Source organism: Stenotrophomonas maltophilia group sp. msm4 (genome assembly GCF_032025605.1).
Taxonomy (GTDB): Bacteria; Pseudomonadota; Gammaproteobacteria; order Xanthomonadales; family Xanthomonadaceae; genus Stenotrophomonas; species Stenotrophomonas sepilia.
On sequence record NZ_JAVSKK010000004.1, the window covers coordinates 1 to 56,607 of the forward strand.

The following is a 56,607-nucleotide window of genomic DNA, read 5'->3' on the forward strand; positions in this document are numbered from 1 at the left end:
TCTACAGGTCGGTGCGGTCCCGCGGTCCGCACCCACCGCATCAACGGCTCAGGTGCAGGAACTGCAGGTGCCGTTCGTACTGGCTGATGATGTCGTTGATGATCTGCTTGCGGCTGTAGCCCACCAGATCGTAATCCTGGCTGCCTTCGAACAGATGTACCTCAGCGCGGTAGTAGCGCTGATTGCGCAGCTGCTGGGCGGCGAACGACGGGGTCAGGTAGCCGCTGAGGATCACCCGGTACAGGAAGTCCTGCTGCTCGCCGTGGTTCACCGTCAGCTCCATATCGCCGGCCTCGAAGCGGGTGGATACATCCCAACCCTGCCCGCGCAGCTGCTCGGCCACCGCCTCCATCGCCGGCTTCACCGTGTCATCCATGAAACGGTAGACCTGGTCGCGTACCGGGAAGTGCATGGCCTGGCTCAGGCGCTGGCGCCAGCCCTGATGATGGCGATCGTCTCCGATCAAGGGCGATGGCCGGTATTGCAGCGCGCGCTTGCGGTGCGACTCGTCACTGAACGCGCGGGTCAGGCCCCACATCATCAGCAACAGGATCGCCGAGAACGGCAGCGATGCCAGCACCACCGCCGATTTCAATGCATCGATGCTGCCGGCCAGCAACAACCCGGCGGTCAGCACCGCGATCACCGTGCCCCAGAACACGCGCAGCCAGCGCGGACCATCGTCTTCGGGTGATCCACCATGCGACGACAGCGTGGACAACACCACCGCCCCTGAATCAGCGGAGGTCACGAAGAAGATGAAGCTCACCAGCACCGTCACCGCGATCACCGTGCGGCTCCACGGGTAGCCGTCCAGCAGCGCGTACAGCACCGTCGGTGGATCATCCACCGCCAGCTGCGCCAGTTGCTGCTGGCCGTGGTGGAGCACCTGGTCCAGCGCGCTGTTGCCGAAGATCGACAGCCAGGCCAGGGTGAAGCCGAGCGGGATCAGCAGCACCCCGAATACGAATTCGCGGATGGTGCGGCCACGTGAGATGCGCGCGATGAAAAGGCCGACGAACGGTGCCCAGCCGATCCACCAGGCCCAGTAGAACACCGTCCAGCCGCCCAGCCATTCCGGTCGGCCGCCATAGGCGTACACATCGAAACTCTTGCCGACCACGCTGCCCAGGTAGTCGCCCAGGTTCTGCATCAGCGTGCTGAACAGGTACTGCGTCGGCCCGGCGAACAGCATGAACAGCACCAGCGCGATCGCCAGCAGCATGTTGATGTTGGCCATCCAGCGCACGCCCTTCTCGACGCCGGACACGGCCACGGCCACCGCCGCGCCCATCATGCTGACCACCAGGATGATCTGCACCAGGTTGGAGTGCGGAATGTCGAACAGGTGCGACAGACCGGCATTGAGGTGCAGCACGCCGAAGCCCATGTCGGCACCGATGCCGAATACGGTGGCGACGATGCCCAGCGCGTCCACGGTGTATCCGATCGGGCCGTTGATGCGCTTGCCGATCAGCGGGTACAGCGCCGAGCGCAGGGCCAGTGGCAGGTTGTGGCGATAGGCGAAGTAGGCCATCGCCATCGCCGCCAGCGCGAACACGCCCCAGCCGTGCAGGCCCCAGTGCAGGAACAGCAGCTGCATGGCCTGGCGCGCGCCAGCCTCGCCTGCGGCCGGATCGCCCTGCGGCGGCTGCAGGTAGTGGGTCAGCGGTTCGGACACGCAGAAGAAGAACAGGGTGATGCTGATGCCGGCGGCGAACAGCATGCCGGCCCACGAGAGGTAACTGAACTCCGGCTCGTCATGGTCGGCACCCAGCTTGATGCCACCGTACTTGGACAGCGCCACGCCCACCACGAACACCAGGTACAGGGTCATGGCCAGCAGGTAGTACCAGCCGACGTTGAGGGCGGCCCAATCCTGTGCCTTGAGCAGAAGGCGGCCCGCGCCGAGCGGGAACAGGCTGACGAACAGCGCGAACGCCACGACAATGATCGCCGCGAAGGCGAACACAGGCCGAAGGGTGCGCACCGGGGATTGTTGCGGCTCCAGTACTTCCATGGGGCGGCGTTCTCCGGTAGATCAAAGGGTTAGCCGACCGATTCTGGCTGAACCGCAGTGGACAGAGCATGAAGTTGCGGCCTGCGGTCGCAGGCCCGTCCGCTCATTCCGTGGTATCACGCGCGCGCCGGAGTGCCACCTTGCCCGCGCGGGCTGCGGCGCGGCCACGCACATCCTGTCCGATCACGACATTACGTGCACCGCACACAGCTTGTTGCCGTCCGGGTCACGCAGATAGGCCAGGAACACCTGGCGACCGGACATGTTGCGGACGCCGGGCGGATCTTCGATGGCGGTGCCACCGTGAGCCACTCCAGCCTCCTGCCAGGCACGCACGGCCTCTGCACTGCCCAGACTGAAACCGATGGTGCCACCGTTGGCATGGCACGCTGGCTGCCCATCGATCGGCGCGGTTACACCGAACATCCGCCCATCCTTGAAGTACAGCAGCCGTCCCTTCTCGTCCAATACGCCCGCCCGCGCGTCCATCGCGGCGAACAGGGCGTCGTAGAAGCGACGTGCGGCATCCATGTCGTTCGTTCCTACGGTGATGTGGCTGAACATGCGGGCACTCCATGTGGAAAACCGCAGTGTCGATGAGCATGGGCGACTTCGCAAATCGCTGCATCATCGCCGCCCCGCTCGCGACCGGACGTGCTGCTACTTGGCGGTGCTTAGCAGCAGTACCGCCGCCGTGACCAGGGCGATGCCAATCCAGCCGATCGGCCGCAGGCGGTTACCGAACAACAGGCGGCCGCAGCTGGCGGTGCCGATCACGCCGATCGCCCCCCACATCGCATAGGCCGTGGCCAGATCCATGTAGCGTACGGCCTGGCCCAGCAGGGCGAAGGCAATCCAGACCAGGACGATAGCACCGACGCCCCAGCGCCAACGACGGAAACCTTCCGACTTGGCCACCATCATGTTGGCGGCGACGTCGATCAACGCCGAGCAGATCACGAAAAACAGGGCCAGGGTATTCATCAGTGCGCCTCCCCGAGGGTGACGCAGACGATGCCGGCCACGGCCAGCATCAGGCCGGCCAACTGCTGCAGCGACAGGCTCTCGCCGAACACGGTGAGGCCGACCACGGTCAGCAGGGTCAGGCCGAGGCCTTCCCACACCGCGTAGGCCACGCCCACGGCGATGCGGCGCACCGACTGCGCCAGGAAGAAGTAGGACAGCGCCAGCGCGCCGGCCATGATCAGGTAGCCGGTCCAGCCGCCATCGCGGGCGGCATGGGCCATGAACGAGGTGCCGACCACCTCGGCGATGATCGCCACGGTCAGGCAGGCCCAGGCGGCCAGCGCGCCACGGGCGGGAACAGTACGGGACATGTGAAGCTCCTTGCAGGGCGGGGACCGCGCCGCCTCTTCAATGGGTCCACGGCATGCGTGGAGGGTCCGGAACGCCCCGCAGACAGGGGCGACGGCGGCCAGTATCATCGCCTTTTACGGTGGTATCAAAATGGATTCCATCGACAGGAGCGATGGTTCAATGCCCTATTCCCCCGAATCCCTGCAGGCCTTCGTGGAAGCCGCCGCGCTGGGCTCGTTCTCGGCGGCGGCGCGCCGCCTGCGCAAGACGCAGTCAACGGTCAGTACCGCCATTGCCCATCTGGAGGCCGACCTCGGGGTGAGCCTGTTCGACCGCAGCGGGCGCTACCCCCGGTTGACCGAGGCCGGGCGCCAGGTGCTTGGCCATGCCCAGGAAATCCTCGCCGCCGATGCCCGCCTGCAGCAGTTGAGTGTGCGCCTGGCCGCGCCGGTCGAAGCGCGGCTGACCGTGGTGTTCTCCGACGTGTACCAGCTCGATCCGGAGCAGCGCGTGCTGCAGCGCTTTGCCGAAGCATTCCCGGAGATCGAACTGGAATGGCTGGATGCCGAAGGCGATGACGTGCTGGAGCTGGTCGGCAGCGGCCGCGCCGCGCTGGGCCTGCTGCCGCGCCAGGAAAGCTATCCGGATGGTCTGGTGGCACGGCCATTGGCCCATCACAGCGAGCTGTCGGTGTATGTGGCGCGCGACCATGCGCTGGCCGACGCCGGCCGTCGCGCAGCTTCCCAGCTGGCACGGTACCGGCAGGTGCGATTGAGCGCGGAGGTCGACCATGCGCGGGCGGTTACCGGGCTGGCGTGGACCGCCACCGACTACCTGATGGTGATGGAGATGGCCGAGGACGGCATCGGCTGGGCCGAGCTGCCACGCGCGCTGGTACAGCGCTACGACCGCGGGCAGCTGGTGGAACTGACGCTGCCCGGCTGGCCACGACGCATCCACAGCGACCTGCTGTGGCGCCGCGACACGCCGCCGGGACCGGCCGCACTGTGGTGGGCCGACGCGTTGGGATGACACAAAAAAGGGGACGGAGGGGATCAAGTCGTTTGTGCCACAAACGACTTGATCCCCTCCGTCCCCTTTTTCAGTTGCCGGCCAGCGGCCGGCACTACCGGTCAACGATGGGCGAGCGCGTAATCCAGCGCCGCGCACACCGCGGCCACCTGCGCGTCGTTGCACTGCTGCGGGGTCGCCCGGGGGCTGTCCGGGTAGACCTCGGTGGTGGTAGTGAACTTCGCACCGGTGATGCCCGCGCACAGTCCGAGCTTCACCAGCGGATACTCGATCACGCCGTGGGCCACCACCGGCGAGCCGATGATCTCGCCCTTGTCGTCGGCCGGGGCGATGTGGGTCACCTTTTCCACCGCAGCGATCACCGCCTGCTGGAAGGCCGGCTGCGGGTTCTCGCTGTCATCCACCAGGTAGAAGCCATCGGGGATCAGGCCCGGCTCGAACGGCTTGCCGTCACGTGCCGCCAGCGCTGGGCGGAACTCGCTCTCGTCGCTGTCGGTGGTCTCGTGCAGGTCGATGTGCAGCACGAACTGGCCCTTGTACGGCGCGATCAGATCGATCACCGCCGTTGATTCACGCGCCGGGCCATCGGCGCGGAAGTTGCGGTTCGGGTCGATCGCATCGAAGTTCCAGCGGTTGATGCGCTCGAAACCCCACGGGTTCACGCACGGCGCGACCAGCAGGTTGGCCTTGGCGGCATAGTTGGCGGCGTGCTTCTCGAGGAATTCCAGCGCGCCCATCACGCCGCTGGTCTCGTAGCCGTGCACGCCACCGGTGACCAGTGCGGCCGGCAGCGCCGGGTTCCAGTCGCGGCTGCGCAGGGCAAACAGGGTATAGCTCTCGCCGGCGTAGTCGAGCTGACCATAGGCCACCTTGTCGAAGCGCGATGCGAGCGACTCGATGCGCGGCAGCACCTCCTTGTCATACCGACGCAGGCGCTGCTGGCGGCCACGCCACAGCTCCCGTTGCGCCGCTCCCCACGGTTGGCCAGGGGTTCCGACGGGGTAGAAGGCGGCTTGGGACATGGCGGATCTCAGCGAGTCAGGAAACAATCGCCCACTCTATCACCGGGGCACGGGCATGAACCGGGGGCGCATTCCAATAGCGAATGGAATCAGCAATAATTCTCATTTGCGACCTTCCACAACCTCTACCGATGGCCATCCACGCCCTGCAACCGGCCCGCCTGCCCCTGGCCGCCGCCCTCGCCCTGTGCCTGCTTCCGGCCACCCGCGCCTTTGCCCAGGACCGCGCCACTACGCTGGACAGCATCCAGGTCTCGGGCAGCTGGCTCGGCACCGGCCTGCATGACAGCGTCAAGCGCTTTGCCGGCGCACGCACGGTGGTCGACCGCCAGCGCATCGAGGCCAGCGGCGCGGCCAGCATCGGCGATGCCATGCGCCGCATCCCCGGCGTGCAGGTCACCGAAAACTCCGGCACCGCCGGCAGTTCCGTGTCGCTGAACATCGGCGTTCGTGGCCTGACCGGGCGCTACTCGCCGCGTTCGACGGTACTGCTGGACGGCGTGCCGCTGGCGGTAGCGCCGTATGGGCAGCCGCAGCTGTCGTTCGCGCCGACCAGCCTGTCGAACATCGAATCGATCGACGTGGTGCGTGGTGGCGGCGCGGTACGCTACGGCCCGCAGAACGTGGGCGGCATCATCAACTTCAGTACCCGTGCCATTCCCACCGGCACCGGCCTGCATGGCGAAGCCGGTGTGCGCTACACCGCCTACGACCACGGCGGCGGCGACAGCACCCAGTACAACGCCTTCCTCGGCGGCACCGGCGACAATGGCCTGGGCGCGGCCCTGCTGTACTCCGGCCAGGACGGCCGCGGCTGGCGCCAGGGCAGCGATGACCGCTTCAACTACCTGGCGCTGAAGTTCGCCTATGCCATCGACGAACAACAGGAACTGCGCGCCAAGCTGTCCTACTACGGTGTGCGCTCGCTGACCCCGGGCGGCCTGACTCGCGCCCAGTACGAGGCCGACCCGTTCCAGAACATCCGCCCCACCGATTTCTGGAAGGGTCATCGCACCGGCATCGACCTGGGCTACACCAACACGCTGTCGGCCAACAGCGAGTTCGAGGTGCTGGCTTATTACAACGAGAGCACCCGTGCCAGCTCGCTGATCAACGCCGCCAACACCCAGTTGACCGTGCAGCCGCGCGAATACCGCGTGCTCGGCATCGAGCCGCGCTACACCCAGCGCCTGCATTGGGGTGCAAGCGTTCACGACATCACCGCCGGCTACCGTTTCCTGCGCGAACGTGGAAACGACCGCAGCTACACCGTCACCCGCCGCACCGGCGTGGCCGGCGCCACCAACCGCTTCGACAACGCCACCGACGCCCACGCGTTCTACATCGACGACCGCATCGCGATCGGCCAGTGGCGGATCACCCCGGGCGTGCGCATGGAGTGGATCGACATGGACCGCCGCCAGGCCGGTGGCGCGGCGACCTTCAGCAGCCGCAACGACAAGGCTCTGCCCTCGCTCAACATCGCTTATCTGCTGACTCCGCAGCTGACCGTGTTCGGCAACTACACCACCTCGTTCGGGCCGGTGCAGAACATCCAGCTCAATTCGCAGACGGCCAGCAACCCGCTGAACCCGGAAATCGCCAGGACCACCGAGCTGGGCGCGCGCTGGCAGGACGGCGCCCTGCGCGCGGAAGTGACCGTGTTCAAGATGCGCTTCGACAACCAGATCCTGCAGGTGCCGGGCATCACCCCGCCGACCTTCCAGAACATCGGCGCCACCGACCACAAGGGCGTGGAGAGCGCGGTGGAGTACCACTTCGCCGAGGACAGTGCGCTGGCCGGGTTGGAGCTGTACGCCAACTACACCTGGACCAAGGCGGTCCAGCAGTCCGGTGACAACCGTGGCCTGGACGTGCCGTTCTACTCGCGCGACACCGACAGCGTCGGCGCCCGCTACGCGCTGGCTGGCTGGACCTTCAATGTCTCCAGCACCCACCAGAGCGGCCAGTTCTCCGATGCCGCCAACACCTGGGAAGAAACCGCCGATGCGCGCGTGGGCCGCGTGCCGGGCGTGCGCCTGTGGAATGCGCAGGTGGCCTGGCAGGTGCCGGGCCTGGGTGACAGCGAGATCGTGCTGGGCGTGAACAACCTGGCCGACACGCGCTGGTACACCCGCAACGTCGATGGCAACGCCGGCCGCATGGTGGCCGCACCGCGCACCTTCTACGTGCAGGGTCGCTACCGCTTCTGAAGCGGTAGCCGCCCGATGCAGTGACGGTGGCGATCACGGTGGCGGCGTATCATGCCGCCACCATGTCACTGCCTGTTTCGCCATCGCGCCTGCATTCGGCCTTCCAGGGCCTGCGCCTGCGGCTGCGCGGCAGCGACCTGTGGTTCATCGCACTTGCCCTGCTGGTCGGCCTGCTTGCCGGCTACCTGACCCTGCTGCAGTCCGGCATCGCACGCTGGCTGCAGGGCACGCTGTACGGGCTGGATGAAGGGATGCGCCTGAGCTCCCTGCCCTCGATGACCTGGACCGCGCTGCTGGTGCTGCCGCTGGGTGGCCTGCTGGTGGGCCTGGTCAGTTTGGCGGCAACGCGACTCAAGCGGCCCCTGCTCGATGCGGTGGAAGCCAATGCCCTGCACGGCGGCCGCATGTCGATGCGCGACAACCTGATCGTGCTGACCCAGACCCTGCTGTCCAATGGTTGCGGCGCCTCGGTCGGGCTGGAAGCTTCGTATACGCAGATGGGGGCCGGCACTGGCTCGCAGCTGGGCCGGGTGATGCGCCTGCGCCGCAACGATGTGCGCATCCTGGTCGGCGCCGGTGCCGCCGGTGCCATTGCCGCCGCCTTCGGTGCGCCGCTGGCCGGTGCGTTCTATGCCTTCGAGATCGTCATCGGCGCCTACACGCCGGCCGCACTGGCCCCGGTGGCGGTCGCCGCGCTGGCCGGCGCGTTTGTGGCCGACCAGGCCGGCATCGAGGCCTACCTGCTGCCCGCCGCCTCGACCATCGACGTGCGCGCCGCCGACTACGCCATCTACGGCCTGCTCGGCTGCTGCTGCGCGATGGTCGGCATTGTCATCATGCGGCTCATCGCCTCGATCGAGGGCACGGTCAAGCGCAGCCCGCTGCCTGCCTGGGGTCGGCCGGTGGTGGGCGGCCTGCTGCTGATCCCGCTGGCCATGGCAAGCCCACAGGTGCTGTCGTCAGGCCACGGCGCGCTGCATCTTGACCTGACCACGCATCTGCCGCTGATCTGGATCGGCGGCCTGCTGACCCTGAAATGCCTGGCCTCGGGCATCTCGCTGGGCTTCGGCTTCCGCGGCGGCCTGTTCTTTGCCTCGCTGTTCATGGGCACCCTGGTCGGCGCGCTGTTCGCGGGCCTGCTCGGCATGGCCACTGGCGTGCCCGTGGTCGACGCCACCTCTGCGGCGCTGGCCGGCATGGCCGCATTGGCCGCTGCCGTGGTCGGTGCGCCAATGACCATGGCCATGCTGGTGCTGGAGGGCACCCACGATTTCCTGCTGACCAGCGTGGTGATGAGTGCAGTGCTGGTGTCCAGCACGCTGGTGCGGCAGTGGTTCGGCTATTCGTTCTCGACCTGGCGCATGCACCTGCGTGGCGAAACCATCAGGAGCGCGCGCGACGTCGGCTGGGTGCACAACCTCAATGCCGGCCGGATGATGCGCAAAGGGGTTTCCACGGCTCCCGCTGACCTCGACGCCGCCGCCTTCCGCCAGCGCTTCCCGTTGGGCTCGGGCAGCCGCGTGATCCTGATCGACAGCGAAGGCCACTACGCGGGCATCGTGCAGATCCCACGCGTGTACGGCGATGGCGTGAAGCCGGAGACCGCGATCGGTGAGCTTGCCGAGAACCGTGACATCTCGCTGTCGCCGTCCGCGGACGTGGTCAGCGTGATGCAGCGCTTCGACCAGACCCAGGCCGATGAACTGGCCGTGGTCGGCGCCGACGGCCAGGTGCTGGGCGTGGTGTCCGAAGCCTTCGTACGCAAGCGCTATGCCGAGGAACTGGACAAGCGCCAGCGCGAACTGATGGGCGAGCGCGTCGACGACACCGACTGACCCCGAAAAAGGGGACGGAGGGGATTAAGTCGTTTCTGGCACTTCCGGGTATCCACGCATGGCGTGGATCTACTGTCACTTCGACCGGGTAGACTCCGGCCATGCGCTTCATTGAGACCTTCCAGGCCGCTCCTTTCGCCGACACCGTGGTCAGCCTGCTGGCCGCCTTCGTGCTGGGTACGTTGATCGGTGCCGAGCGCCAGTACCGGCAACGCACCGCCGGCCTGCGCACCAACGTGCTGGTAGCAGTCGGTGCCGCCGCCTTCGTCGACCTCGGCATGCGCATCGCCGGCAGTGCCGAGGCGGTGCGGGTGATCTCCTACGTGGTCTCCGGTGTCGGCTTCCTCGGCGCCGGCGTGATCATGAAGGAAGGCATGAACGTGCGTGGCCTGAACACCGCCGCCACCCTGTGGTGCTCTGCAGCGGTCGGCAGCTGCACCGGCGCGGACATGCTGGCCGAGGGCGTGCTGCTGACCGTGCTGATCATCGCCGGCAACACCCTGCTGCGGCCGTTGGTGAATGCCATCAACCGCATTCCGATCAACGAGGCAGCGACCGAAGCCACCTACGAGGTGCGCCTGAGCGTGGATGCCGACGCCGTGCCGCGGGTGCGCGAGCGCCTGGTCGATGCGCTGGAAGCGGCGCAGTATCCGGTGGGCGATGTGCAGGTGGTCGAGCATGCCGACGCGCCTACCGATGTGATCGCGGTGCTGGTCAGTACGGCGGTGAGTGCCGATGAACTGGACGTGGTGCTGGCACGGATGGAGCAGGTGCCGGGCGTGCTGCATGCCACCTGGGAAGTCAGCACCCGCGATTGATGATCCACGCGGGGCGTGGAGGCTCTTCTCTCATCCCCTCATCCGCTGCTGCGCGCGCAACAGTTTCCGGAACGAACCGCACGACCGGGCATCCTCCGCCAGCGGGCATGCCGCCGCGCGTTGCAGCTGACGGCGCACCCACTGCAACCGGGTGATCTGCCGCTGCAGCACCTCCGCTTGTGCCAGCAGTGCCTCGCGGTCCAGTGAGATGCGTCCATGCTGCGACGGCAGTGATGCACCAATCTGCTGCAGCGAAAGGCCGGCCGCCTGGCCAAGGCCGATCAAGGCCAGCCGTTCCAGCACCCGCTCGTCGTACTGCCGGCGCAGGCCGCGGCGGCCCAGCGCATGCAACAACCCCAGCTGTTCGTAGTAGCGCAAGGTCGAGGCCGGCACGCCACTGCGCTTGACCACCTCGCCGATATCCAGTTCACGCACGGGCTTGACCTCAAGTGACCTTCAAGCACCAAGCTATGGGCAACTACCCGGCGAGGCAAGGCCATGGCCAGCACATCTCCCATTGATCAGTACGCCCTGTGGAACGGCCCTGGCGGCCAGGCGTGGGTTGCGCAACAGGCTGTTCTTGACGGCCTGTTCCAGCCGATGGCTGACCTGCTGGTCACCGAACTTCCTGAGACCGTTACCGAACTGCTCGACATCGGCTGCGGCACCGGCGCCAGCCTGCTGGCCGCGGCCGCAGCGCGCCCTGCGGCACATTGCACCGGCCTGGACATCTCCGCGCCGATGCTGGCGCTGGCCCGCCAGCGCGCCGAGGCTGCGGGACTGGACGCGGACTTGATCGTGGCAGACGCGCAGCGCCATCCGCTGCCGCCCGCGCACTTCGACTGGATCCAGTCGCGGCTGGGCGTCATGTTCTTCGAGGACAGCCAGGCCGCGTTCGCCAACCTGCATCGTGCCACGACACCCGGCGCTGGGCTGCGCTTCATCGCCTGGCGCAGTGCCGACGAAAATCCATTCATGACCACGGCCGAGCGCGCGATCGGCGATGTACTGGATCTCCCGCCCCGCGTACCCGGCGCACCGGGACAGTTCGCTTTTGCCGATGGCGAGCGCGTGCAGCGCCTGTTGCAGGCCGCCGGCTGGAATGACGTGGAAGTGGTTGCGGTGGACCTGCCCTGTTCGCTCGCCCGCGAAGACCTGCCGACCTATGTCGGCCACCTGGGACCGTTGGGACTGGCCCTGCGATCGATGCCGGAAGCCCGCGCCACAATGCTTCGCGGAAAAGCATTGGCCGCATTCGCGCCGTTCATCGAAGGTGACCGCGTTCGTGTGGATGCCGCCTGTTGGTTGATCCGCGCCCGCGCTTGAAAAAAGGGGACGGAGGGGATTAAGTCGCATATGCCCCGGCTGTGCCGGAAACGACTTAATCCCCTCCGTCCCCTTTTTTTGCTAGAGGGCCTCGCCGGCGTCGGCCAGGCGCGATTCGATCAGGGCGTACCACTGCTGCAGCACGTCGATCAGCATGTCCAGCTCGGCGTCGGCGCGCTGTGCGCGACCGCTGCGCAGGCAGGCCTGGGCTTCCTGCAACTGGACCAGGAATCCGGCCACGGTGTCGGCCTGCAGGATCAGGCCCGGCAGGCGCCGCCCGGGGATGCGCACCACGGCATGATTGCCGAGCTGGCCGTACACGCTGAGCGTAGCTTCCGTCTTCATGGAGAGTGGCAGGAATTGGGCATTCATCGCGTGCACCGTTTGAAAACCTGAGCCGCAGGCAGGCGTGGACGACGGGGGAGACGTTGCCACGCCTGCCGGCGGTCAGGGGGGACTCGGAATGCCGGGGCACCGCCCCGGCGCAGGAAGGTCAATGTGGCTGTGCCATCCCGGCGATCTGCACGCGCCGGTTCGGTGCCAGGCAGGCAATCAGCTCGCGCCGGTTGCGCTGCTCGCACTGCACGATCGGCTCGGCCGCGCCGCGTCCCTCGGCACTGATGCTGGCTGCAGGCACGCCCCCCTGCACCAGCGCGTTGCGCACGGCGTCGGCGCGGCGCTGCGACAGCGCCTGGTTGTAGCTGGCGCTGCCAATGCGGTCGGTGTAGCCGGTTACCTTGATCGACTGCACCTGCGCGGCCTCGCGTACCTGCGCCAGGATGCCCTGCACCGCCTGCTGGCCTTCGGCGCTGAGTACCGCGCTGTCGAATCCGAACAGCGCGTCGGCCGACAGCCGCAGGGGCTGCTCCGGCAGCGGTGCCGGTGCCAGCGGCGCCGGTGGCCGCGGTGGTTCGAGCACGGCCGCGCACGACTCCGGCTTCCAATACCCGCCCTGCGCGATGCCCTTGCTGTCGAAGCGCACCTGGAACTGGCAGGTGAAGTATTCCGCGCCCTGCGCGGTGCGGAAATTGAACAGGTAGTTCCACTCGCGCACGCCCCACATACCCTCATTGAAGTGCGGCGTGCCCAGCAGCGTGTACAGCTGCCGCTTGCTCATGCCCGGCGCGAAGCGGCGCAGGTCGGCGACGTCGGGATAGATGCCTTCCTTCAGCGAGGCCTTGGAGGCCTCCGGGAAGTGCACGGCGGTGGCGTCGGCAGGACCGTCGGCGGCCGGCGCATGGCTGCGGCAGGCGGCCAGCAGGCCCATCCCCAGGATCAGGCCAAGCGTGGCGGCACATTGGCCGGCGCGGGCGATGCGATGCTGTTTCATGTCGTTCCCCCTGTAAACGTTTCCGCGATGCCGGGCCGCGGGTGCGGCCCGGCGGCGGGGATTACCACTGGATGCCGGCACCGACGGCCACACCGGCCTCGCCACGGCTGTTGGTCGAACCGCTGAACTTGTAGATCCAGCGGCCGCCTTCGGAGACACCGGAGATACCGACCGCCACGCCCGATTCGCCGTTGTAGCTGCCAGCCGCGATCGAGGCCATGCTGCGGCCCGCCTCGCTCGGCTGCGGCAGCGCTGCGGTGGCCATCGCCGACGCGATACCGGCCGAAGCACGATTGTCGGTCTTGCGCAGGTCGCGCTCGAAGCCGCCCATGCGCTCGTCGGTGTAGGCCTTGGACCAGTCCAGGGTCTGCGCCATGCCCGACTTCAGCTGGTCGACGTTGACGGCATCGGTGCCAGCAGTACCGGCGGCGACGTTGCGCACCGTAGTCGGGCCGCTGCTGGTGCTGCCCAGGGTGACACTGTTGTAGTTGGTCGCGCCGTTCACCGTGGTGTCGTAGCGGATCGTGCCCTGCTGCGAAGCCTGCAGCTGGCGCACGTTGACCGCATCGGTGGCCTGCGAGCCGTCTGCCACGTTGACCACCTGGCGTTCGGCACCGGCGGCACCGACAGAGACCGTGTTGGCCCGGTTCGCCACCGAACCCGCACCCAATGCCACCGAGTTGTCGGCCTGCGCCTGCGAACCATTGCCCAGCGCGGTCGAGTTGGCACCGGCGGCAGTGGAGCCTGCACCACCGGCGGCCGAGTTGGCGCCGCTGGCGGACGGATCGGCCAGGTTGTTGGTGTTGTTGGCGCGGAAGCTGCCCGCCACGTTGGTGATGTTCTGGATCTTCTGGTCGGTGTACTTCTTCGACTCGTCGATGGCGTAGTTCACGCCGTTCTTGAGTTGGCCGACATTGGTCGCGTCGTAGGTGTCCGAGCCGTCGGCAACGTGGGTGATCTTGCGTTCGCTGCCGGTGCTGCCGACCGAGACCTCACCGGCCGAGTTGCTGGCACCGGTCTGCCCGTAGGCGCCGGTGTAGCCGCTCTGTGCACCGACGCTGGCGACCGAACCGGCGCCCAGCGCCACGCTGTTGCCGGCACTGCTGCTGGCACCGTTGCCGACCGCCACGCTGTTGGCACCGGCTGCACTGGCCTGCGGACCGACCGCCACGGCTTCCGCACCGGCTGCAGTGGCTGCGGCCGCCGTTGAGTTGACCGCCAGGTACGCACTGCCACCACCGCCATTGGTGATGCGCTGGTTGAGGACCTTCAGCGAGCCGTCGACAGCGGTGAAGGCGGCGGTGACGTTGTTGTAATCGCCGCTGGTGAAGGTGCCATCGGTGGCGATGCTGGAGATGCTGAACGTCGGCGCGGTCCACACGTTGGTGGTGCCGTTGTAGGCGGTGGTGCCACCGAAGTAGGTGGCGATGGTGCTGTTCGTGCTGAACAGCTGGTCGCCGGTGATGGCATCACTGCTGCCGGCCAGGATGCTGCCGGCGGCGACGTTGGTGATCTTCACCGCGCCGGTGCCGGTACCCGTCAGCGTCACGCTGTTGAGCACGTTGCCACTGCCATCGACGTCGTACTTCACGGCCAGCTTGTCGATCTCGCCGGTCTGGTCCGCGACGTTGGCCAGCGAGTTGCTGACGGCATCGAAGGCGGTACCGACGTCGTTGTAGTTGCCCTTGGTGATCGTGCCGCTGGCGGCGACGTTGTTGATCGAGTAGGTCGGTGCGGTCAGTACGCCGTTGGCATCGACCGCGGCACCACCGCCCAGATGGGTGGCCACCGCCTGGTTGGCGGCAAACAGCTGGGCACCATTGATGGCCTCACTGCTGGTGGCACTGACCTGGCCCGGGCCAAGGTTGCGCAGCGTGGTTGCCGTGCCGGTCTGGCCCAACGTGGCGCTGGCGTAGTTGACGCTGCCGTCGCCGTTGAGGTCATAGCGCAGGGCGCCCTGCTCCGAGGCCTGCAGCTGGCCCACGTTGACCGCATCGGTCGCCGCCGTGCCGGCGGCCATGTTGGTGACCTGGCGCTCGGCACCGGCCGCACCGATGGAGACACTGTTGGCACGGTCGGCCAGGCTGCCGGCGCCGACCGCGATGCTGTTGGCGGCAGTGGCGCGGGCATTGGTACCCACCGCGATCGAGTCGGCGCCGCTGGCCACCGCCTCAGTGCCGGTCGAGTTCACCCGCAGGTACTTGGTGCCACCGTTGCGGATGTCGGTGATCTGCGTGTTGAGGTTGACCAGCGAGCCATCGACTGCGGCGAAGGCATCGGTGGCATTCTCATACAGGCCCTTGGCGATGGCACCACCAGTGGAGATCGTGCTGATCTCGAACAACGGTGCAGTAAAGATGCCGCTGGCCGGATCGAAAGCCGCACGACCACCGAAGAAGCTGGCGATGGCACTGTTGGTCGCCGCCAGCTGGCCACCGTTGACCGCCTCCAGGCTGCCGGCGGTGACCGCGCCAGCGGCAAGATTGCCGATGGTGGTGGTGCCGGTGCCTGCGCCGAGCGTGACCCGGCGATAGTTCGGGTTGCCCGAGCCGTCCAGGTCATAGGTGACCGCTGCGGAGGCCACATCGTCGATCAGACTGATGGCGCCCTTCAGCTGGGCCACGTTGACAGCATCGGTATTGGCGCTGCCCGCGGCAAGATTGGTGATCTGGCGCTCGCCACCACCGGCCGTGCCCACCGACACTTCGCCGGCCGAGACCTGGGGTGCGGTGAGGCCGTAGGCGCTGTAGCTGGCCTGCGCGCCGCGCAGTGCAGCTGAGCGGTAACCCAGCGCGACCGAGTTGGCCTGGTTTGAAGTGGCTTCGGCACCCAGCAGGGTCTGTCCGTTGGCGGTGCCCACGGCACTGTCACCGACGACGACCGAGTGGCCCATGCGGGCGGCATAGTCGGCCGTCGGCACGCCGGTCGGATTGCTGGGATCGTTCACGCCATCGCCGGGGAAGGCGACATTGGCATCGACCTTCGGCAGTTCATGGCGTGCGTTGGCACCGATCACCACTTCCTTGGACCCGTTGGCGAAGGCGCCATCGCCCATCAACACCTGGTAGTCCTGTGCCGCGTTGACCGCCCAGCAGGAAATATCGGCCAGCGCGATGTCCAGGCACTTGGCCGCCCACGCCGGCGAGTCGGTTGGCAGAAGGAGGCCCAGCAGGCCACCGGGATTGCCGTTGTTGATGTTGTAGATGTAACTGTCGGAGGTCACGCCACCGATCAGGGTCAGGTGCGAGCTGCCGCCCGTGGCTGCGCCGCCCAGGCCGTTGAGCGTGCTGCCGACCGGCGACAGGTTGACCACCGGCAGGCCCAGCACATTGACCGTCGAATAGGTCTGCATGACGTTGGCGTTGCTGAGCTTGAGATTGCCGTTGCTCAGGTAGCCATTGCCGCCGAACAGGCTGGTGGTGGTCGGCCCGATCAGCTGGCCGACATTGCCGACCAGGCCACCGGTGCCGATGATCAGACCAGCATTCGGGTCGGCCGGCGCGGGCGCCTTCGGACTGGTTGGCGGAATCGCCGAGGGTTGGGTCAGGCCGAGGCTGCCCAGCGTGCCTCCCACCAGGCCCCCCACGGCGCTGCCCAGGTTGCCGACGGTGCCATTGAGATTGCCGTTGAGCAGGTTGCCCACCGCGCTTCCGACACTGCCCAGCGTGCTGCCCAGCACACCGCCCAGGTCGCCGGCGGTGCTGCCGGTGGTGCCGTTGAGAATGCCGCCCACGGCGCCGCCGACCGTGCCGACCGTGTTGGTGAGCGTGCCGCCCACTGCGCTGCCGACCTGGCCGACGGTGCCGTTCAGTGCGCCGCCCACTGCGCTTCCAACGGTACCGACAGTGCCGTTCAGAGCACCGCCAACTGCGCCACCGACCGCGCCTACCGTGTTGTTGAGTGTGCCGCCAAGTGCGCCGCCGACCTGGCCGACGGTGCCGTTCAGAGCACCACCCACCGCACTGCCGACGGTACCGACAGTACCGTTCAGAGCACCGCCAACTGCTCCACCGACCGCGCCTACCGTGTTGTTGAGCGTGCCGCCAAGTGCGCCGCTGACCTGGCCGACGGTGCCGTTCAGAGCACCACCCACCGCACTGCCGACGGTACCGACAGTACCGTTCAGCGCGCCACCGACTGCGCCTACCGTGTTATTGAGCGTGCCGCCCACTGCGCTGCCGACCTGGCCGACGGTGCCGTTCAGTGCGCCGCCCACTGCACTTCCAACGGTACCGACAGTGCCGTTCAGAGCACCGCCAACTGCGCCACCGACTGCGCCCACCGTGTTGTTGAGCGTGCCACCCACTGCGCTGCCGACCTGGCCGACAGTGCCGTTCAGAGCACCACCCACCGCACTGCCGACAGTACCGACAGTACCGTTCAGCGCGCCACCGACTGCACCGACGGTGTTGTTGAGCGTGCCGCCCACTGCGCTGCCGACCTGGCCGACGGTGCCGTTCAGTGCGCCGCCCACTGCACTTCCAACGGTACCGACAGTGCCGTTCAGTGCACCGCCAACTGCGCCACCGACCGCGCCTACCGTGTTGTTGAGCGTGCCGCCAAGTGCGCCGCCGACCTGGCCGACGGTGCCGTTCAGTGCGCCGCCAACGGTACCGACAGTACCGTTCAGCGCGCCACCCACCGCGCTACCAACTGCGCCCGCGGCACCGTGAAGCGTCCCGCCGACAGCACCCACCGCACCACCGACCAGGTTGCCGACGCCCAGCGCGCTGTGCTGTGCGGCCACCGTCGCCTGTCCGGCCAGCTTCAGATTGCGATCGGCCACTACCTCCTGGCCGTCTGGCGCCTGCACGCGCACCTTGCCGGCGACGCCGGCATCGAACGCGGCACTGATGGCACGATCATGGGTTTCACCCGGCAGTTCTTCCTTGGCCGGCAGCGTGACTGCCGCCGTCGCCCGGGCCTGGCCATGCCCCTCGATGTGATGGCCAGCGACCGCCAGATGCGTGTCGGCCTTGCCGTCGACGGTGGCTTTCAGCCCAGGCAGTGATCCGGCGGCTGCACCGCTGAGGCCGGCGGCCGCTTGGGCACCCGTATCGATCGCAGCGACCTGGCGGCCAGCGATGCCGACCTTGGCCCTGGCGCGCGCATTGGCAGCAACGCCCAGCGGCGCCTGCGCGCCGGGCGCAACGTGCGCAGCCAGCGATGCATCCACCTGTGCCGCCCTGGCCGCAGCGTTGCCCACGCCAACATTGGCGCGGACATCAGCCGCCAGTGCCGGCACGGCCACCTGTTTCGGCACGGTGTTCGCTGCCAGCTTCACCTGCACGGTGGCCGGCAACACGTCACGTACGACCGGCAGCGACGTGGTGTTCAACTGCAGGCCCAGACGAGCATCCGCGCTGAGTGCGGGGCTGTTCTGCGCCTGTCGCGCGGCGGCAGCCAGGGCCACTTCCGCGTCAACCTTGACCGGCATCGGCTGCGCATACTTTGCCGCGAGTGCTTGCAGGTCACGCAGCGATTGATTGGTTTCCGAGGCCCCTGCATGGCCGCTGGCCAGCGCACACAGCAGTGCCAGGGCCAGGGCCGTGGGCACCAGCAGGAAGGCGCGCGGATCGCGTGCGGCGCTGCCGCCGCTGTCGCCGGTGGCCAGTTCCGAGGCCACAACCAGAGCATTGAGCTGGCGGTTCCATACACGCCGGTAGATGCGGTTCATGAGCATTTCCCCCGTAGGCGAACAACTGGAATGTCAGTGGACTTGCCGCTAGGCAGGTGACTGACATTCCAGCGGTTGCAACGAGGGCGGTGCACTTCAATCCGGCACGGCAATCGCGCATTCCGGCAAATCCACGGCCGGAATCGGCAGCCGGCTATGCATAAGCGGCAACACGATCGGCAAGCGGATACGCAATTCCGGCATAAACTCCGCAAAAACCCTTGCCGGGCCTGGATCAGGCCGGTTGGCCGATCTGCGCGGGTGCGCGCATCAGGGTGTCGCGCGGCAGTTCGCCGAATACCTTGCGGTAATTGTCGGCGAAGCGCGACAGGTCCCACAGCCCGCAGCTCAGGGCGATCGCCTTCACCGAGCGACGGCTGGAGTCCGCCATCGACAGGCTGCGGCAGGCCGCGCACAGGCGCAGCATGGAGAGGTAGCGGTTCGGCGAGGTTCCAAACAGGTCCTCGAACGCATAGCGCAGGCCGCGCTCGCTGACGCCGGCGGCATCGCAGATCTCGTTCATGTAGATATTGCGACGCAGGTTGAGCCGCATGAAGTTCTCTGCACGCTGCGCGATCAGATAATGCGTGCGCCGCGCACGGGTGCAGCCCGGGCGATCCGCCGCACCGGCGCCCAGCAGGGCCTGCACATGCTCATGCAGCAGGTTCTCGGTCTCATCCGGCTGCAGGCCTGCACCCTGCCCCAGCTGCAGGTGCAGCTGCTGGTAATGGCGTGCCAGCGGCGTGGCATCGCTGGCCAGGTTGAACAGCGAAAGTGCCTGGCCAGCAGGTGGCGTGCTGCGCAGGCTCAGTTCGGTCAGCTTGCGCTGGACGCGGGCCACCGGCACCAGCATCAGGGTCATGTGCGTGCCCGGGCTCAGGGTGAACTCACTGATGCCCTCCGGCATGATCGTCAGCGCCATGCCCGGCGAGAGCGGCACGCCGTGGCACCAGCTCATCGTTTCATCGGTGGCGTGCAGGTACCCCAGCATCGCCCAGTCCGGCGGCAGCATGAAACGGCCACGGCAATGGAAGCCGCAGCTGATGCTGCAGAACAGGGCTTCCTCGTGCACGCGCGAAGCGAACGCCGCCCGTGGCCCGTTGCCATCCAGCAGCAGCAGTTCGACATCGCAGACGCGAAGCACGCCGCTCAGCGTGGCCAGGTCTATCGACCGAAGGCCGCTGTCGTCGCTGTCCTCTACCCCACCATCGACCATGACAGTGTTGTCCCCCCGTTGATCCGCCATCCGCTGCGGCCCCCACTGCCTGACAGGGCGCGCAACGATCCAGAATCCATTTCCGTTGCCACGCCGGCAGCGCCGGCGTCGATGCGATCGTACAAATCAATGCAAGAGCTTGAATACGAGTATGCCCAATAATCGGCAAAGGTAAACCCGCGGCGCTGAATGATGAAACGGGATACACAAGTGAAGAAAATGTCTGAGCAGGTGGCACGGTTTTCGCATGGAACCACAAGGCGAATCACATTATCTGCACGACAATGAATCGTTTTGCCTGCGAACGGATTTTCGTCACAAAAACCATCTGAAATTTTCAGGCTTCCGGGGTTTCTGCCGAATTTGCATATAGGTTCCGGTTGCAGCCAACCGCCATTCAGGCAAAGTCGACATTACGGTGATCGAGCCATCTGATCTGGCCGCACCCAGGGGGACAGCATGACCACGCACGCATCATTGGATGCCTCGACCACCGGCCCCGGGCCGTCCGGTCGCGACCGTGCGGCCGATGTCCCGCCTGGAAACGATCACCCTGCTTGAGCACAGCGGGCCTATCCCGCCGTGCCTCCTCCGCCAGGACGCGCGGAGGCCCACGGACGATCCCGGCGGAGCCGGGCCACCGCCCAACGCAGGTGTACTGCATCCGCAGACAGGTAGAGGGAGACATTGGTCATGAACGCATCGATCCGCAAATTCCTGAAGGAAGAAGACGGCGTCACCGCGCTCGAGTACGGGCTGCTGGCTGCCGTGATAGCTGGCGTCCTGATTGCGGTCGGCAACGACCAGATCAAGGGGTTCTTCGAAACGCTGTTCAAGAACCTCTCCGCACTGGCCACCAAGGCTTCGGGCTCGACGACCTGAGCGGCGACCGCGCGCGGCCGGCAGAGCCGCGACGGCGGGGCGCATGGAACCAGGCGAAGACCGTCCAGTGACGGACGATGGAGTGTGCGATGACAGTGCTGGGATTGTTGGCCATCGGCGTGTGCCTGCGGATCGCGATCAGTGATCTGTATGCCCGTCGAGTGCCCAACAACTGGCTGGTCGCCGCATGCGTGATCGCCACTGCGGTGATCGTGGTCGGCCAGTTCAGTGCGCCGCGCCAGCCGTGGCTGCCCCACCTTGCCGGCGCGGCGATCGGCCTGTTGGCGCTGCTGCCGTTCCATGCCCTGCGCTTGATGGGCGCCGGGGACGTGAAGTTCTTTGCCGTGCTGGGCCTGATGCTGGGCTGGCAGGCGCTGCTGCCGGTCTGGCTGGTGGCAAGCCTCGCGGCTGGGTTGCATGCCGTACTGGTGCTGGCCGGTCGCCGCCTGGGCGTGCTGCTGCCCGGTCACCTGCAGATGCAGGTCAATCGCACCAGCACGCAGTGGCAAGCGCATCCGGTGCTGCGTGACATGCAGGCCGCCCGCCAGGGACGACGTGGCATTCCCTATGCAGCCTACCTGGCACTGGCCGCCATCGGCTGGGTGCTGGCCAGCATCTACGGAGGTGCACCATGAACATCCGCAGCCCACGCCTGCAACGCGGTGTCGCCAGCATCGAGTTCGCCCTGATGCTGATGCTCGGCCTGTTGCCACTGCTGCTGTTCACCTTCTCCGGGGTGATGATCATGGCGGCGCAACAGACCCTGGCCACCGCATCGGCCGAAGGCGCGCGTGCCTCGCTGCGCTACGGCACCGCCAGCGAACGACGCACCGCCGCCTGCGTCGCCGCACGCACCTCGATGCAATGGTTGCTGCAGTTTTCCAGGCAGAACGTGGACTGCAGCGCGGGGGGCAGCAACGCCATCGTGGTGTCGGCACAGGCACCCTGCGCCGGTCTGGCCACGGCCCAGTGCATGACCGTGACGGTCAGCTACGACTACGCCAGCCATCCCTTCCTGCCCGGCACCGCCACGCTCTACAAGTGGGTGATGCAGGCCCCCATCCGCAGCGTCGCGGTCGCGCAGCTCGATCTCGGCAGCGGCAATTGATGATCGGTACTTTGGAGATGGTTCCATGCTCAAGTTGACCCGCATCGCTGCCGTCGCCCTGATCGGCCTGGCCGTGCTGCTGGCGCTGATCGCCCTCATGATCGGGCGCAAACCCGCCGCACCTGCAACGGTCGCGCCGGTCGCTCACAACGAGACCCAGGCGATCACCGTGGTCGAAGCCGTGGCACGCCTGCCTGCGGGCGAGCCGATCAGCGCCAACGGCCTGCGCCTGGCCCAGCGCACCGCACCCGTCCCCGGCGCCGCTACCAGCATTGCCGCCGTGACCGGCAAGGTGCCGGTGCAGGACATTGCCGAAGGCAGTGTGATCAACGGCAGCGCATTGGCTCAGGGCTTCTCGCTGCAGCTGCGGCCGGGCGAGCGTGCCCTGGCCGTGCCCGTGGACGAACTGGTCGGTGCCGGCAACCGCATCCTTCCCGGTGATTTCGTCGACGTCTTCCTCAACCTGCGCAACGCCCAGCCCAGCATCAACAGCCCTGGCGAAGCGGCGCAGACGCGCCTGCTGCTGTCGCGCCTGCGCGTCCTGAGCTACGGCCAGCAGGACATCGTGCCGCTGGCCACAGAGACTATTTCCGACAGCGAGGCCGACACCCGCAACGACCCGCGCGCTGCCGACATCACCGGAAGTGGCAGCACGCACAGCAGCAGCAATGAAGCGCCGCAACCCGCACGCAGCGCGGTGCTTGCGGTACCGGTGGCCGACGCCAACCGGCTGCTGCTGGGTGCGCAGCAAGGCAAACTTTTCCTGGCCCTGCGCAATCCCGCCGATACTGGCCTGCCCGACCTGGCGTTGTTCCCGCAATCGCGCGGAGTGATCGACCCGCTGCGTGGGCTCGACGCCGAACAGCAGCTCGCCCTGCAGCGGCCGGAGAACCACGCCTTTGCCGGTATCGACAGCGACGCGCTGGCCGGACGTGGCAGTGCACCGCCACGCAGCACCCCGGATGCACCGGCGCGCGCGCCGGCGTCACGTCGCAGTGCACCGCGCGCGTCGGGGATCGAGATCATCCGCGGCGACAGTTCCGCATCCCGTGCCTCCCTTTGACCTGCATCGAGTGCATCCATGACCGAACGTCGCCGCCGTCCACGCCTCTCCCTCCGCCAGCGCTGGCTGGCCCTGCTGCTGGTGCTGCTGGCGCCGGCAGCGAGCGTGGTCGCCGATGACCTGGTGCTGCAGGCGCGCGAGCAGCGTCCCTGGAACCTGCCGGCCGACCTGGAGCGGGTGGCCATTGCCGACCCGGGTGTAGCCGACATCGTGATGCTGCGCGGGCAGCGCCAGGCGCTGCTGGTCGGCAAGACGCCTGGCACCACTACCCTGCTGCTGTGGCACCGCAGACAGGCCGAGCCACAGCGGTTGACGGTACGGGTGCAGAGCGCCGTACAGGGCGCCGCCAGCACCGGCGGTACCGGGCTGGTGTTCACCCAGCAGGACCAGCAGGGCCTCCTGCAGGGAAGCACCGACAGCATGCTCACGCACATGCAGGAACAGCGCACTGCGGCCATGGCGCTGGGCAAGGACGGGGTGCTTGCCGATGCGTCCACCATCAACAGTGGGGGCGTGGTCCAGGTCGAGGTCAAGGTGGTCGAGTTCAACAAGACCGCGATGAAGCAGATCGGCATCAACTTCCAGAACCGCAACGGCGGCTTCGCCTATGGCTTCGCGCGGCCCGGCACTGGCCTGCCCGGCAATACCGGCCTGCTGCCCGGCATGAAGGAAGGCAACAGCAGCAACGAGGCCGTGTCGCCGATTTCCTCGGCGTTCCGGCTGGTGTTCGGCTCGACCAAGGGACTGTGGAACGCCGATGTCGAACTGCTGCAGAGCAATGGCATGGCCCGCGTGCTGGCCGAGCCGACGCTGGTGGCACTGTCCGGCCAGAGCGCCAGCTTCCTGGCCGGTGGCGAGCTGCCGATCCTGGAGCCGCAGGGGCTTGGCACCACCACCATCACCTACAAGCCCTTCGGCATCGGCTTGACCGTGACCCCAACGGTACTGGCGCCGAACCGGATCGCGCTGAAGGTCGCGCCGGAGGCGAGCGACCTCGACTACAGCAACGCGATCGTGCTCAACAACGTGCAGATTCCCTCGATCACCACTCGTCGCGCAGATACCACGGTCGAGCTGGGTGATGGCGAGAGCTTCGTCATCGGTGGCCTGGTCAGCTCCAACATCGTCTCCAACGTCAACAAGATTCCACTGTTGGGCGACCTGCCGATCATTGGTTCGTTCTTCCGTAACTTCGACTACAAGCGCCAGGACAAGGAGCTGGTGATCATCGTCACCCCGCGTCTGGTGCAGCCGCTGGCACGCAACACCGAACTGCCGCTGCCTGGCGAGCGCGAAGCCAAGCCGCATCTTCCCGAATGGGGGTCGTGGTTGCTGGGGCCGGTCAGCCAGGACCCGGTGCCCGGCTTCTCGCGCTGACTTCCATGACGCCTGCGGAACCACGCCCATGCCCTACGCCACCGCCCAGCCGCTGCATCCGCAAGGACCGCCGATGAACCTGGTCCTGTACGGCATCGACCGCGAACTGCTGCCCCGGCTGGCCGCCAAGCTGCCGCCGACCACCACCCTGCACTGGCAGGACAGCAGTGCGCCGACGTCTGCGCAGGACCTGCAACGCGGCCCGCAGAGCCTGGTGCTGCTTGACTTCCGGCCCGAGCACGCGGCCGCCTCGAGCGTGCTGGCACAGCAGCTGCAGCAGACCCAACCGGACCTGGCGCTGGTCGCGGTCGGCGCCACCAGCGCCGGCCAGGTTGAAGGCGTGGTGATCGCGCTGCGCGCCGGCCTGCGCGATGTGCTGGACCTGGACAGCGACAACGCCGGCATCGAGGCGGCCCTGCGGCGTGCGCTGTCACCGCGCCCGGCCGCGGTGGCGCAGCACGCGCACAAGGCGCGCCTGATCGTGCTGCTGGGCGTGCGCGCAGGCGTCGGCACCAGTACCCTGGCCGCACATCTTTCGGTGCTGGCGCAACAGACACGGGCCCTCGCCCAGGGCGATGCAGTGCAGCAGGACGGCCTGCTGATGGAACTGGCGCAGCCCGCCGGTGACCTTGCGCTGTACCTCAATCTCGACAGCCGCTTCCACTACGAGGATGCGCTGCGCAACGCCAGCCGCATCGACGCCACCCTTGCACGCACCGCGATGGCGCGCCATGACTCCGGGCTGGTGCTGCTGGACCGTGCCGGCGGCAGTGATGCCGTGCCCCCGTCCGACCCTGGCGCGCTGCTGCAGCGCCTGCGCGGGGTGTTCGCCAGCGTGCTGTGTGATGCCGGCGGCTGCCCGCTGCGGCAGCTGCCGCCGCTGTTGCTGGACCAGGCAGACGAGATCTGGCTGGTCACCGATGCGTCGATCGCCACGCTGGTCTCGCTGGACCAGGCACTGAAGCATCTTGCAGGCCAGCGCGAGCGCGAAAAACGCCTGCAACTGGTGATCAACCGCCACGACGACAGCAGCGGCATGAGCCCGGAACAGATCGCACGCCGCTTCGAACTGCCGTTGCTGGCGACATTGCCTGAACGACCGCGTGTGCGCCTTGCCGCCAGCCAGGGCCGCCTGCTGCTGCAGGATGCGCCGCGCGATCCCTACCTGCGTGCCCTCGCCCCGCTTGTGTCACGGCTGGACCCGGCTGCCTGCCCGGTCCAGCCGCATGGCCTGCGGGAAAGACTCTCCCTTGCCCTGGGTGGATCGCAATGGAAGACAAGGTAACCCCGTTCCCGCATGCCGTTGCCCGCCCGCTGCTGCACGAAAGCCCGGGCCACCTGCCGTTCGCACAGACCGAGCAGTACCAGAAGGTGCTGTCGGCCGCGCATGAGCACCTGCTCAACAGCATCGAGGACGAGCGCATCGACATCGATTCCTGGGCCCCGGATACCATCGCCCGCTGGGTGCAGGTACAGACCGTGGGCTTCATCCAGGAATGGCGCATCCCGATCAACGAAGAAGAGATGCAGGTGGTTGCCGAGGGCCTGGTCAAGGAGCTGACCGGTTTCGGCCCGCTGGACGACCTGCTCCACGACCCCTCCATCGAAGACATCCTGATCAACGGTTTCAAGGACGTGCACGTTTCGCAGGGTGGCCAGCTCCGGCGTGCCACCCAGCGCTTCACCGATGACACCCACCTGCTGCGCATCCTGCGCCGCATCCTCGCGCCGCTTGGCCGCCGGCTGGATGATTCCAATCCGATGGTCGATGCGCGCCTGCCCAACGGCGGCCGCCTCAACGCGATCATCTCGCCACTGGCGGTGGACGGGCCGATGGTGTCCATCCGCAAGTTCCGCAAGGACCCGTTCACCCCCGACGAACTGCTCGCCAAGGGCACCTTCGACGCACCGATGCAGGCCCTGCTGAAGGCAATGGTGCTGGGCCGATGCAACATCCTGGTCTCCGGCGGCACCAGCTCCGGCAAGACCTCGCTGCTGAACGCACTGGCCAGCTACGTGCCACCCAGCGAGCGCGTCATCACCGTGGAGGACACCGCCGAGCTTTCGCTGAACCATCCGCACGTGGTGCGCCTGGAAAGCCGCATCGGTGGCGCCGAGGGCCAGGGCGCGGTCAGCATCCGCGACCTGGTGCGCAACAGTCTGCGCATGCGCCCGGACCGCATCGTGGTCGGCGAAGTGCGTGGCGCGGAAGTGCTGGAAATGCTGCAGGCGATGAACACCGGCCATGACGGATCGATGGCCACCATCCACGCCAACACGCCGCGCGACTGCCTGTACCGCATCGAGATGCTGGCCGGCTTTGCCGGCTTCCAGGGCAGCGAGGACAGCCTGCGCCGGCAGATTGCCAGCGCCATCGACTTCATCGTGCAGATCTCGCGGCTGGGCAGCGGGCGCCGGGTGCTGGTCTCGATCACCGAGATCACCGGGGTCAGTGACAACCTGATCACCACCCAGGAAATGTTCCGCCACGAGGTGCAGATCGACGCCGCCGGCCGCGAGACCGACCGCTGGATCGGCCTGGGCTTCCATCCGCACTCGCACAAGCTGGAGCCGTTCCGCCAGCAACTGCGTGAATCGCTCTACGGGGACTTCTGAGCATGGGCACCGGCCTGCTGCTGGGCGTGTTGAGCATCATCTCGGTGCTGCTGGCGCTGGCCGTCTGGCTATGGGGCACCGCCGCCAGCCGTGAGCAGCGCCAGGCCTCGCTGCAGCATGCCGAGCAACAACTGGCGCGCGGCAGCGCGGCCGGCGCGGTACCGGCCGGGCCTGCCGTTGCGGCGGCCAACGATTCGACCCGCCCGGCCAGCACTGGGACCCGCGTACTGCCGTGGGACGGTGTCCTGCAGCGCGCCGGCCTTCAGCCGGGCTGGAAGCTGCCACTGATGCTGCTGGTGCCGGGACTGGTGCTTGCGGTCGTGGCGGCGATGCGGCTGGGCACGGCCTGGATGTTTCCGCTGACCCTGCTGCTGTACCTGCTGGGCTGCTGCCTGTGGGTGATGCGCCGGATCACGAAGCTGCGCGCGCAGCTGCTGCACCAGATGCCGGACTTTCTCGACAACCTGGTCCGCCTCACCGCGCTGGGCAACAGCCTGCAGGCCGCGTTCCAGGTGTCTTCGATGCAGACCAGCGCGCCACTGCGCGGCCTGCTCGACACCACGGTGCGCTATGCGCGCAGCGGCATGGACCTGGATCGTGCATTGAGCCTGGCCGCGCAGCCGTACCGGATGGACGTACTGAAGGTGCTGGCAGTGGTGATCGGCGTGAGCGTGCGCATCGGTGGCCGCGCCGACCAGATCCTGCAACGCATGGGCGATTTCATGCGCGACCTGGAACAGGCCCAGCAGGAACTGGCGGCCACCACCTCGGAAACACGGATGTCGGCCTGGGTGCTGGGGCTGCTGCCACCCGCCAGTGCGGTGCTGATGGCGATCTCCAGCCCGGCGTTCTTCCAGCCGGTGCTGCACGACCCGCTCGGTCACAGGATCCTGCTGATCGCACTGGGCCTGGAACTGCTCGGGGCGTTCCTGCTGTACCGCCTGGCCAAATCGCTATGACCGCCCGCAGCCGCCCCGGAGGTGCCCGATGAGCGCCAGCGCCTGGTTCGCCCTTTCGCTGCTGGTGCTGGCAGCCGGCGTCGCCCTGCTCGGTATCGCCGGCTGGGTGCGCAGCCATCGCGAGCACCGCACCTCAGCCACACTGAAAACCGCCCTTCAGCCGCGTGAAGAAGGCCGCGACACCGAGGCCACGCGCCGCGACTCACTGGGCTGGATCGAGCGCTTCGGGCGCTCGCTCAGTGGCGGCCGCCTGGAGGCCGCACTGCTTGCCAACGAAGACAAGCTGCTGTTGGACCTGGCTGGCTGGAACACGCGCCGCGGCACCGCGATCTATCTCGGCCTGCGCCTGCTGCTTGCCCTGTTGGTGCTGGCGCTGGCGCTGGCGTTCAGCAGCGCGCACGGGCTTGCCAAGGTGATGGTGGTGATCGGTGCGCTGGCGGCCGGGCTGCTGCTGCCGAAGTTCGTGCTGTCGTCGTGGGTCAAGCGCCGCCGCCGTGCGGTCGAGAACGAGCTGCCCCTGCTGATCGACCTGCTGCGCCTGCTGCAGGGCGTGGGCTTCAGCATGGACCAGAGCCTGCAGACGCTGGGCGACAAGCTGCGCGATGCATTGCCGGTACTCGGCGGCGAACTGCAGGAAGCCAATGTGGCCTATACCCATGGCCGCACGCGCGCGCAGTCATTGCGGCGGCTGAGCGAGGTCTACGCCGATGATGACCTGGCCAGCCTGATGCAGTTGATCCTGCAGGTGCATGCGCACGGCGGCGCAGTGCAGGAGCCGTTGCGCCAGTTCAGCCTCCGCCTGCGCGAACAGCGCCGCAACGCGTTGAAGGAAAAGGTCGGCAAGCTCTCGGTGAAGATGACCGTGGTGATGATGCTGACCCTGTTGCCGGCACTGATGCTGGTGCTTGCCGGCCCGGCGCTGGTCGCGCTGGCCACCACCCTGTCCAAGATGGGATCCCCCTGATGCCTCCCCTGCACACCTCCTGCCTGCTGCTTGCCGTCACCCTCGCCGCCCTGGCCAGTGGCTGCGCCTCGACCACGCCGAAGTATGTGCGGGCGCCCAGCCTTGCGCCGCCGGAACCCGATCCGCAGGACAGCCGCAACGCCTATCTGGAGCTGATCGAACGCATGCAGCAGCAGGGCGCCTGGTATGCCTCGCTGGCCCATGTGGAGGCCTTCCGCCAGCGCTATGGTGATCGTCCTGCCCTGCGCCTGCTGCAGGCCGACGCACTGCGTGAGACCGGGCAGACCGACGCGGCGGTCGCGCTGTATCGCGAGCTGTCCAGCGGGCCGCAGGCCGCCGCTGCGGCACATGGCCTGGGCCTGATCGCCGCACGTCGCGACGACGATGCCGGCAGCGAACAGGCCCTGGCGCGCGCTACGCAGCTGCAGCCCTTGAACACCGACTACCTTGGCGACCTGGGCTATGCACGGCTGCGTGCCGGCCGGTTCGATCAGGCCCGCGAGCCGCTGGCCAAGGCCCTGGAGCTTTCACCGGGCAACGCCAAGGCAACGGCCAACCTTGCACTCTGGGCGGTACTGCGCGGCGACCAGGCCACGGCGGAGCGGCTATCGGCACAGGCCAGCCTCAACGAGGAAACGCGCCGAAGCATCCAGCAGCAGGCCCAGCAGATCCGGACGCGCCTGCAGCAACGACAGGCCGCTGCTGCCGCCAACGCAGCCACACCTGCACATACGGCCAGCGTCGAGAGTGGCGCTCGTGCATCGGGCGGCGCACGGCTGGCGGGCGAACCCCACCGCGACCCGCGCGACCAACGCGATCCGCAGCGCCTGCCACCCTCGATGCTGGAACGCTTCAGCGCCACCGACCACCCGACCGGAAGCACACCATGACCACGATGCGCCAGATCCGACGCCTGTTGCCCGTGCTGTGCTGCCTGCTTGTTGCCGGTGCCGTGCAGGCGCAGCAACAGCCATTGACCGGACAGATGCTCGGTGGCCCCTCGCCGTCGCCAGCGGCCACGGTGCCCATGCAGGCCGAACCGCTCCCCACCGTGGAGTTGGCCGCACCGGCCGCATCCGCCGAGGTGACCGGCGCGCAACCGGCAACCGTCGCAAACGACGTCGCACCAGCATCGCCCGCCGCACCGCGCGCGCGCCTGCCCAGCGGCGAGGCGACCCGCAATCTGTTCCGCCTGCAGGCCTCCGGGCAGCAGGCTGGCCAACGGCTGCCGATCCTGGGTGACCAGGCCACGCTGAGCTATGCGCGTTACCTGAAGAGCTTTGAACACGAGATCCCGGACTTCTTTGAGACCGATGTCTCCCGGTCCAAGGACGCCTCCTCCTCCGGACGCTGAGGTCGGCCATGAAACGCCCACGCCAGTTCAGTTTCAGCCGCGCACGCGGCGGCATGTCGGTCACGATGATGCTGGTCATGCTGGCGCTGTTGGCCATGCTGGGCCTGATCGAGATCGGCTATCTGTTCTGGGCCAAGCGTGATGCGCAGAAGGTGGCCGACCTTGCCGCTCTGGCCGGCGCACAGCGACTGGAGCTGTGCAGCCCGGACAACAGCGACAACAGCGCTGCCCGGCAGAATGCGGTGGCCCAGAACGGGTTCGCAGGCACCCTGCAGATCCGCTGCGGCAACTGGAGCGCCAGCCGTGGCACCGGCACCCGCTTCGTCACCAGCGTCGATGCCAGCAATCCCCGCAATGCCGTTCAGGTGATCGCCGAGCGCAGCGTGCTGCCCTTCTTCGGGCAGACTTCCGGCCTGCCCACCGTGAGCGTGCAGGCCGTGGCGCGCCGTGCCGAACCCACCGCGGTGTTTGCGGTCGGCTCGCAGCTGCTAAGGACCAATGGCGATTCAGTGCTGCTGTCCACCCTGCGCCTGGTTGGCCTGGACGTCACCAATGCCACGGTGCTGTCCTATGACGGCCTGGCGCAGGCCAACGTGACTCCGTCAGGCCTGCTGAAAGCGCTCAACATACCGGTAAGCGCCAACCTCAGCGTAGCCGACTTCAATCGCCTGCTGTCGGTCAACAAGATTTCGCTGGCACAGCTGGTCGATGCCACCGCCACCGTGGTCGGCCGTGACTCCGCAGTGGGGGTGCAGCTGCGCGCCCTGTCCGATCTGGTTGCCACCCAGCTGGACATCAACAAGCTCAACATCGTGCTTGGCAGCCAGTCCGGCGGCGGTGGCCTGTTTGCCGAAGTTGTCTCGCCCGACGGCACCGTCGGCAGCGCACTGGAGTCACAGATCAACGTGCTCAACCTGATCAGCACCGCGATCTCCATCGCCAACGATGGCAACGGCGTGGCGGTCAAGGGACTGGACCTGCTGGGCATCAGCATCCAGGCAGGCGTGGTCGAGCCGCCATCGATCGCCATCGGCGGTGTCGGCAGCCGTGCCTACAACGCGCAGGTGCGGCTGATGGCGGACGTGGACAGCAACAACCTGTTCGCGCTGGGGCCGCTGCTGAACCTGCTTGGCACGCGCCTGCACCTGCCGCTGCACGTCGACGTGGCCAACGGCATGGGCACACTGACCGGCATCCAGTGCGGCGGCAATCCACCCAAGGCCACGATCCAGGTGGACTCGTCGGTGCTGCGCGCCTGCGTCGGCAATGTCGACCCTGCACAGCGCTTCTCCAAGGCCAATGTCTGCGACGCCACGCTGCAGGACGAACAGCTGCTGAAGCTGCTGGGCCAACCATTGATCAACGACAGGATTACCCTGCCTGCCCTGACCAGCACGCAGACCCTGACCCTGGCCGCCGGTGAGACCGGCTCGACCCGGTTCAACCCGCTCGCGATCGGTGACGCAGTGTCGAGCCTGGTGAACGAACTGCTACGGGTGCTGTCGGGCATGCTCAATTCGCCCAAGCAGGGCATGAACGCCAACGACACCGCCAAGGCGCTGGCCGATCGCTACCTGCAGGCGGCCTTTCCGACTGGCGGACGCTACAACGTCGACCAGGTCATCCCGCTGCTGCGCGATGGCGATCCGGCACGCAATCTCGCCCCGCTGGGCAACTGGACGGTGAAGAATGGCGTCCCCAAGCCCTGCCTGCTGGGCCTGACCACCTGCTGGGAAGACGGTTCGGTGTGGACCGGTTACAGGACGACCGTCACCGGCCAGGGCCTGGGCCTGCTCGATGGCCTGCTTGGCTCGCTGGTCGGCGGCCTGCTGATCAACCGCTGCGACAGCCTGCTCGGCAACCTGATCGATTACAACGGCTGCGTGCGCAACAATCTGGCGTCGTACATCCAGACCGCACCGGTCGGCTTTCTCGATGGTGCGGGGGGAACGGGTGTCACCAACCCCGATGGCAGCGTCAGCTGCAGCGGCCTGCTGTGCACCGTGCTGAAGCCGATCCTGGCCGCACTGCGGCCGGTGCTCAACAGTGTCGGCACCCTGCTGACCAACCTGCTGGCCAGCGTGCTGGGCCTTGAACTGGGCCGGACCGACGTCAACGTGCAGTCGATCCAGTGCAGCGCCGCACAGCTGGTCTACTGACCCGTGACGGGCGCCCTTGGCGGCGCCCACACCCATGCTAGACTCCCGGCGGGGAACCACCTTCATATCAACCCACACTCATCCGTGGATGGTCTAGACATGCGAGAAACTTCAGGGGGCGCGGTCTTTGCCCGGCACGCGCGCAGCGCGGCAGTGCTGGCCGTGGTCATGATGCTGGTGGCACCGGCAGCGATGGCTGCACGTGGCGACCGTGAGGCGGCAGCCGAACCGGCGCGCAGCGCGCCGGTGGTGCGCAATACCGTGGACGAACTCAAGCAGTTGATGGACTCGCGCCAGCTGACCGAGCTGCGCACCACCTACAACGGCAACTACGGCGCCAGCCTGCTGTTCAATGCCAACACCCTGACCTATTACGTCGCCCTGTTCCAGGAGAAGAACTTCTGGCGGGTGATCAAGACCGATGCGGTGGACAACGCCGAGCGCGTCTACCGCACCTTCGCGCAGCAGTCCGAACAGCTGGCCCAGGTCTACATCGACACCACCCGCCTTGAAGCCGGCAAGCGCTACACCGAGCGCCTGGTGGCCTACAACGAGGAACGCCTGCGTACCCTGCAGCAGGAAATGGAACAGCAGCAGGCGCAGTCGGCCCAGGTCAGCGCCGCCCTGCAGCAGGCCCAGCAGCAGGCCGTGAGCCTCAGCACCGACGTGCAGAGCACCAACAGCCAGCTGGACGCCCTGCAGCGCCGCATCCAGATCCTGCAGGCCGAACAGGGCAACCCGGAGTTGAGCCTGCCCAAGCCGGACAGCGTGCCCGCACCGGCGGCCGCCAGCAACGGTCGCTGAGAGCTGCACTCACGGTACTCCACGCGACGGCGCCCTATGGCGCCGTTGTCGTTTTCGGCACTTCAGCGTCCCCGCGTCACTGGCAGGCGCCGTAGACCGCGTCATCCAGCTGCCGGCGCTGCACGAAATCCAGGCGCCGACGCTTGAGCAACGCCTGCTCGCGATGACGCCGGGCACGCTCGCAGGCCGCCGCATCCGTGCTGATCGTGATCAGCGCACCGTGCGCCCGCGCCGCGCGCCGTTGCCGCGGCGATGGCTTCGGTGTCGAGGCCGCTGGCGCCACAGCGCCGCGGGACAATGACTGCTCCGCGGGCACGTCCCAGCGCCATGCGGCACGCCCCTGGCAGGGTGTCTGCTGGTAGACCGGGTGCGGTCCATCAACGCACTTGTAGACATGGGTCTGTGCCGGCGCTGCAATGGGCAGCAGCAGGCACAGCATCAGCGACCATCGCATGGCGGGCATCCGTGCGTTCCTGTGGCGGGCTGCGCTCATCCTCGGCATACGGCTCCCGTCCTGCCAGAGCGATACGCGTCACATCCGATGCAATCCAGCACAGCCGTGCAAGTCGGTCGCCTGCGCCTGCGCTGTACTGCCGAAGGCACCGGCATCCTGCCGAAGCCTTCCCTCCCTTCCGCCAAGGAACCTGCAATGAGCAACTTCGTCACCGTCGCCGATGGCGCCCGCATCTTCTACAAGGATTGGGGCACCGGCCAGCCGATCGTGTTCGCCCACGGTTGGCCGCTGTCTTCCGATGCCTGGGATCCGCAGATGCTGTTCATGGGCCAGAACGGCTTTCGCGTGGTCGCCCACGATCGCCGCAGCCACGGACGCTCCAGCCAGACCTGGGATGGCAACAACATGGACACCTATGCCGATGACCTGGCCGCGGTGATCGAAGCGCTGGACCTGAAGGACGCGATCCTGGTCGGCCATTCCACCGGCGGCGGTGAAGTGGCCCATTACATCGGCCGCCACGGCAGCGCGCGCGTGGCCAAGGTGGTGCTGGTCGGCGCCGTGCCGCCGCTGATGCTGAAGACCGCTGGCAACCCCGCCGGCACCCCGCTGGAGGTCTTCGACGGTATCCGCAAGGGTACCGGCGGCGACCGTTCGCAGTTCTTCAAGGACCTGACCACCCCGTTCTTCGGCGCCAACCGGGATGGCAACAACGTCACCCAGGGCATGCGCGATGCGTTCTGGCTGCAGGGCATGCTCGGTGGCGTCAAGGGCCAGTACGACTGCGTGCACGAATTCTCGGAAGTGGACTACACCGAGGACCTGAAGAAGATCGACGTGCCGGCGCTGGTCGTGCACGGCGATGACGACCAGATCGTGCCGTTCGATGCCTCGGCCAAGCTGTCCTCGCAGATCATCAAGGATGCCGAACTGAACGTGTACGCCGGTGCGCCGCATGGCCTGACCATCACCCACGCCGACCAGTTCAACGCCGACCTGCTGGCATTCGCACGCAAGTGAGGTATCGCGGCGGCGCCGCAACGGTGCCGCCGCCACTTCGGTAGTGCCGGCCACTGGCCGGCAACCCGATCAATCCATCGCGATCCTGCGCAGCCGGCCAGCGGCCGGCTCTACCGCTGGCCGGCAACCCGATCAACCCGTCGCGATCCTGCACAGCCGGCCAGCGACCGGCTCTACCACCGGCAGGTCAACCGCCTCCGCTTCGGTAGCGCCGGCCGCGGGCCGGCCACCCCGATCAATCCTTCGCGATCCTGCACAGCCGGCCAGCGGCCGGTTCTACCACTGGCAGGTCAACCGCCGCCCCTTCGGTAGTGCCGGCCCCAGGCCGGCACCCCGATCAATCCTTCGCGATCCTGCACAGCCGGCCAGCGGCCGGCTCTACCCGCGACGGCTCAGATGTCGGCATGGTGATGTGGCACGGAGGCGGGCAGCGGATCATGGCCACCCACGAAGTGGCGCACCACCGGCGCGCGCTCTCCCCGATGCAATCCGCGTAGTTCTTCCTGGATCGCCTTGTCGTCGGCGGTGATGCGCTCGTGCTGGCGAAGGTGCTCCAGCCATGACGGGGTCACGAAATACTCCAGGTGGATTCCCGGTGTTGCCACGTCTTCGACTACGCCCCAGACCACCGCACCGTCGCGACGACGGATGGATCCCATCGCGCGTATCTGCGCCTGGAACGCGGCACGATCAGCATCATCGATGCGGTACTCGATGGTGACCAACACCGGGCCTCGATCGTTCGACACCGGCACCGACAGCTCGGGTGCCGGCCAGTGCCCGGCCGGGCGCAGGTTCAGGTCCTCGGTGCCGGCGATGCGCACGCGCCACACCAGCAATCCGCCGATCACCGCACCGGCCGCTGCCACCAGCAACGCCAGTTCGGGCGAGGTGCGCTGAGCGAGCGCGCCCCAGCTCAGGCCGCCGGCGGCCATGCCGGCAGAGAACACCATGATGTACAGCGCCAGCGCACGCGCACGTACCCATGCCGGAACCGCAGTCTGCGCAGCGATCTGCAGCGACGACAGCACGGTGATCCACGCAAAACCATTGACCAGCATCACCGCCGGAAGCACGTACCAGCTGCGGGTCAGCGCCAGCCCGACCAGGCTCAGGGCCAGCGACAACGTCGCCAGCAGTACCAGCAGGTCGCGATCCAGCTGTGCGCGCAGCTTCGGCAGCAGCAACGCACCGCCCACTGCACCGATGCCGATGCAGCCCAGCAGCATGCCGTACTGCCCCGCCCCACCCTGCATCTGCCCACGCACCACCACCGGCAACAGCGCGTTCATTGCCGCGGCGAAGAAGAAGAAGCCGACCGACTTGATCAGCACCGCCTGCAGCCGTCCGGCACGGCTGGCGTAGCGCAGGCCCGCTTTCAATCCGGCACCGAAGCCTTCCGGCGGCAAGCTCGACTGCTTTGGGTCGCGCTTCCAGCCCCACACCACGAACAGCATTGCGGCGAAGGTGATGGCATTGAAGCCGAACGCCCAGACCGCACCCAGCTGGGCGACGATCACGCCGCCGATGGCCGGGCCGATCGAACGGGCGATATTGATGCCGATCGAGTTCAGCGCCACCGCCGAGGCCAGCATCGGCTGCGGCACCAGTTCGGGGACGATGGCGGCCTGCGCGGGCATTGCCATCGCCGCACCGCAGCCCATGCAGAAGGTCAGCAGCACCAGCAACTGCGGGGTCAGCAGGTCCATCGCGGTCAACGCAGCCATCGCTGCGGCCACCAGCAGCATCCAGCCCTGGGTCGCCAACAGGTACTTCCGACGATCGACAATGTCGGCCAGGGTGCCGGCAGCGAGCGCCAGCAGCACGATCGGCACTGTGGTGGCCGACTGCACCAGGGCCACCATCAACGGCGAACCGGTGCGCTCGGCCATCACCCAGGCGGCGGCCACATCATTGACCCAGGTGCCGATGTTGCTGGCCAGGATCGCCAGCCAGATCGAACGGAACATCTGGATCTTCAGCGGGGACCAGGCCCCTGCGGCCTGTACGGGGGGTTGCGACGCGGTTGCGTTCACCATTGCCATGCTCCAACGATCGAGGCGAACAGCGTGTCCTGGCCTCCAGCCTGCTTCAGTGCAGGACCGGCGTCGACCCAGGCCAGCTGCAGCTGCCATTGCCAGTGTTCGCTGGCCTGCCAGCGGGTTTCGGATTTGTACTGGGTGCCGATGCGGCGCGCGCCACCGGCGCTGCCCGGCAACGCCACCAGCGGCGCCGGCGTGGTGTAGACCGCATCGGCACGACGATGCTTCCAGGCCATCTGTACGCCCAGTTCCGTCGTCACCGCATCGTGCAGGCGCAGGGCCAGGGTCGGCTGCAGGTCCATCAGATTGGCCGGGGCCAGCAGGCTGGCCTCGCTGAAGTAGGCCGATTTCGGGAACAGTGCATTGAAGGTGCCCAATCGCCGGTCGTGCAGGTTGCCATCGCCACTGGCGACGTCGGCCTTCAGGCCCACGCGCGGTTGCAGCGGCACATCCCTCCAGCGCCAGCCGGTGTCGGTCGCCAGCGTCCATGCACGGATGTCGAGGGTGCCGGTGGCGGCACGCAGCTCACCGCCCTGCGCCACCAGCTCGCTGTTCCAGTCCAGTGCACCAACCTGGCCGAACCAGCGTGCACCGAGGGTCTGCCGGCGCTCGGTTCCGGAGCCCGCCGCAAAGCGCGCACCGTCGCGGCGGTAGTCCAGCAGGTACAGATCCCACTGTCCCACGCCCTGCCCGCGTGCCGCGGTGGCATAGGCACCCCACAGGTGCGCACCGTGTTCGCTGCGATCATCAAAGGCACCCGGCCGGTTCTCGACCGGCCGCAGGGCCATCAGGTCAAGCGTGCCGAGCCGCCCCTTCCAGCCCAGGCGCGCACCGTCGAAGGCCAGGCGGATGTTCGGCCCATCGCGCACCGACAACAGCCGCGAGCTGCCATAGCCGGCTTCCTGCCGGCCGAGCTGCACATGGAAGCCACCGCGCTGCCAGCGCCAGTACGCCTGCTGCACGTCCAAGGCACCACGGTCGGTGCGGCCCGGGCCGCCTGCCTTGCCATTCTCGGCATGCACGCCCAGCTGCAGTTTTGCCTGCCAGGTGTCCTCCACATAGGTGGCCGAAGCCAGTGCACGCAGCAGGCCATAGCCATCTTCGCCGCCGCCGATACCGAACCGGGTCGGGTCGTAGTACAGGCCACGCAGGCGCAGCGATGCGTCCAGCTGCAGCTCGCCGTTGCCCGCGTCGCTGCAGCGGCCGCCTTCGCAGGCCAGCGCCAGCGAGGGCACGGACAGCAGCGCCAGGCTCAGAACGCGAAGCACGAGCATCCCATCGCGCCCCAGAAGGCGGTCAGGTCATCGGTGGGCGCCGCATGCTGCGCGGCATGCCCGTGAGCACCATGCGTACTGCAGGCCACACCGTGATGGTGGCGATGGGCAGCTGCCAACCCGGTGGCAGCACCGCCGACATGGTAACCACCGAACCGGTTGACCGGCGACCAGTCCGGCATCGCCGGCGGCAGCTGCGGCGCCAGCCCAGCATAATCGCCGTCGGCGTGCACGATGCGCCCGCCGACCACGGTCAGCATGCTGGTGATGTCGGCGATCTGCGCGTCGTCGACGCGGAAGAAATCGGCCGAGAGCAGGATGAAGTCGGCCAGCTGACCAACCTTCAATGTCCCCTTCACTGCTTCGTCGCCGGAGAACCAGGCGCTGCCCTGGGTCCACAGGCGCAGCGCCTGCTCGCGTTCGAGCAGGTTTTCCTCGCCATACAGGGCCAACCCGCCCACGGTGCGCCCGGTCACCAGCCAGGACAACGCCACCCACGGGTTGTAGCTGGCCACGCGGGTGGCGTCGGTGCCTGCGCCCACCGGCACGCCCTCGGCCAACATGCGCCTGACCGGCGGCGTGTGCCGTGCCGCCTGCACACCGTAGCGCTCGACGAAGGCTTCGCCCTGGTAAGCCATGCGGTGCTGCACGGCGATACCCCCACCCAGCGCGCGGATGCGCTCGATGTTGCGCGGAGTGATGGTCTCGGCGTGGTCGATGAACCAGTGCAGGCCATCGAACGGCACCTCCCGGTTGACCTGTTCGTATACATCCAGGATGCGGGTGATGCTCTCGTCGTAGGTGGCATGGATGCGGAACGGCCAGCGCTTCTCGACCAGCAGCTTCACCACGTCGTGCAGTTCGGGCTCCAGCTCCGGCGGCAGTTCCGGGCGCGGCTCGTTGAACAGTTCGAAGTCGGCGGCAGAGAACACCAGCATCTCGCCCGCGCCGTTGTGGCGCAGCAGGTCATCGCCCTGGCGCGGCTGCAGGATCTCGCTCCAGCCACGGAAGTCATCCACTTCCCTGCCCTTGTTCTGGGTGAACAGGTTGTAGGCGATGCGCACCGTCAGCTGATCATCGCGATGCAGCTGCTCGATGACCTGGTAGTCCTCGGGGTAGTTCTGGAAGCCACCGCCGGCGTCGATCACCGAAGTGATGCCAAGCCGGTTCAGTTCGCGCATGAAATGGCGCGTCGAGTTGGCCTGGTATTCGATCGGCAGGCGCGGGCCCTTGGCCAGCGTGGCGTACAGGATCAGCGCATTGGGCTTGGCCAGCAGCAGCCCGGTCGGGTTGCCCAGCGAATCGCGCACGATCTGGCCACCCGGCGGATTCGGTGTGTCCTTGCTGTAGCCGCAGGCGCGCAGCGCGGCGCGGTTGAGCAGTGCGCGGTCATACAGGTGCAGCAGGAACACCGGCGTATCCGGTGCGATGTCGTTGAGCTCCTGCAGCGTCGGCAGGCGCTTCTCGTTGAACTGCGCGGCGGTGAAGCCACCGACCACGCGGACCCACTGCGGCGCGGGAGTACGGTCTACCTGGGCCTTCAGCATGTCCAGGGCGTCGCCCAGCGAACGCAGGCCGTCCCAGCGCAGCTCCAGGTTGTAGTTCAGGCCACCACGGATCAGGTGGGTGTGGCTGTCGTTGAGGCCGGGCAGCAGGCGCCGGCCCTGGGCGTCGATCAAGGTCGCTTCATTGCCCCAGCCGCGCATGATCTCCTCGTCGCTGCCGACGGCCACGATGCGGCCTTCCTGTACAGCCAGCGCCTGCGCATGCGGCTGCTGCGGGTCGAGGGTGGTAATGCGGGCATTGCGGATGACCAGCGTGCTCATGCGACGCTCCTTGGAAGTGGAATCGATTGCGGCACCGGCGCGACCTGCCAGGCCGAGCGCAACAGCGGCGCCGCTGGCCAGCACCACGTTGCGGCGGCCATGATCGAGGGGATCGTGACTCATGCGAATTCTCCCGGAAAGCGTTGGCCGTCCAGCGCCCAGGCGCCGGGGCCGGCCAGCGCGAGGGCCAGCAGCACCGTGGTCCACATCAACGGGTACTCACTGCCGCCGCGCATCCAGAACCAGCCCTTGGGCAGGGCCAACAGCACGGTGAAGCCGATGAAGGCAGCCGCTGCAAGCGCAGCGATGCGAGTCTGCCACCCCAGCAGCACGGCCAGCCCGGACAACACCTGCAGCAAGGCCAACAGCAATGGCAACGGTGCCACTGCCGGCAGCCCGAAACCGCGCAGCTCGGTGGTGAAGCCGGAAAGCCCCAGCCCCCCGAACCAGCCGAACAGCTTGCCCAGCGCGTGCGGCAGCAGGAAGCCTCCTGCCGCCACGCGCAGCATCAGCAGGGCCAGGTCGAGGCCATGGCCGGCAACCATGCTCAGTGCCCGCCTTCCTGCGCACCGAACATCCGCTTGGCGTACTGGATGCCGATGCCGTAGCCGCCGGCGTGGTCGCGCGCAATGCCGGTGGTCAGGTCGTAGGTTTCACCCCGTACCCAGTCGCGCTGCAGTTCGAGCAGGTACTGCACGCTGGTCATCGGCACCGCGCCGGCCTGCACCATGCGGGTAATCGCACGCTCGTGCGCTTCCTCGCTGACATCGCCACAGGCATCGGTGATCACATACACCTCGAAGCCCTGCGCCAGCGCCGACAGTGCCGGGCCGACGATGCAGACGCTGGTCCACAGGCCGGCGATGACCAGACGGCGCTTGCCGATGCGGTTGATCTCATCGATCACAGGCTGGTCTTCCCAGGTGTTCATCGAGGTGCGATCGAACACCGTCTGGCCCGGAAAGATCTGCGGCAGTTCCGGGAACATCGGCCCGGAGAACGACGCTTCGGCGACTGTGGTCAGCACGACCGGTACATTGAAGCCCTTGGCGCCCTTGCCGATCAGCGACACGTTGTTGCGCAGCGCGGAGATGTCGATGGTGTGGGTGGCGAACGCCATCTGCGACTGGAAGTCGATCAGCACCAGGGCGTGGTCGGTCGGCGACAGCAGCGCCGGGGCGGGAGTGGCGGTGGCAAGGCTCATGGGTGGACTCCGTTGGAAACACGATCAAGGGGATGCAACAGGGCGGCATCGCCGGCAACGTACTGGCCGGGGCTGCAGCCGGTCTCCGCGCGGAAGCTGCGGACGAAATGGCTCTGGTCGAAGAAGCCCAGCTGCTGGGCCAGGCAGGCCATCGGCAGCTGCGCGCCCGGCAGCAGCTCGCGCGCGCGCTCGATGCGACGGCGGCGGACATAGCGCAGCGGGCTGGCGCCGGTACCGGCGCGGAACAGGCGTACCAGATGGAAGCGGCTGACGCAGGCGGCCGCCGCCAGCTCGGTCACCCGCAGCGGCTGCGACAGATGCTCATCGACATAGCGCAGGGCGCGCTGCAACGCGGCGGCCTGTTGCGGTGCCAGTGAAGCGGCGGGCGGATCAGGCGGGAAGAGGGTGGCCATGCGGGACGCCGCGAAGGGGTACCCCATGGTGCGTGACCCCTGCGTGATGCCCTACCCCCGTCGGTCGAGGCCAGCACCTACCCGAATGGGGGAGGCCGACGGCCGAGCAGGCGGCGCCCGAACAACCGCGCATCCAATGAATAGGCGCCAGGGCCCAGCAGCAACAGCGCCAATGGCAGCACCGCCTGCGGCCACGGCGCCTGCTGCGCGAACATGCCCACGGCCGCCATCAGCGCCGCCAGCGGCGTCAACGCACCCAGCACGAGCATCAGCACTGCCAGCAGGCACAACGCCGACCACCCGCCCGCCTGCATGCCGGGCGTCAACAGCGCAGCGGACAGGCACAACCGCAACCACAGCAGGCCGATGCCCGGACCGCGGTCGGGGAACATCACGAACAGGCGCTGCATGGCGGGGCTCCGGAGGGCATGCCGGCGTGATAGCCGACGCCGGCGCACGCCGCCTACCCCGTTCGGGTCACCCCGGACTGCCCCACACCTGCCAGAATGCGCGCCATGCGTGGCCGCCCCTTCCCGTCCGTGCGTCGCCTGCCGACGCTGCTGACGTGCCTGCTGCTGTTGACCTCCCTGCCCGCCTTTGCCGTGCAGCGCCCGCCGGTGAGCGGCGGGCTGCCCGATTACGAACACACCGCCTGGCGTGTCGGCCAGGGCGCGCCGGGCGATATCTGGGACATTGCCCAGGACCGTGAGGGCCTGTTGTGGCTGGCTACCGGCTCGGGCCTGTACCGCTTCGATGGCCGTCGCTTCGAACGGCAGGCGGCGCCCGCCGGCAGCCAGTTCCCGTCCACCAACATGGTCACGCTGGCGCATGCCGCCGGCGGTGCGCTGTGGATCGGCTACTTCCAGGCCGGCATCAGCCAGTTCACGCATGGGCAGCTGCGCAGCTACGGCCGCGAGCAGGGGGTGCCGGTCGGCGTGGTCCCACGCTTCAGCCAGGATCGCCAGGGCCAGCTCTGGGCGGCGATCAATGGCGGGCTGCGCCGCTTTGACGGACATCGCTGGCAGCCACTGCCGGCCGCTGCCGGCCTGCCAGAGCGCCGTGTGCAGTGGGTGCTGCACGACAGCCGGGGCAGGTTCTGGGTGCTGGCCGACCTGAAGATCTGGATGCGTGCGGCGGGCCAGACCGCGTTCGAGGACACCGGCATCGCGGTCTCGCAGATGGCGACGCTGGCCGAAAGCCCGCAGGGTGAAGTGTGGCTGGCCGATCGGGTGCGCGGCACCTCGCCGCTGGCCAACGCGCAGGGTCTGCTGGCGGCCGGCGAACGTGAGGCGCGGCGGTTGCCGGAACTGGTTGCTGCGCGCCTGCAGTTCACTGCCGATGGCGCGCTGTGGGCCACGATGAGCCCGCACGGCGGCGTCGCCCGCATCACCTTCGACGGCACCCGGGCCGCGCGCATGGAACGCTTCGATTCGCCGCAAGGACTGACCGCCACATCGGCAGTGCCGATCATCGTCGATCGCGAAGGCAATCTCTGGGTCGGCACCAATCTCGGCCTCAACCGCTTCCGCGCACGCAGCGTGCACGCCCTGGTGGTCGGCCCGAGCGATCCCTACCGCTCGCTGGTACGGGCCAGCGATGGGCGCGTGTATGGCTATGGCGAAGACCTCAAGCCCTACGACCTGCGGCGCCCCCTGCTGGATGGCAGCGCCACGCAGCTGCAGGCCGCCGCGCGCCAAGCACCCACGTCGATCTGGCAGTTCGACTGGGTCAACCTCGCGCGCACGGTCGCCGGCCGCACCACATTGATCCCGCTGCCGGCGCCGTTTACCGGGCAGCCGCTGCATGCCCTGTTATTCCCCGATGACGGACAGGCCTGGGTCTGCGCCGGAGAACGCGGGGTGCTGCACTACCAGCATGACCAGTGGCAACGTGAAATCCGCCTGCCAGAGCAGGCCTGCTCATCGCTGGCGCTGGATGCCGATGGCCAGCTGCTGCTCGGCTATGCCGATGGCCGCCTGCGCCGCCTGGGTGCAAATGGCACCGAGAGCTTCGGCGCCGGGGACGGCCTGTCGGTAGGGCCGATCACTGCGATGCTGCACCACCGGGACCTTCTGCTGGTCGCCGGCGAAGCGGGGCTGGCGGCACGGCTGGGCAACGGCCGGTTCGTTCCGGTGCGCACCGACATGGCCGGCGTACTGGAAGGCATCACCGGCATGGTCGCCGATGCCAATGGACACCTGTGGCTCAACGGCAGCCGTGGCCTGGTACGGATGGAAAGCGGGTTGCTGCGCCGTGCCCTGCGCTCCGGCCTGCCAGTGACGCCACGCCTGTTCGATGCCATCGACGGCATGCCCGGCATCGCCCTGCAGAGCGGACCGATCTCCACCGCCGCCCTGGCCGACGACGGCCTGCTGTGGCTGGCCACCAACCAGGGCCTGGCCTGGCTGGACACCACCCGCTCGCACGTCAATACGATGGCTCCCAGCGTGCGTATCGGCGAGGTGCTGTATGGCAGCGAGCACGCGCCGCTACGCGATGGCCTGCGCCTCCCGGCAGGCACCAGCCAGCTGCAGATCGATTACGTGGCGCTGTCGTTGGCACGTCCGGAGCGCAACCGATACCGCTACCGCCTGTCGGGCGTGGATGATGGTTGGCAGGACGCGGGCAGCAGCACACGTGCGTATTACACCAACCTCGCGCCCGGCGGCTACCGGTTCGAGGTGGAAGCCGCCAACGAGGACGGCATCTGGAGCACCGCACCGGCCAGCCGCAGCTTCCGCATCGCTCCCACCTTCGTGCAGACCGTGTGGTTCAAGCTGCTGTGCACCGCCGCCGTGCTTGCACTGCTGGTGCTGGCGGTGCGCATCCGCAGCGGGCAGCTGGCCGCACTGTTCCGCGCGCGCCTGCAGGAACGCAATGGCGAGCGCGAACGCATCGCGCGCGACCTGCACGACACCCTGCTGCAGGGTAGCCAGGGCCTGATCCTGCGCCTGCACGCGATCAGCCAGTCAGCGCAGACACCAGAGCCGGTGCGCAGCCAGCTTGAGTCAGCGATGCAGCTGGCCGAGCGCAACCTGGCCGAGGGTCGCGAGCGGGTCAATGCGCTGCGCGAGGGGCCGTTCGCGGGCCGCGACCTCGCTTCGGCACTGGCCGACGTGCACGCCGAATACGCCGGGCATGGCATCAATCCCCTGCGCCTGACCGTGGAAGGCGCGACGCCACCGCTGCAGGCCGACGCGGCCGAAGAGGTGTTCCTGATCGGGCGCGAGGCCATCCGCAATGCGTTGCGCCATGCCAATGCCAGTGCCATTGAAGTGGAACTGTCCTATGGCACGCGTTGTTTTCTGCTGCACGTGCGCGACGACGGTGCCGGCATTGCCGACGAGAACGCCGGCCATGGCCATTGGGGCCTGCAGGGCATGCGTGAGCGCGCCCAGCGCCTCGGCGCGGAACTGCGGCTGTGGACCCGCCCCGGGCTGGGTACCGAAGTCGCGCTGGCAGTCCCGGCCCGGCGGCTGTATCACCGCCGCCGATCGCGTTGGCATTGGCCCTGGAGTAGAGAAAACCATGACTGAGTCCCCTGCCCCGATCGGCGTGCTGGTGGTCGACGACCACCCGCTGCTGCGTGATGGACTGGCGGCACTGCTGGGCGCTCATGCCGACCTGCGCCTGCTCGGCGAGGCCGCCGATGGCGAGGAAGCCATCGCACGCTACCAGCAGCTGCAGCCCGACGTCGTGCTGATGGACCTGCAGATGCCCCGCCTGGATGGTGTGGAAGCCATCGTGCGGATCCGCGCGCTGGACCCACGCGCGCGCATCATCGTGCTGACCACTTACCGCGGTGACGTACGTGCGGTGCGGGCGCTGCAGGCCGGCGCCAGCGCGTACCTGCTGAAGGACATGCTGCGCCATGAACTGGTCGACACCATCCGCATGGTCGCCGGCGGCCGGCGCGCACCGATTCCCCCGGCGGTGGCAGCCAGCATCGCCGCGCACGTGGTGGAAGATCGCTTGTCGCCGCGCGAGACCGAGGTACTGCGGCACGTGGCCGGAGGGCTGTCGAACAAGCGCATCGGCGAGCGCATGCAGATTTCCGAGCAGACGGTGAAGGCGCACATGAAAAGCCTGATGGACAAGCTCGGCGTGGGTGATCGCACGCATGCGGTAACCCAGGCACTGCGGCGCGGCATCATCAGCCTGGACGACAGCGGTCACGATTAGGGGGTTCGGCAGGGCTTGCAGCCCTGCACCTGCTGGCCGGCAACTTCAACAGCAAAATCAAAAGCGCGCTCTCCGTGGAATGGCGCGGCGGTGTCGGAGTACGGGGACGCTGCAAGTACGTCCCTGTAAGCTTGGCAGCCGCATCCATGCGGCTGACACCCCGCACTCCGACACCGCCCCACCTCTGACAGATTCCGATGGCGGTTGGTAGGTGTCGACCTTGGTCGACACTTCTGTCAGATATCGAAATAATCAGGGTCAGATCCGTTTTCCTCCGGAAAACGGATCTGACCCAAACCATTCCAACAGAAGGCGGGTCTGATTGATTTCGATATCTGACAGAAGTGTCGACCAAGGTCGACACCTACCAACCGCCATCGGAATCTGTCAGAGGTGGGGCGGTGTCGGAGTGCGGGGTGTCAGCCGCATGGATGCGGCTGCCAAGCTTACAGGGACGTACTTGCAGCGTCCCCGTACTCCGACACCGCCGCGCCATTCCACGGAGAGCGCGCTTTTGATTTTGCTGTTGAAGTTGCCGGCCAGCAGGTGCAGGGCTGCAAGCCCTGCCGAACAACCCCCTACTTCAAACGCAGTGCCAGGCTGCCGCCCGCACACACCACCGCCAGCCAGGCCACGCCGTGCCACCCCCACTGCGCCAGCGCCAGGCTGCCCAGCGCACCGCCGGCGGCCATGCCGATGAACATGCCGGTGAACAACAGCGCATTGAGCCGGCTGCGTGCCGGCGGCACCAGGCCGTAGACCAGGGTCTGGTGCGCCACCAGCGCCGACTGGAAGCCGAAGTCGAACAGCAGCGCACTCACCACCAGCAACGGCAGCAGCGCGGCGGCCGGCAACCAGCCTTCGGCCAGCAGCAGGCCGAAGCCCAGCAGCGCCACCGCAATCGCCAGCCGTGCCACCGCATGGCACCCCAGTCGATCAGCGAAACGGCCGGCAAACGGCGCGGCCAATGCACCGGCCGCACCCGCAATACCAAACGCACCCGCCGCCGCACTGCCCAGCCCCAGGCGGGCATGCAGCATCAGCGCCAGGGTCGACCAGAACGCACTGAAGCCGACCGCCAGCAGCGACTGGCTGGCCACTGCACGTCGCAGCTGCGGCTGCTCACGCCACAACGCCAGCAATGAGCCCAGCAACGCCGGATAGCGCAGCGTGCTGGTCGGCGCGAAACGCGGCAGTGCACGCGCCATCACCGCGCCCATCGCCGCCACCGATACCGCCGCCAGCACGAACTGCGTGCGCCAACCCCACGCTTCAGCCACCACACCACTGACCACCCGCGACAACAGGATGCCGAGCAGCAGGCCGGTCATCACCCGGCCGACGATCTGGCCGCGCTGCGCATCCGGTGCCAGCACCGCAGCGGCGGGAACGATGTCCTGCGCCAGCGTTGCCATCAGCCCGACCAGCAGGCTGGCCATCAACAGGCCCGGCAGGTGCCCGGCCATCGCGGCGGCGCCCAGTGCCAGCGCCAGCAGCGCGGACTTCAACAGGATCAGATGGCGGCGGTCGAAGCGATCGCCCAGCGGTGCCAGCAGCAGGATGCCCAGTGCGTAGCCGAGCTGGGTCAGGGTTGGCACCAGGCCGGCGGCGCGCTCACCGGCGCCAAGGTCCTGCGCGATCAGGCCCAGCATGGGCTGGCTGTAATACAGCGACGCGACCGAGAAGCCGGCACCGGCCGCCATTGCCAGCACCAATGGGGCGGAAGGCACGGTCGCCGGTGCGGCCGCAACAGACAGCGAGGGGGTAGACATGGGGGAGCCCCGTAGAGGAAGTGGGCGTATCCTGCCTGTATTCGCCAAACGTCTGTAGTAGGCTCTGGCACATATACTTCATACGCCACACGCATGAATGACCTCGCCACCGGCGCTGATCGCCTGGATCTGCTGCGCACCTTCCTGCGCATCGTCGATGCCGGCAGCCTGTCTGCTGCGGCCCTGCAGCTGGGCACCACCCAGCCGACGGTCAGCCGACGCCTGCAGGCACTGGAGCGGCAGCTCGGCCTGCGCCTGCTGCAGCGCTCCACCCATGGCCTGCAACTGACCGAGGACGGCCTGCGCTGCCAGCGTCATGCGCAGCGCGTGGTCGACGAATGGGAGTCGCTGCAGGCCGAACTGAACGGCGAACCGGAAACGCTGCGCGGACGCCTGCGGGTGATGGTGCCGCACGCCTTTGGCCAGGCGCAGCTGCTGCCGACCATGCTCGCATTCCTCGCCCAGCACCCGCAGCTGAGCCTGGAGTGGATCCTGGAAGATCGGCGCCCGGATTTCATCGCCGAAGGTATCGACTGCGCGGTCCGGGTGGGCCCAGTCGACGAACCGCGCATGGTTGCACTGCCGCTCGCGGAAGTGCCGCGCATCGTCGTGGCAGCGCCCTCGCTGGTGGACGCCACGGCGGTCAGCACGCCGGAACAGGCACAGTCACTGCCGTGGATCTCGCTGGTCACCTACTACCGCGAACGCCTGCTGCTGCATGACGCGCAGGGACGCGCGCATACCCTTTCGATCAGCCCGCGCCTGCTCAGCGACAACCTGTTCGTGGTACAGCAGGCTGCACGCGCCGGGCTGGGCGCAGCGGTGGTCTCGGCCTGGCTGGTGGCCGACGACCTCGCACAAGGACGGCTGGTGCAGCTGCTGCCGGACTGGCAGGCGCCGGCACTGCCGGTCCACGTCGTGTTTCCTGCCGCGCGCCAGCAGCCGCCACGGCTGCGCGCCTTCATCGATGCGATGAAGGCCGCGTTGCCGCAGCTGCACGGAATGCGGCCGGCACCGCGCTAGGTCACCGGCCGCATCATCCACGCATGGCGTGGATCTACTGAGGGTACGGTAGATCCACGCCATGCGTGGATTCCGTCCAACCCCGCAATCAGTCAGCTTTCGCCGCCTCTGCATTCCACGCCGCGACCTTGGCCTTGGTGTCGGCCAGCATCTTGTCCAGCGCGGCGCGGTCATACACGTTGCCGCGCAGGATCACGCTGTCGATCTTCTCGGTGGCGGCGATGTCCTGCAGCGGGTTGGCGGTCAGCAGCACCAGGTCGGCGGCCTTGCCCTGCGCGACACCACCGTAGCGGTCCATCTGGCCGAACCAGGCCGGGCCGGAACGGGTTGCGGCCGACAGCGCCTGCGGCGCGCTCAGACCCTCCTTCACGAACAGCTGCAGTTCCTGGTGCAGGGCGATGCCCGGGAAGTTGAACGAGTTGAGGAAGCCCGCATCGGTGCCGGCAATGATCGTCACGCCCGCCTCCTGCAGCAACGGCAGCACGGCCGCCACCTGGTGGTACTGCGCGTGGCGCGCCTCGATCTGTGCCGGCGTCGCCTTCGCGGCGCGGTCCACGCGCCACTGGTAGGTCGCGCGCAGGCCCGGGCCGATGTAGGCCAGGTACGGATCGTTGGCGTGGTCATCCTGGTCCAGGAAATCGAGGATACGGCCACCGTTGAGGGTCGGGGTCACGAATACGCCGCGCTTGGCGAAATCACGGTAGGCGTGCATCGCGGTGTCACGGTCGAAGCTGGCGTCGAGGCGGCGATTGGCTTCCGCGCGGTCGATGCGGCCGGCGCCGAAGTCGGCGGCGATCTTCGCTTCGTCCTTGCTGCCGGCCTTGAATGCGTAGTCCAGGTGCTCGATCGAGGCCAGGCCGGCATCGACCGCCTGCTCCACCGTCAGCGCCATCGGAATGTGGCCCGAGGCCTTGAAGCCGGCCTTGCGCGCTGCGCTGGCCGAATACAGGAACAGATCCGGCTTCAGCGTGCTGTCGGTGATCTTCACGAAATCGACCTTATCGTGCTGCAGTCGGGTGATCGCCTTGTCGACGTCGGCCTCGCTACCCACTTCGATCGTGCCCTTCCAGACCGGCTTGATGCCTTCGATCTTCGCGCCCGAGCTGAGCAGGCGCGGGCCGAACAGCGTGCCCCTGGCGATCTCACCACGCCACTGCAGCACCTGCTCGGGCAGATCGCCGGAACAGTCACGCACGGTGGTGATGCCGTGCGCGATGTACAGCGGCAGCAGCGCCTTGTTCTCTTCGATCAGCGCCGGGCCGCCACCGAAGTGCACATGCATGTCCCACAGGCCCGGGATCAGGTATTTGCCCTTGGCATCGATCTGGCGGGCCGCGCTCCACTGGCCGCGCAGCTGCGCGTCCGGGCCCACCGCGACGATGTCCTCGCCGCGGATCACCACGCTCTGCCCGGCCCGCGCGCTGGCGTGCTCGACGTCGACCACGATGGCATTGCGGATCAGCAGGTCGGCGCGCTCGGCAGCAGATGCCGACAGCGGCGCCACCGCAAGAAGGATGGCAAGGGACAACGGGCGGGAACGGAACATGATGGACAGCATCCTGGTAGGCACGGCCAGCGTGCGGGTGGAAGGAGTAGCGGTTCAGCGCGCCGCGCCGTGCTGGCGCAGCAGGGTTTCAATGCCGGCATAGCCACGCTGGCGCGCGTGCGCCAGTGGCGTTACGCCATCGCCGTCGGCCAGCTCCGGGTCGGCACCGGCCTCCAGCAACAGCTGCACGATCTGCACATGGCGTTCACCACCGTCGCCAAGCAGGATCGCTTCCAGCAGCGCGGTCCAGTGCAGGCGGTTGACGTGGTCTACCGCCACACCTGCACGCAGCAGCATGCGCACGGTGGTGACGTGGCCGCGCTCGGCGGCCGGAATCAACGCAGTGCCCCCATAGCGGTTGGTGCTGCGCAGATCGGCGCCGTGCGCCAGGGTCATCGCCAGGATCTCATCCAGGCCGCGCGCGCCGGCATACAGGTAGGCACTGTCCTGCAGCGCATCCTTGGCATTGACGTCCGCCCCGGCCTCGATCAGTTCGCGCGCGGCATCCACGTTGTTGCCCTGCGTGGCCAGCAGCAGCGCCGTGCGGCCCTGGCCATCGCGCGCCTCAAGATCAGCACCTTCGGCCAGTGCGCCGCGCACCGCCTCGGCATCGCCGCGGCTGGCGGCATCACGCAGGCGCGCGTCTGCGTCAGCTCTGGAGCTGGCAGTGCAGGCAGGGGTGACCATGGCCAGCAGACACAACAACAGCACGCGCGTGAACGGTGCAGGCCAGCCAGCAGGGCAATGGAAGCGCATCACGGTGTCTCCTTTTCTCCATCGCCGCAGGGCGATGGTCGCAGGGGCCGCGCATTGCCGGCCCCTGCCCCGCATGGTAGAAGTCGGCCTGGGTATCCAGAAGTGAAATGTTCAAATGCAAGACAGTGCCAAATCGAATAGAACCCTGTTCGAACTGGACCTGCTGCGGGCGCTGGTGATGGTGGCCGACTGCGGCAGCTTCACCACGGCGGCCACGCGCCTGCATTCGACGCAGTCCACGGTCAGCCAGAAGGTACGGCGGCTGGAGGAACTGGCCGGGCATCGCCTGCTCGAGCGCGGCCACCGCGATGTACACCCCACCGACGCCGGCCACACCCTGCTCGGCTATGCGCGGCGCATGCTCGACCTGAACGAGGAAATGGCACAGGCGCTGGCCGGCGCGACGGTGGAAACCGCGGTCCGCATCGGCGTACCCGAAGACTTCGTCAACCCGCAGACCACTCGCATGCTGGCCGCCTTCAGCCGCCGCCACCCGCAGGTGAAGCTGGAGATCAGCAGCGGCCTGAGCCGCGCCCTGGCACAGGGTTTCGACCACGGCGAGCTGGACCTGGTGCTGGTCAAGCAGCGCCGCAACAGCCGCCAGGCGGTGCACTGCCGCCGCGAGCCGATGCACTGGATCGACAGCCTGCGCAGCAGCTGCCTGCAGCAGGACCCGCTGCCGCTGGTCACCTTCCCGCCGCGAGGGCTGTACCGCGACGAGATGATCCACGCCGTGGAAGCGCTGGGCCTGCGCTGGCGCATTGCCTTCACCAGTTCGTCGCTGAGTGGCATCCAGGGCGCGGTGGCTGATGGCATCGGCATCAGCCTGCTGCCGCGCCGCGCGGTCACGCGCGAGCACCGCATCATCGATGGCGAGCGCGGGCTGCCGGTGATCGACAACTACGAAATCGGCCTGCTGCATCGTGCCGATGCCGATGATGCGGTGCGGGTACTGGCCAGCGAGCTGTGGCGGCAGGTACAGCGCGAACCGGATTGACCACGGTAGGTCCACGCCACGCGTGGATGCCTTACGCGCATTGATCATCGATATCTGATCAATCTTGCCGCACGGCAGGCATCATGGCCTCGTACAGTGCCCCTTGATTCCGTGCTCCACGGCGCCTCGCCATGTCCGACGAAACCCCGACCCGCTTCGATCCCCTGCCTGCGGCGCTGCAGACGCACCTGCAGCACCAGCGTGCACTGATCGCCGCGCGCGTGGCCGCCAGCTTCTCGACGTTGCCGGTGCAATGGCCGCTGGCCGCCAGCACATTGCAGCGCGTGGTCGATGCCGAACTGATCGATCGTGACGACTGCGGCGGCTGGGAAGCCCTGGGCGTGGCGTTCGGTGACACTCTGGCGCAACGCGTGCCGGGCCTGGCCTGGATGCAGGTCACCGATGCCTGGGGCATCGACGCGGTGCTGCGCCATGCCGACAGCAACTTGCAGATCGGCGCCGGCACCCTGCTGCTCAAGCGCGTGGAGCAGGGCGAGGTCATCGACATCGCCCATCTGCTGGCGTGGCTGGAAGAGTTCGTCGCCACCCGCGCAGACGATTACGCCTGAAAGCCGCCGGGCATGGCTCGGCACTACACGGAGCTGGCGCGGCGTGGATCTACAGCCAACGGCCATCCACCACTACCCGGCGCTGCACCGGCACCCCGGCCACGGCAGCCGGGCCATGATCGGCCCGCACGGCCACGAAAGTGGCTGGATGCCCTTCCACGAGACCGTATTGCGGCAGCCCGATCACCTGCGCCGCATGGGTCGTGACCATGTCCAGCGCCAGCATCAGGTCGGCATCGGTGTAGAAGCCCGAGCGGTAGCCCAGCAGCATCGCCCGCTGCAGCAGATCGCCGTTGCCGTAAGGCCACCAGCAGTCGCGGATGTTGTCGTTGCCGGCGAACACGCGCACGCCCGCATCATGCAGTGCGCGCAAAGGCGGAAATGGATGATCACCCGGCGCGTTGCTCATGATCGCCACACCCGCCGTGGCCAGCGCCTCGCCCACCTGCAACGCGCGCGCCAGCGGCACGTCGCCCAGCGAGTAGGCATGACTGACCGCCACCCGCCCCTGCAGGCCAGCGGCCCGGGTCCGCGCGGCAATGCGCAGCAACTGGGCCAGTCCGGTTTCGCCGGGCTCATGCAGGTGGATGTCCAGGCGCACGCCATAGCGCTCGGCCAGGCCGAACAGCAGTGCCAGCTGGTCCTCAGCATCGCCATCCAGCGTGGTCGGGTCGATGCCTCCCAGCACCTCCACGCCCGCTGCAAGGGCCTGCTCAAGCACGGCGGCGGTGCCCGGACAGGACATCACCCCGGCCTGCGGGAACGCCACCAGCTGGATCCGCATGATGTCGGCGCAGCGCAGCGCCGCCTCGCGTACTGCCTCGAGATGACGCAGGCCCGTGCTGCCGTCGATGTCGACGTGGCAGCGCATGGCCACCGTGCCGAAGCGGCTGCACTGGCGGATCAATGCCTCGGCACGGTCCACCATCGGCGCGGCACCCGCTACCGCGGCCTTCTCTACCGCCAACCGCTCACGCAGGCTGTTCACCCGTTGATGCGGGTGCCAGCGGTCGCCGACAAAACTCTTGTCCAGATGGATGTGGCCGTCGACCAGCCCGGGCAGGACCGCGAAGCCCTGCAGGTCGACGCATTCCGCCCCGTCGGCCGGCGAGGCCTCGCCATTGAGGCCACTGATGCGGCCGTCACGGATATGGAAATGCAGTGGCGCGCCGTAGCGGTCTACACCGCCATGGACGAACTGAAGCGTCATCGGAAACTCCCGGAAAGCCAAGTCATGACGCCATCCTGCGCGCCCGCGCTGCCATCGGCCAACGAAATATCTGGATGCCACATATTCACCAATCCGATGAACGCGGTTGCGACGGAGCTCGCAGCCACGCCGTGCACACGCCTGAACGGGTACCATAGGCACCTGTTTCCGCTGTGATGCCGCATGGGCCCGTCCGACCGCCACGATCGCCTCCGCCGCTGGCAGGCCGCGTCCCTGCTCGCTGCTGCCCCGATGGCCAGCCTGTCCGCCGCCGATACGGCCGCCACCGCGCCGCTGCAGGCGCCGCCGGGCCAACAGCGCATCGCATCGGCTGCCCTCGTCGAGCGGTTGCACCAGCGTGTGCTGTCCGGGCAGAGCGCCACCGCCACCCTGGAACACTGGTGCGCCGAACACGGCCTGGCCGAACAGGCGCGGGTGCGCGCGGTGCGTGTGCATGGCCAGGACAAGCCTGCCCCTGCCGATGTGCTGCAGGCGCTGGGTGCGACGCAGCCTGGCACCGCGCTGCGCTACCGCCGGGTACAGCTGGTCTGTGGCAGCCGCGTGCTGTCCGAGGCCGACAACTGGTACCTGCCGGACCATCTCAGCCCGGCCATGAACCAGGTGCTGGACAGCACCGACGAACCCTTTGGCCGCGTGGTCGGCCCGCTCGGTTTCCAGCGCCAGACCCTGGCTGACCAGACGTTCTGGCCACCGCGTGGCGAAGGCGACGACGGCGTGGTCCTGGAAGTGCGCGCGCTGCTACGCGATCGCCAGCAGCAGCCCTTCAGCTACGTCATCGAGTCGTACCTGCAACAGGCCCTGCCCTAGCCGACCGGCGCGCGCCATCACCGCGGTGTCTAGACAGCAGAAGGCCCGGCATTGCCGGGCCTTCTGTCTGCCCGCCCGATCAGCGGAACCGGTAGTCCAGCTGCAGCCAGTACTGGCGGCCATACGGGTCGTAGTTGCCGACCGGGTAGAACGGCCAGCCGCCCCCGTTCCTGTCCGCCGGCGGGCGGCTGTCACGCAGGTTGTTGACGATCACGCCCACCGACAGGTTCTCGCCGAACTGGCGGAACACGCTGGCGTTGTAGGTCATGTACGGCGCGATGCGGCCACTGCCATCGGTCTTCGGCAGTGAACCGAAACGATTGCCGTACAGCGTGGTGGTCCAGTCGCCCTGGTTCCAGGTGATGCTGCCATTGGCCTTGCTGCGCCACTGGTAGTCATCCAGTGAATTGCGGATGTCACGCTCCGGATCATCGGAGAACTGCCGGTATTTATGCTCCAGCACCACGGTATAGGCCAGGCGCGTGGTGAAGCGGCCATAGCGGCCGGCGTCGAAGCGCCAGTTGCCTTTCAGGTCCAGGCCGCGCACCGACTCGGAGGCCGCGTTGATCGGATTGATCAGCACGCGGGTTACCTGGTCCGGCTGCACCGTGGCATTGGACGGGTTGCGGATCACCCGCGACAGCGCGTCCTGGCACAGCGGTGAACCGATATCGCGCGCTTCGCCACCCAACGTGCGTCCCAGGCGGCAATCGGCTTCATCACGAAGAATACGGCTGGTGTCGAGGCTGGTGACCTCATTGTCGATGCGGATGTCGTAGTAGTCAGCACTGAAGTCCAGCCCGGACAGCGGCGACCAGACCACGCCGAACCCATAGGATTTGGCGGTTTCCGGCTGCAGCTGTGCGTTGGCACGGTTGCTGTAGTCGATCGACAGGCCGTTGTAGTCGCAGTTGTCGTACGACTGGCCTGCAGTACGGCAGCGCCAGTAATCGGTCATGCCCGGGTTGTAGCCGCGGGTCTCGGTGGCAAACACGTAGTTCATGTCCGGCGCACGGAAGCTGGTCGCAGCAGAGCCGCGGATCAACAGGCTCTCGATCGGGCGGAACTCGACGCCGAAGCTCCAGGTCGCCTTGCCGATGTGCTCGCCGCCTGCGCGGTACTGGTCGTAGCGGCCGGCCAGCGTGGTGGTCAGCGATTGCAGCAACGGCAACTGCAGTTCAACGCCGGCCGCATAGCGATCACGATCACCGCCGGCACCGATACCGGCGCTGGTGTTCCAGAACTCGCCGGTGCCCAGGCGCGGGTCCGGGCGGTTGCGGTAGCCCTGGCTGCCGGCCTCGACCACCGCCGCCAGCGCAGCATCGCCGCCCGGCAGTGCGAACAGGCGGCCATTGATGCTGGCGCTGAAGGTCTGCAGCCACGCCGCGTTGCGACTTTCCTGATAGTCGGACAGGCCCTCGTACTCGTTCGGAGTCAAAGGCTTGAACAGGCGCACCGGGTCCGGCGCATAGACCTCCACGCCATTGCGCACGCCCAGCTTCGGGCCCAGCAGGTACTCGTTGATGCCGGCCAGCAGCACCGGGCGACGGGTGCGGTTCTCGTAGCGCGAACGGCTGTAGACCGCCTCGTAGTCCCAGCCGCTGTCGCCGATCTGGCCGCGCGCGCCCAGGTTGAACGACCACGAGTTCTCCAGGAACCGATTGGCATTGCGCGGCAGGCCACCGATTTCCTCCGGCGCGAAGCGGCGGTACCAGCTCTCCAGGTTCCCGCTGTTCTGGTTGTAGAAGTAGTTGCGTGACGACGTCCAGGTCGGCGCACGCGTGTTGTTGTAGATGCGCGCGCTGCCCACGGCGACATCGGCGAACAGGTCGGTGGTGTCGTTGACGTGGAAGGTCAACAGGCCATAGCCATTGAGGTTGCGCTTCTGGGTCTGCACGGTCCAGTAGCTGGCGGCGGCCTCGTTGCTGCCGCAGTACCAGCCCTGGCGCGGGTTGTTGGCACGGAACACGCTGCCGCCATAAATGCCCGACGCTGCGTCGCAGCCGCTCACGCCCGGATCGATGTTGCGGCCGGTGGCAGCATTGCGGCGATAGGCGATCGCGGTCGCCTGCGGCGCCTTGCCGGCCGGATCATCGTCCAGTGAATCCATGAAGTCGCGTTGGCGCGCGTGGATCGCCTTGCGCACGTCGAACTCGAAGCCGAACAGCGCATCCCAACGCTCGCCGGAACTGCCACCGACCACCTGCGCCCGCTGGTTGTCACCCCCGCCCTGCTGGGTGCCGCCGGCGCGCACGTTCACGTCCACGCCTTCAAAGCGGTCCTTGAGGATGATGTTGACCACGCCGGCGATGGCATCGGAGCCATATACCGCCGACGCACCCGCGGCGAGCACCTCGATGCGCTCGATCAGGGCGCTGGGAATGTTGGCGAGGTTGACC

At 67.7% G+C, this 56,607-nt stretch carries 48 protein-coding genes (1 of these 48 only partly in view); 25 read left to right on the plus strand and 23 right to left on the minus strand.

The features are described 5' to 3' along the window. Positions 1–40 precede the first annotated feature (40 nt). The 4 genes from betT to ROV93_RS18425 form a co-directional block, all read right to left on the minus strand. Positions 41–2,020, minus strand: a complete 1,980-nt coding sequence (gene betT, locus ROV93_RS18410) for a choline BCCT transporter BetT (RefSeq protein ID WP_072167517.1) — start codon at positions 2,018–2,020, stop codon at positions 41–43. Between the two features lie 183 nt (positions 2,021–2,203). Further along, complete coding sequence (locus tag ROV93_RS18415; protein ID WP_072167516.1) at positions 2,204–2,584, minus strand: VOC family protein; 381 nt, start codon at positions 2,582–2,584, stop codon at positions 2,204–2,206. Between the two features lie 96 nt (positions 2,585–2,680). Beyond that, a complete protein-coding gene (locus tag ROV93_RS18420) occupies positions 2,681–3,004 on the minus strand; it encodes an SMR family transporter (RefSeq protein WP_072167515.1) in 324 nt (107 codons plus the stop codon). Continuing rightward, positions 3,004–3,357 carry an SMR family transporter gene (locus ROV93_RS18425; RefSeq protein WP_072167514.1) on the minus strand — a complete coding sequence of 118 codons (354 nt, stop codon included), beginning with the start codon at positions 3,355–3,357 and terminating at the stop codon, positions 3,004–3,006. The genes ROV93_RS18420 and ROV93_RS18425 overlap by 1 nt, the downstream gene beginning before the upstream one ends. 160 nt (positions 3,358–3,517) lie before the next feature. Between ROV93_RS18425 and ROV93_RS18430 the strand changes: the two genes are divergently transcribed. Continuing rightward, a complete protein-coding gene (locus ROV93_RS18430) occupies positions 3,518–4,369 on the plus strand; it encodes a LysR family transcriptional regulator (protein ID WP_072167513.1) in 852 nt (283 codons plus the stop codon). Between the two features lie 101 nt (positions 4,370–4,470). Here the strand turns inward: ROV93_RS18430 and ROV93_RS18435 are convergent, their stop codons facing one another. After that, a complete protein-coding gene (locus tag ROV93_RS18435) occupies positions 4,471–5,391 on the minus strand; it encodes a M14 family metallocarboxypeptidase (protein ID WP_072167512.1) in 921 nt (306 codons plus the stop codon). Between the two features lie 131 nt (positions 5,392–5,522). On the opposite strand from ROV93_RS18435, the gene ROV93_RS18440 reads away from it, so the two are divergent. The 3 genes from ROV93_RS18440 (at position 5,523) to ROV93_RS18450 (ending at position 10,257) form a co-directional block, all read left to right on the plus strand. After that, positions 5,523–7,604, plus strand: coding sequence for a TonB-dependent siderophore receptor (locus ROV93_RS18440; RefSeq protein WP_072167511.1), 2,082 nt, complete (start codon positions 5,523–5,525; stop codon positions 7,602–7,604). A 62-nt stretch (positions 7,605–7,666) separates the two neighbouring features. Next, positions 7,667–9,439, plus strand: coding sequence for a chloride channel protein (locus ROV93_RS18445; RefSeq protein WP_194433856.1), 1,773 nt, complete (start codon positions 7,667–7,669; stop codon positions 9,437–9,439). 101 nt (positions 9,440–9,540) lie between these two features. Beyond that, entirely contained in the window at positions 9,541–10,257 is a 717-nt protein-coding gene (locus tag ROV93_RS18450; RefSeq protein ID WP_072167510.1) for an MgtC/SapB family protein, read from the plus strand. A gap of 30 nt (positions 10,258–10,287) precedes the next feature. Here the strand turns inward: ROV93_RS18450 and ROV93_RS18455 are convergent, their stop codons facing one another. Next, the gene (locus ROV93_RS18455) at positions 10,288–10,692 is read right to left on the minus strand and encodes a MerR family transcriptional regulator (RefSeq protein ID WP_072167509.1); all 405 of its coding nucleotides are present in this window, start codon (positions 10,690–10,692) and stop codon (positions 10,288–10,290) included. 63 nt (positions 10,693–10,755) lie between these two features. Between ROV93_RS18455 and ROV93_RS18460 the strand changes: the two genes are divergently transcribed. After that, complete coding sequence (locus tag ROV93_RS18460; protein ID WP_072167508.1) at positions 10,756–11,583, plus strand: class I SAM-dependent methyltransferase; 828 nt, start codon at positions 10,756–10,758, stop codon at positions 11,581–11,583. 81 nt (positions 11,584–11,664) lie between these two features. Here the strand turns inward: ROV93_RS18460 and ROV93_RS18465 are convergent, their stop codons facing one another. The 4 genes from ROV93_RS18465 to ROV93_RS18480 all read right to left on the minus strand — a co-directional run bounded on the left by ROV93_RS18465 (position 11,665) and on the right by ROV93_RS18480 (position 19,806). Then, complete coding sequence (locus ROV93_RS18465) at positions 11,665–11,928, minus strand: hypothetical protein (protein WP_227838289.1); 264 nt, start codon at positions 11,926–11,928, stop codon at positions 11,665–11,667. A 148-nt stretch (positions 11,929–12,076) separates the two neighbouring features. Beyond that, positions 12,077–12,913: an OmpA family protein gene (locus ROV93_RS18470; RefSeq protein ID WP_072167506.1), complete on the minus strand. Its 837-nt coding sequence runs from the start codon at positions 12,911–12,913 to the stop codon at positions 12,077–12,079. Between the two features lie 61 nt (positions 12,914–12,974). Further along, the gene (locus tag ROV93_RS18475; protein ID WP_072167505.1) at positions 12,975–18,590 is read right to left on the minus strand and encodes an ESPR-type extended signal peptide-containing protein; all 5,616 of its coding nucleotides are present in this window, start codon (positions 18,588–18,590) and stop codon (positions 12,975–12,977) included. 235 nt (positions 18,591–18,825) lie between these two features. Then, complete coding sequence (locus tag ROV93_RS18480) at positions 18,826–19,806, minus strand: helix-turn-helix domain-containing protein (protein ID WP_072167504.1); 981 nt, start codon at positions 19,804–19,806, stop codon at positions 18,826–18,828. Positions 19,807–20,499: 693 nt separating this feature from the next. Here ROV93_RS18480 and ROV93_RS18485 point away from each other — a divergent pair. From ROV93_RS18485 to ROV93_RS18545, 13 genes are all read left to right on the plus strand, one after another. Then, entirely contained in the window at positions 20,500–20,688 is a 189-nt protein-coding gene (locus ROV93_RS18485) for a Flp family type IVb pilin (protein WP_005416979.1), read from the plus strand. Between the two features lie 89 nt (positions 20,689–20,777). Further along, positions 20,778–21,323 carry a prepilin peptidase gene (locus ROV93_RS18490; RefSeq protein ID WP_072167503.1) on the plus strand — a complete coding sequence of 182 codons (546 nt, stop codon included), beginning with the start codon at positions 20,778–20,780 and terminating at the stop codon, positions 21,321–21,323. Further along, on the plus strand, positions 21,320–21,796 hold the full coding sequence (locus ROV93_RS18495) for a TadE/TadG family type IV pilus assembly protein (RefSeq protein WP_072167502.1): 477 nt from the start codon (positions 21,320–21,322) through the stop codon (positions 21,794–21,796). Before ROV93_RS18490 ends, ROV93_RS18495 begins: the two co-directional genes overlap by 4 nt. Positions 21,797–21,821: 25 nt before the next feature. Beyond that, complete coding sequence (gene cpaB / locus ROV93_RS18500) at positions 21,822–22,859, plus strand: Flp pilus assembly protein CpaB (protein ID WP_180890640.1); 1,038 nt, start codon at positions 21,822–21,824, stop codon at positions 22,857–22,859. A gap of 18 nt (positions 22,860–22,877) precedes the next feature. Next, on the plus strand, positions 22,878–24,236 hold the full coding sequence (locus ROV93_RS18505; protein ID WP_312540739.1) for a type II and III secretion system protein family protein: 1,359 nt from the start codon (positions 22,878–22,880) through the stop codon (positions 24,234–24,236). A gap of 28 nt (positions 24,237–24,264) precedes the next feature. Then, a complete protein-coding gene (locus ROV93_RS18510) occupies positions 24,265–25,521 on the plus strand; it encodes a pilus assembly protein (RefSeq protein ID WP_005416986.1) in 1,257 nt (418 codons plus the stop codon). Continuing rightward, on the plus strand, positions 25,506–26,852 hold the full coding sequence (locus ROV93_RS18515) for a CpaF family protein (RefSeq protein WP_061479830.1): 1,347 nt from the start codon (positions 25,506–25,508) through the stop codon (positions 26,850–26,852). Before ROV93_RS18510 ends, ROV93_RS18515 begins: the two co-directional genes overlap by 16 nt. Before the next feature lie 2 nt (positions 26,853–26,854). Further along, the gene (locus ROV93_RS18520; protein ID WP_072167499.1) at positions 26,855–27,811 is read left to right on the plus strand and encodes a type II secretion system F family protein; all 957 of its coding nucleotides are present in this window, start codon (positions 26,855–26,857) and stop codon (positions 27,809–27,811) included. Positions 27,812–27,839: 28 nt separating this feature from the next. Beyond that, positions 27,840–28,775: a type II secretion system F family protein gene (locus ROV93_RS18525; RefSeq protein ID WP_069138312.1), complete on the plus strand. Its 936-nt coding sequence runs from the start codon at positions 27,840–27,842 to the stop codon at positions 28,773–28,775. Beyond that, positions 28,775–29,665, plus strand: a complete 891-nt coding sequence (locus tag ROV93_RS18530; protein ID WP_072167498.1) for a Flp pilus assembly protein TadD — start codon at positions 28,775–28,777, stop codon at positions 29,663–29,665. Before ROV93_RS18525 ends, ROV93_RS18530 begins: the two co-directional genes overlap by 1 nt. After that, on the plus strand, positions 29,662–30,129 hold the full coding sequence (locus ROV93_RS18535) for a DUF3613 domain-containing protein (RefSeq protein WP_072167497.1): 468 nt from the start codon (positions 29,662–29,664) through the stop codon (positions 30,127–30,129). Before ROV93_RS18530 ends, ROV93_RS18535 begins: the two co-directional genes overlap by 4 nt. An 8-nt stretch (positions 30,130–30,137) precedes the next feature. Further along, positions 30,138–32,288, plus strand: coding sequence for a TadG family pilus assembly protein (locus tag ROV93_RS18540; protein ID WP_072167496.1), 2,151 nt, complete (start codon positions 30,138–30,140; stop codon positions 32,286–32,288). 99 nt (positions 32,289–32,387) lie between these two features. Then, complete coding sequence (locus ROV93_RS18545) at positions 32,388–33,092, plus strand: DUF2968 domain-containing protein (RefSeq protein ID WP_151355019.1); 705 nt, start codon at positions 32,388–32,390, stop codon at positions 33,090–33,092. A gap of 76 nt (positions 33,093–33,168) precedes the next feature. Here ROV93_RS18545 and ROV93_RS18550 read toward each other — a convergent pair whose 3' ends face one another. Continuing rightward, entirely contained in the window at positions 33,169–33,555 is a 387-nt protein-coding gene (locus tag ROV93_RS18550) for a hypothetical protein (RefSeq protein ID WP_072167494.1), read from the minus strand. A 186-nt stretch (positions 33,556–33,741) separates the two neighbouring features. On the opposite strand from ROV93_RS18550, the gene ROV93_RS18555 reads away from it, so the two are divergent. Further along, the gene (locus ROV93_RS18555) at positions 33,742–34,566 is read left to right on the plus strand and encodes an alpha/beta hydrolase (RefSeq protein WP_072167493.1); all 825 of its coding nucleotides are present in this window, start codon (positions 33,742–33,744) and stop codon (positions 34,564–34,566) included. 392 nt (positions 34,567–34,958) lie between these two features. Here the strand turns inward: ROV93_RS18555 and ROV93_RS18560 are convergent, their stop codons facing one another. The 7 genes from ROV93_RS18560 to ROV93_RS18590 form a co-directional block, all read right to left on the minus strand. Beyond that, on the minus strand, positions 34,959–36,605 hold the full coding sequence (locus ROV93_RS18560; RefSeq protein ID WP_072167492.1) for an MFS transporter: 1,647 nt from the start codon (positions 36,603–36,605) through the stop codon (positions 34,959–34,961). Beyond that, positions 36,599–37,882, minus strand: a complete 1,284-nt coding sequence (locus ROV93_RS18565; protein WP_072167490.1) for an alginate export family protein — start codon at positions 37,880–37,882, stop codon at positions 36,599–36,601. The genes ROV93_RS18560 and ROV93_RS18565 overlap by 7 nt, the downstream gene beginning before the upstream one ends. Further along, on the minus strand, positions 37,861–39,708 hold the full coding sequence (locus ROV93_RS18570) for an amidohydrolase (protein WP_176698778.1): 1,848 nt from the start codon (positions 39,706–39,708) through the stop codon (positions 37,861–37,863). The genes ROV93_RS18565 and ROV93_RS18570 overlap by 22 nt, the downstream gene beginning before the upstream one ends. A gap of 119 nt (positions 39,709–39,827) precedes the next feature. Beyond that, positions 39,828–40,253, minus strand: coding sequence for a DoxX family protein (locus tag ROV93_RS18575; protein WP_072167488.1), 426 nt, complete (start codon positions 40,251–40,253; stop codon positions 39,828–39,830). 2 nt (positions 40,254–40,255) lie between these two features. After that, positions 40,256–40,912: a hydrolase gene (locus ROV93_RS18580; protein ID WP_312540750.1), complete on the minus strand. Its 657-nt coding sequence runs from the start codon at positions 40,910–40,912 to the stop codon at positions 40,256–40,258. Further along, the gene (locus tag ROV93_RS18585; protein WP_180890641.1) at positions 40,909–41,352 is read right to left on the minus strand and encodes an AraC family transcriptional regulator; all 444 of its coding nucleotides are present in this window, start codon (positions 41,350–41,352) and stop codon (positions 40,909–40,911) included. Before ROV93_RS18585 ends, ROV93_RS18580 begins: the two co-directional genes overlap by 4 nt. 50 nt (positions 41,353–41,402) lie before the next feature. Further along, positions 41,403–41,735, minus strand: a complete 333-nt coding sequence (locus tag ROV93_RS18590) for a hypothetical protein (protein ID WP_072167486.1) — start codon at positions 41,733–41,735, stop codon at positions 41,403–41,405. A gap of 96 nt (positions 41,736–41,831) precedes the next feature. On the opposite strand from ROV93_RS18590, the gene ROV93_RS18595 reads away from it, so the two are divergent. Together ROV93_RS18595 and ROV93_RS18600 are read left to right on the plus strand one after the other, a co-directional pair. Continuing rightward, complete coding sequence (locus ROV93_RS18595) at positions 41,832–44,861, plus strand: sensor histidine kinase (protein WP_180890642.1); 3,030 nt, start codon at positions 41,832–41,834, stop codon at positions 44,859–44,861. Next, positions 44,854–45,507, plus strand: a complete 654-nt coding sequence (locus ROV93_RS18600) for a response regulator transcription factor (protein ID WP_069138296.1) — start codon at positions 44,854–44,856, stop codon at positions 45,505–45,507. The genes ROV93_RS18595 and ROV93_RS18600 overlap by 8 nt, the downstream gene beginning before the upstream one ends. Before the next feature lie 578 nt (positions 45,508–46,085). Here the strand turns inward: ROV93_RS18600 and ROV93_RS18605 are convergent. Beyond that, positions 46,086–47,279 (minus strand): MFS transporter, encoded by a 1,194-nt coding sequence (locus ROV93_RS18605; RefSeq protein WP_072167484.1) that lies wholly within the window; start codon positions 47,277–47,279, stop codon positions 46,086–46,088. A 93-nt stretch (positions 47,280–47,372) separates the two neighbouring features. Here ROV93_RS18605 and ROV93_RS18610 point away from each other — a divergent pair, with 93 nt between their 5' ends. Continuing rightward, a complete protein-coding gene (locus ROV93_RS18610) occupies positions 47,373–48,302 on the plus strand; it encodes a LysR family transcriptional regulator (RefSeq protein WP_005417015.1) in 930 nt (309 codons plus the stop codon). Between the two features lie 88 nt (positions 48,303–48,390). Here the strand turns inward: ROV93_RS18610 and ROV93_RS18615 are convergent, their stop codons facing one another. Continuing rightward, the gene (locus tag ROV93_RS18615; RefSeq protein ID WP_072167483.1) at positions 48,391–49,848 is read right to left on the minus strand and encodes an amidohydrolase family protein; all 1,458 of its coding nucleotides are present in this window, start codon (positions 49,846–49,848) and stop codon (positions 48,391–48,393) included. A 54-nt stretch (positions 49,849–49,902) separates the two neighbouring features. Beyond that, positions 49,903–50,604 (minus strand): ankyrin repeat domain-containing protein, encoded by a 702-nt coding sequence (locus ROV93_RS18620; protein ID WP_072167482.1) that lies wholly within the window; start codon positions 50,602–50,604, stop codon positions 49,903–49,905. Between the two features lie 115 nt (positions 50,605–50,719). Between ROV93_RS18620 and ROV93_RS18625 the strand changes: the two genes are divergently transcribed. Together ROV93_RS18625 and ROV93_RS18630 are read left to right on the plus strand one after the other, a co-directional pair. Then, positions 50,720–51,601: a LysR substrate-binding domain-containing protein gene (locus ROV93_RS18625; protein WP_312540757.1), complete on the plus strand. Its 882-nt coding sequence runs from the start codon at positions 50,720–50,722 to the stop codon at positions 51,599–51,601. A gap of 131 nt (positions 51,602–51,732) precedes the next feature. Continuing rightward, positions 51,733–52,170: a DUF3806 domain-containing protein gene (locus ROV93_RS18630; RefSeq protein ID WP_072167480.1), complete on the plus strand. Its 438-nt coding sequence runs from the start codon at positions 51,733–51,735 to the stop codon at positions 52,168–52,170. A 49-nt stretch (positions 52,171–52,219) separates the two neighbouring features. Here ROV93_RS18630 and ROV93_RS18635 read toward each other — a convergent pair whose 3' ends face one another. Further along, a complete protein-coding gene (locus ROV93_RS18635) occupies positions 52,220–53,380 on the minus strand; it encodes an amidohydrolase family protein (protein ID WP_072167479.1) in 1,161 nt (386 codons plus the stop codon). A gap of 183 nt (positions 53,381–53,563) precedes the next feature. Between ROV93_RS18635 and ROV93_RS18640 the strand changes: the two genes are divergently transcribed. After that, positions 53,564–54,208 (plus strand): hypothetical protein, encoded by a 645-nt coding sequence (locus ROV93_RS18640; protein WP_072167478.1) that lies wholly within the window; start codon positions 53,564–53,566, stop codon positions 54,206–54,208. A gap of 79 nt (positions 54,209–54,287) precedes the next feature. On the opposite strand, the gene ROV93_RS18645 is transcribed toward ROV93_RS18640, so the two are convergent. Further along, positions 54,288–56,607 carry the 3' portion of a TonB-dependent receptor gene (locus ROV93_RS18645; protein WP_072167477.1) on the minus strand. The gene runs 407 nt beyond the window's last position, so 2,320 of the gene's 2,727 nt are visible here — the last part of the coding sequence; its start codon lies off the right edge, out of view — the gene reads right to left on this strand; it ends in the stop codon at positions 54,288–54,290.

What these genes read in the sequence shown, in the direction of transcription:
- ROV93_RS18470 (WP_072167506.1), bottom strand. Translation starts at nt 12,913, where the DNA reads ATGAAACAGCATCGCATCGCCCGCGCCGGCCAATGTGCCGCCACGCTT.
- ROV93_RS18570 (WP_176698778.1), bottom strand. Translation starts at nt 39,708, where the DNA reads ATGAGCACGCTGGTCATCCGCAATGCCCGCATTACCACCCTCGACCCG.
- ROV93_RS18540 (WP_072167496.1), top strand. Translation starts at nt 30,138, where the DNA reads ATGAAACGCCCACGCCAGTTCAGTTTCAGCCGCGCACGCGGCGGCATG.
- ROV93_RS18420 (WP_072167515.1), bottom strand. Translation starts at nt 3,004, where the DNA reads ATGAATACCCTGGCCCTGTTTTTCGTGATCTGCTCGGCGTTGATCGAC.
- ROV93_RS18560 (WP_072167492.1), bottom strand. Translation starts at nt 36,605, where the DNA reads ATGGTGAACGCAACCGCGTCGCAACCCCCCGTACAGGCCGCAGGGGCC.
- ROV93_RS18520 (WP_072167499.1), top strand. Translation starts at nt 26,855, where the DNA reads ATGGGCACCGGCCTGCTGCTGGGCGTGTTGAGCATCATCTCGGTGCTG.
- ROV93_RS18635 (WP_072167479.1), bottom strand. Translation starts at nt 53,380, where the DNA reads ATGACGCTTCAGTTCGTCCATGGCGGTGTAGACCGCTACGGCGCGCCA.
- ROV93_RS18550 (WP_072167494.1), bottom strand. Translation starts at nt 33,555, where the DNA reads ATGCCCGCCATGCGATGGTCGCTGATGCTGTGCCTGCTGCTGCCCATT.
- ROV93_RS18515 (WP_061479830.1), top strand. Translation starts at nt 25,506, where the DNA reads ATGGAAGACAAGGTAACCCCGTTCCCGCATGCCGTTGCCCGCCCGCTG.
- ROV93_RS18445 (WP_194433856.1), top strand. Translation starts at nt 7,667, where the DNA reads ATGTCACTGCCTGTTTCGCCATCGCGCCTGCATTCGGCCTTCCAGGGC.
- ROV93_RS18460 (WP_072167508.1), top strand. Translation starts at nt 10,756, where the DNA reads ATGGCCAGCACATCTCCCATTGATCAGTACGCCCTGTGGAACGGCCCT.
- ROV93_RS18625 (WP_312540757.1), top strand. Translation starts at nt 50,720, where the DNA reads ATGCAAGACAGTGCCAAATCGAATAGAACCCTGTTCGAACTGGACCTG.
- ROV93_RS18535 (WP_072167497.1), top strand. Translation starts at nt 29,662, where the DNA reads ATGACCACGATGCGCCAGATCCGACGCCTGTTGCCCGTGCTGTGCTGC.
- ROV93_RS18475 (WP_072167505.1), bottom strand. Translation starts at nt 18,590, where the DNA reads ATGAACCGCATCTACCGGCGTGTATGGAACCGCCAGCTCAATGCTCTG.
- ROV93_RS18435 (WP_072167512.1), bottom strand. Translation starts at nt 5,391, where the DNA reads ATGTCCCAAGCCGCCTTCTACCCCGTCGGAACCCCTGGCCAACCGTGG.
- ROV93_RS18495 (WP_072167502.1), top strand. Translation starts at nt 21,320, where the DNA reads ATGAACATCCGCAGCCCACGCCTGCAACGCGGTGTCGCCAGCATCGAG.
- ROV93_RS18415 (WP_072167516.1), bottom strand. Translation starts at nt 2,584, where the DNA reads ATGTTCAGCCACATCACCGTAGGAACGAACGACATGGATGCCGCACGT.
- ROV93_RS18600 (WP_069138296.1), top strand. Translation starts at nt 44,854, where the DNA reads ATGACTGAGTCCCCTGCCCCGATCGGCGTGCTGGTGGTCGACGACCAC.
- ROV93_RS18620 (WP_072167482.1), bottom strand. Translation starts at nt 50,604, where the DNA reads ATGCGCTTCCATTGCCCTGCTGGCTGGCCTGCACCGTTCACGCGCGTG.
- ROV93_RS18480 (WP_072167504.1), bottom strand. Translation starts at nt 19,806, where the DNA reads ATGGTCGATGGTGGGGTAGAGGACAGCGACGACAGCGGCCTTCGGTCG.
- ROV93_RS18425 (WP_072167514.1), bottom strand. Translation starts at nt 3,357, where the DNA reads ATGTCCCGTACTGTTCCCGCCCGTGGCGCGCTGGCCGCCTGGGCCTGC.
- ROV93_RS18530 (WP_072167498.1), top strand. Translation starts at nt 28,775, where the DNA reads ATGCCTCCCCTGCACACCTCCTGCCTGCTGCTTGCCGTCACCCTCGCC.
- cpaB (WP_180890640.1), top strand. Translation starts at nt 21,822, where the DNA reads ATGCTCAAGTTGACCCGCATCGCTGCCGTCGCCCTGATCGGCCTGGCC.
- ROV93_RS18510 (WP_005416986.1), top strand. Translation starts at nt 24,265, where the DNA reads ATGCCCTACGCCACCGCCCAGCCGCTGCATCCGCAAGGACCGCCGATG.
- ROV93_RS18450 (WP_072167510.1), top strand. Translation starts at nt 9,541, where the DNA reads ATGCGCTTCATTGAGACCTTCCAGGCCGCTCCTTTCGCCGACACCGTG.
- ROV93_RS18565 (WP_072167490.1), bottom strand. Translation starts at nt 37,882, where the DNA reads ATGCTCGTGCTTCGCGTTCTGAGCCTGGCGCTGCTGTCCGTGCCCTCG.
- ROV93_RS18485 (WP_005416979.1), top strand. Translation starts at nt 20,500, where the DNA reads ATGAACGCATCGATCCGCAAATTCCTGAAGGAAGAAGACGGCGTCACC.
- ROV93_RS18490 (WP_072167503.1), top strand. Translation starts at nt 20,778, where the DNA reads ATGACAGTGCTGGGATTGTTGGCCATCGGCGTGTGCCTGCGGATCGCG.
- ROV93_RS18590 (WP_072167486.1), bottom strand. Translation starts at nt 41,735, where the DNA reads ATGCAGCGCCTGTTCGTGATGTTCCCCGACCGCGGTCCGGGCATCGGC.
- ROV93_RS18465 (WP_227838289.1), bottom strand. Translation starts at nt 11,928, where the DNA reads ATGAAGACGGAAGCTACGCTCAGCGTGTACGGCCAGCTCGGCAATCAT.
- ROV93_RS18640 (WP_072167478.1), top strand. Translation starts at nt 53,564, where the DNA reads ATGGGCCCGTCCGACCGCCACGATCGCCTCCGCCGCTGGCAGGCCGCG.
- ROV93_RS18545 (WP_151355019.1), top strand. Translation starts at nt 32,388, where the DNA reads ATGCGAGAAACTTCAGGGGGCGCGGTCTTTGCCCGGCACGCGCGCAGC.
- ROV93_RS18595 (WP_180890642.1), top strand. Translation starts at nt 41,832, where the DNA reads ATGCGCGCCATGCGTGGCCGCCCCTTCCCGTCCGTGCGTCGCCTGCCG.
- betT (WP_072167517.1), bottom strand. Translation starts at nt 2,020, where the DNA reads ATGGAAGTACTGGAGCCGCAACAATCCCCGGTGCGCACCCTTCGGCCT.
- ROV93_RS18555 (WP_072167493.1), top strand. Translation starts at nt 33,742, where the DNA reads ATGAGCAACTTCGTCACCGTCGCCGATGGCGCCCGCATCTTCTACAAG.
- ROV93_RS18605 (WP_072167484.1), bottom strand. Translation starts at nt 47,279, where the DNA reads ATGTCTACCCCCTCGCTGTCTGTTGCGGCCGCACCGGCGACCGTGCCT.
- ROV93_RS18615 (WP_072167483.1), bottom strand. Translation starts at nt 49,848, where the DNA reads ATGTTCCGTTCCCGCCCGTTGTCCCTTGCCATCCTTCTTGCGGTGGCG.
- ROV93_RS18430 (WP_072167513.1), top strand. Translation starts at nt 3,518, where the DNA reads ATGCCCTATTCCCCCGAATCCCTGCAGGCCTTCGTGGAAGCCGCCGCG.
- ROV93_RS18630 (WP_072167480.1), top strand. Translation starts at nt 51,733, where the DNA reads ATGTCCGACGAAACCCCGACCCGCTTCGATCCCCTGCCTGCGGCGCTG.
- ROV93_RS18610 (WP_005417015.1), top strand. Translation starts at nt 47,373, where the DNA reads ATGAATGACCTCGCCACCGGCGCTGATCGCCTGGATCTGCTGCGCACC.
- ROV93_RS18580 (WP_312540750.1), bottom strand. Translation starts at nt 40,912, where the DNA reads ATGAGCCTTGCCACCGCCACTCCCGCCCCGGCGCTGCTGTCGCCGACC.
- ROV93_RS18575 (WP_072167488.1), bottom strand. Translation starts at nt 40,253, where the DNA reads ATGGTTGCCGGCCATGGCCTCGACCTGGCCCTGCTGATGCTGCGCGTG.
- ROV93_RS18505 (WP_312540739.1), top strand. Translation starts at nt 22,878, where the DNA reads ATGACCGAACGTCGCCGCCGTCCACGCCTCTCCCTCCGCCAGCGCTGG.
- ROV93_RS18585 (WP_180890641.1), bottom strand. Translation starts at nt 41,352, where the DNA reads ATGGGGTACCCCTTCGCGGCGTCCCGCATGGCCACCCTCTTCCCGCCT.
- ROV93_RS18440 (WP_072167511.1), top strand. Translation starts at nt 5,523, where the DNA reads ATGGCCATCCACGCCCTGCAACCGGCCCGCCTGCCCCTGGCCGCCGCC.
- ROV93_RS18525 (WP_069138312.1), top strand. Translation starts at nt 27,840, where the DNA reads ATGAGCGCCAGCGCCTGGTTCGCCCTTTCGCTGCTGGTGCTGGCAGCC.